The sequence below is a fragment of the Agrococcus sp. Marseille-P2731 genome (assembly GCF_900117395.1).
In the GTDB taxonomy this organism is placed as follows: Bacteria; Actinomycetota; Actinomycetes; order Actinomycetales; family Microbacteriaceae; genus Agrococcus.
On the sequence record NZ_FPEG01000003.1, the window covers coordinates 895183 to 951752 of the forward strand.

Consider the following 56570-nt stretch of genomic DNA (forward strand, 5'->3'; position numbering starts at 1 on the left):
CGGCGGCCGTGGCCGGATCGGCTACGAGGGAGAGGCGCACTTCCTCTCGGTGCGGTCGTTCCTCGCGCTCCAGCAGGGCCTCCCCGAGTGGCAGCTCGTCGACGCGCACGACCTCGTCAACTGGGTGCGCCTGATCAAGAGCCCCTACGAGCTCGACCTCATGCGCCGCGCGGGTCGAGTCGCCTCAGCCGCCATGCGGGCGGGCATCGACGCGGTCGCGGCCGGCGCCCGCCTCAACGACGTCGCCGCTGCAATCCAGTTCGCGCAGGCGACGGGCGTCGACGGCGCCGAGGGAGACTACCCCGCGATCGTGCCGATGCTGCCGACGGGCGAGTCTGCCGACACGCCCCACATGACCTTCAGCGCCCGCCGCCTCGATGCATCCGAGGCCGTCTCGATCGAGCTCGCGGGCGCGCACCGCCGCTACCACGCACCGCTCGCGCGCACGCTCGTGCTCGGCCGGCCGAGCGACCGCCTCGCGCACCTCGCAGAGATCACGGCCGAGGGCCTGCAGCTCGTCGTCGACGGGATGCGACCCGGTCGCACGATCGCCGAGGTGCACGGCATCTGGCAGCGGCACATCGCGAAGGAGGGCATCGAGAAGCCCTCGCGCCTGGGCTACTCGATCGGCATCGGCTACCCGCCCGACTGGGGCGAGCGCACGGTGTCGATCCGCGGCGACGAGCAGACGGTGATCGAGCCGGGCATGTGCCTGCACATCATCGCGGGCATGTGGATGTCGGGCTACGGCTGCGAGCTGAGCGAGTCGCTCGCGATCACCGGCGACGGCGTCGAGGTGCTCACCGATGCGCCGCGCGAGCTGATCGTGAGGCAGGGCACGTGACGGATGCCTCTGGTCGCGACGAGCGCGACCTCGAGCGCGCGCTCGCGCTCATCGAGGATGCGACGATCGTCGCCGATGCCTCATCGCTCATCCTCGCGGCGAGCGAGAACCCGGGCGGCACCGAGCTCGTGACCGTGCGCGTGCTCGAGTCGATCGCGTCGCGCCTCGGCGGCCGCACGCGTCGCACGCTCGTGGCGCCGGAGCGGCCCAACCTCTCCATCCGCTTCGGCCCCGATGCGAGCGCCGAGCACCCCGCCGTCCTGCTGCTGGGCCACAGCGACGTCGTGCCGGCAGGCGAGGGCTGGAGCGCCGACCCCTTCAACCCGCGCGTCGCCGACGGCTGGCTCACCGGCCGCGGCGCCGCGGACATGAAGGGCGGCATCGCCGCGGCGCTCCAGGCGATGGCGGCGGTGCACCGCGTGCGCCCAGAGCTGCCGCTCGAGCTGCTCGTGACGGTCGACGAGGAGGACCTCGCGACCGGCATCCAGGCGCACATCGCCGAGCCGCCCGGGCACTACCTGGCGTGCATCGTGGCCGAGCCGACCGACATGGCGGTCGTCGTGGCCTGCCGCGGGGCGGCCAACCTCGAGATCGAGGTGACGGGCCGCGCGGCCCACGCCGGCCGGCCCGAGGACGGCGCGAGCGCCATCACCGCCGCTGCCCGCATCGCCACCTGGATCGCTCGGGACCACGAGCGGATGCGCGCGGGCGCCGCCGGCCTGCTCGGCTCGGCCACCTGGAGCGTCGGTCGGATCGAGGGCGGGCACGGCACCTCGATCGTGCCCGACCGCTGCACGCTGCTCGTCGATCGTCGCCTGATGCCGGGCGAGACGGGCGCTGAGGCCCTCGCGCAGCTCGAGGCGGGCATCGCGGGAGCCTCCGCGGATGTCGGGTGCGAGGCCTCGGCGCGACTGCTCATGGAGATGCCCGGGTTCGAGACCGACTCCGCGCATCCGCTCGTCTCCAGCGCCGTCGAGGCGCTGCGCGCCGAGGGTGCCGAGGCGCCGGTCGAAGCGTGGACGGCCGCGTGCGAGGGCGGCTTCATCGCCCGCCACCACGCGTGCCCGACCATCATCCTGGGCCCGGGCGACATCACCGGCCAGGCCCACCAGCCCGACGAGCGGGTGCGCATCGCACACCTCGCCGTCGCCGCACGCGCGTACACTCGCATGCTTGTGCACCTGCACGACGCGCGCACCAGCAGCGCGCATCCCCTCCCCCACGACTGAGACCACGGACGCACGAGCACGACCCCCAAGGCACCACCAGAAGGGACACGGCATGACCGAGCAGACCGCAGCAGGAGGCGCCCCCGCGCACGAGCCTCCCCCCATCACGAGAGAGCTCGACCTCTCTCCCATCCAGCGCAAGACCGTCAAGAAGTCGGTCATGGGCGCCATGGCCGGCAACGCCATCGAGTGGTTCGACTACGGCATCTACGGCTACCTCGTCGTGCACCTGTCGAGCCAGATCTTCGGCGGCAGCGAGGATTCCACCCTCTGGGCGCTGTTCGGCTTCGCCGTCTCGTTCCTGATCCGCCCCATCGGCGGCGCCGTGCTCGGCCCGCTCGGCGACCGGATCGGCCGTCAGAAGGTGCTCGTCTTCACGATCATCATGATCTCGGTGGCGACCGCCTGCATCGGCATCCTGCCCACCTTCGAGCAGGTCGGCTGGCTCGCACCCCTCCTGCTCTTCTCGCTCCGCATCATCCAGGGCTTCTCGGCCGGCGGCGAGTACGCGGGCGCGGCCGTCTACATGGCAGAGCACGCACCGGACGACCGGCGCGGCTTCTGGGGCTCGTTCCTCGAGTTCGGCACGCTGCTGGGCTTCTCGATGGCCGCGATCCTCGTCACGGGCCTCGAGTTCATCGTCGGGCCCGAGGGCATGGAGGCCGGCTGGTGGCGCCTGCCGTTCCTGCTGACGCTGCCGCTCGGCCTCGTCGCGCTGCTCATGCGCGCGCGCCTGCACGACTCCGACACCTTCACCGAGGCGAAGCAGCAGGACACCCGCACGAGCGCGTGGCAGGTGCTGCGCGACCTGATCACGAAGCAGCCGAAGCAGCTGCTGAAGATCATGGGCATCACGGTGCTCATCAACACCGCCTTCTACCTCGTGCTCACCTACATGCCGACCTTCCTGACGACCTCGCTCGACATGGATGCGACGCAGTCCGGCCTGATGCTCGTGGGCGTGCAGCTCGTGATGATGGCGGTGATCGTGCCGCTCGGCGCGCTCACCGACCGGGTCGGCAGGCGGCCGGTGCTGCTCACCGCAGCCATCGGCTTCACGCTCTTCTCGATCCCCGCGGTCATGCTGCTCACCACCGGCGTCGTGCTGCTGCAGATCCTCGGCCTGTCGATCTTCGGCATCTTCCTCGTCATGCTGCTGTGCAACATCTCGGCGACGCTGCCTGCGCTCTTCCCGACGACGGTGCGCTACGCCGGCTTCGCGCTCGGCTACAACGTCGCGACCTCGCTGCTCGGCGGCCCGGCGGGCCTCATCAACGAGTGGCTGATCGGCGAGACCGGGTCGAACCTCGTGCCCGGCTTCTACATGACGATCGCCGGCATCATCGGGCTCATCGCCATCTGGACCTTCAACGAGACCGCCGGGCGCAGCCTGCGCGGCGACGTGGTGCCGGGCGACGACGACGTCGATCGCCTCGCCATCGGTCAGGACCTCATCGGCAAGGTGAACGACCCGAACCACGAGCTCGTCGACGGCCGCCTGCCGGCGACGGGCGACGGGCGCGGCCCAGCCTGACGCGCGCATGACGGATGCGGTCCCGCCGGCGTGCGGGGCCGCATCCGTCGTCTGGTGATGGGATTCACAGGAGAACGGGGTGTCTTCATGTACCCCATTCACGTAGCGTCGGGCTCATGCGAGCACTCACCTGGCAGTCCAAGCGCACCGTCACCGTCGAGGAGGTGGCGGACCCGCGCATCGAGCAGCCGACCGATGTCGTCATCAGGGTCACGTCGACGGCGATCTGCGGCTCCGACCTGCACCTCTACGAGCTCTTCGGCCCGTTCCTCGACAAGGGCGACGTGCTCGGCCACGAGACGATGGGCATCGTCGAGGAGGTCGGCTCGGGCGTCACGTCGCTGACGCCCGGCGACCGCGTCGTCATCCCCTTCGTGATCGCGTGCGGCCACTGCTTCATGTGCTCGCGCGGCCTCACCACGCAGTGCGAGACGACGCAGAACCGCGACGAGGGCACGGGCGCCGCGCTCTATGGCTACACCTCGCTCTACGGCTCGGTGCCGGGCGGGCAGGCCGAGCGCCTGCGCGTGCCCTTCGCTGACTTCAACGCCACCAAGGTCGGCCTCGAGCTGCCCGACGACCGCTACCTGTTCCTCAGCGACATCCTGCCGACGGCGTGGCAGGGCGTCGCGTACGCCGACGTCCCCGAGGGCGGCACGCTCGCCGTGCTGGGGCTCGGGCCGGTCGGCCAGTTCGCGGCCCGCATCGGCCGGCACCTCGGCCACCGCGTGATCGGCGTCGACCCGGTGCCGGAGCGGCGGGCCATGGCTGAGCGCCACGGCATCGAGACGCTCGACATGGCGGGCGCGACTGAGGCGCTGCAGGAGGCCACCGACGGGCGCGGGCCCGACTCGATCGTCGACGCGGTCGGCATGGAGGCACACGGCTCGCCCGGGGCCGCGACCGCCCAGGCTGTCGTCGGCATGCTGCCGGACGCGCTGTCGAAGCCGATGATGCAGCACGGTGGGCTCGACCGGCTCTCTGCGCTGATGACCGCGTTCGACGCGGTGCGCCGCGGCGGCACCGTCTCGCTCAGCGGCGTCTACGTCGGCACGGCCGACCCGATCCCGATGATGACGCTGTTCGACAAGCAGCTGACGATCCGGATGGGGCAGTGCAACGTGCAGGCGTGGCGCGACACCCTGATGCCCCTCGTCGAGGATCCCTCCGACCCGCTGGGCACGCAGGACCTCGTCACGCACCGCGTGCCGCTCGACCGCGCACCCGAGATGTACGAGACCTTCCAGAAGAAGGACGACGGCTGCATCAAGGTCGTGCTGGAGCCCTGAGGCTGCGGGCGCGCGCTCCTTGCCCGCTGGTCGCCCTTCGGCCAGCTCAGGAGCCGGAGCGCGCGCCGCAGGCGCACGCTCCGCAGGTCGAGGAGCGCGCGCCGCAGGCGCACGCTCTGCAGGTCGAGGAGCGCGCGCCGCAGGCGCACGCGTCACGAGACCCCGTCACCCCACCCGCAAAGGCCACGCCTGCCACCCGTTCGGCCGCTCGCGCAGCCGCTCCTGCGCCGCATGCAGCCGCTCGGCCCCCAGCTCCTCTGCGTCCGCAGTCCCGGATCGCGAGCCCGACGCGAACTCCACCCGGTGGTGCACGCCGCGCGGCGTCACCGTCTCCTTGAGCCAGCCGCGCGCGACAGCGAGCACGAGATCCTCGAGCTCGCCGACGAGTCGCTCGACGTCCTCGTCGCAGGCGTCGCAGCCGCACGCGGGGAAGGCATCGAACTGCAGCACACCCGCGTGCACCATCACGCCCGGGAAGCGGGTGAGCACGATCGAGATCGGTGCGGCGACCCTGTCGCGCGGCGTCAGGCGCACGGCACGCACCACGTCCTCGGGTGGGTATGGCAGCGCCGCCGCGATCGCGGGCCCCTGCTCGAGATCGACCTCATAGGTCGCGACCAGATGCTCGACTAGCGCCTCGGCGACCCGCTGTAGCGGCGCGAAGCGCTCGGGATGCGTGACGCCCGAGTACGACTTCTCGGGCGGCTGCCGCCAGCGCTCCCCGAAGGGGACGAACTCGCCATCGGCGTCGCGGACGGACGGGATGACGATCTCGGGACGCACATAGGCGGGCATGGCTGCAGTCTGCAACAGCCCCCGGGCAAGCGAAAGGCCCCGGGGTGGAGCCCGGGGCCAATCGTGCGCGAGGGGGGACTTGAACCCCCACGTCCTTGCGGACACTGGCACCTGAAGCCAGCGCGTCTGCCAATTCCGCCACTCGCGCGAAGCCCTACGTTCGCAGGGCAACTCACCGAGAATATCAGGTTCTGAGCCGCGGCAGGTACGCTAACGGCGGCTGAAGGGAGGTGACGACACTCATGGGATTCCTCGACTCGATCGAACGTGGACTGGAGAAGGCCGTCAACGGCGCCTTCGCGAAGACGTTCCGCTCCGGCGTGGAGCCGGTGGAGATCGCGAGCGCGCTCAAGCGCGAGCTCGACACCCAGGCCAGCGTCGTCTCCCGCGACCGCATCCTGGTGCCGAACCACCTCACCGTGCGCCTCGCCCCCACCGACTTCCAGAAGCTGCGCCGCCTCGGTGACACCCTGCTCGACGAGCTCACGGGCACGCTCCAGACGCACGCCCGGCAGTCCGGCTACTCGTTCGCCGGCCCGATCGACCTCGGACTGGAGCCCGACGAGGGCCTCTCCACCGGCATGCTCGACATCCGCTCCGACAGCGAGGCGGGCGAGGTGGTCTGGATGGCCGTGGTCGACATCAAGGGCAAGCGCCACCGGCTGCGCAAGGGCAGCACGGTCATCGGCCGCGGCTCCGACGCCGACATCACCGTCGACGACGCCGGCGCCTCCCGCAAGCACGCCGAGATCATCTGGGACGGCACGCGCGCCCAGGTGAGCGACCTCGGCTCCACCAACGGCACCACGCTCAACGGCAGGGCGCTCAAGAGCGCGCTCCTCGAGCCCGACTCGATCATCGACATCGGCGCCACGCGGATCGTCTACCGCCTGCTGGCGCAGTCGAAGGAGCAAGCGTGAGCGAGCTGACCCTCATCATCATCAGGATCGGCTTCCTCGCCGTCCTGTGGCTGTTCATCTTCATCGTCCTCTACTCGCTCCGCAGCGACCTTTTCGGCCCGCGCCTCACCCCGCTCCAGCGGGTGGCGGTGGAGAGCCAGCGCACGCGCGAGACCGCGTCGCCGTCGAGCGGGCCGTCGATCGGGTCAGCGGATGCGCCCACGACGGTGAACGCGCGGGCGACCTCGGGTGCGGGGCCGGGCACCGCATCCGCCGCCCCGAGCGCCGAGCGCGGGCAGGCCGGCCGCATCGTCATCACCTCCGGCCCTCGCGCAGGGCTCGAGCTCGAGCTGCCGGAGACCGGCCTCACGATCGGCCGCTCGTCGGGCAGCGGGCTGCAGATCAAGGACGACTACACCTCGACGAACCACGCGAAGATCGTCCGCTGGCGCGACCAGTGGGTCGTGCAGGACCTCGGCTCCACCAACGGGACCTTCGTGGAGGGCAAGCGGATCAGCGAGTCGACCACCGTGCGGGTCGGCAGCTCGGTGCGCATCGGCACGACGACCTTCGAGCTGAGGCGCTGAGCTTGAGCGCACCGCTCGCGGCAGCGATCAGCCACGTCGGCCGGATCCGCACCGAGAACCAGGATTCCGGCTACGCCGGCTCCCGGCTCTACTTCGTCGCGGACGGCATGGGCGGGCACGCGGGCGGCGACGTCGCGAGCGCCATCGTCACTCGGAAGGCGCGCGAGGCCGACCGCGAGTACGAGACCGCCGAGGAGGCGGCCCAGACGCTCGCGGCAGCGCTCCGCGACGGCAACGACGCGCTGCAGCAGGCCATGCTCGAGCACCCCGAGCTCTCCGGCATGGGCACGACGGGCTCCGGCATCATCCGCGTGGGCGACCGCGTCGGCATCGCGCACATCGGCGACAGCCGCATCTACCGATACCGGGTCGGGGCGCTCGAGCAGATCAGCACCGACCACACCTTCGTGCAGAAGCTCGTCGATGCCGGTCGCATCACCCGCGAGGAGGCCGAGCACCACCCGCGCCGCAACGTCGTCATGCGCGTGCTCGGCAACGTGGAGCAGCACCCCGAGATCGACACGGCCGTCGAGCAGGCCCTGCCAGGGGACCGCTGGCTCGTCTGCTCCGACGGCCTCTCGAGCTACGTCGACGAGGAGCGCATCCGCGCGATCCTCGCCCAGGGGCTCGACACCCCCTCCACCGTGCAGCGGCTCGTCAACGAGTCGCTCTCGCGCGGGGCGCCCGACAACGTGACGGTCGTGCTATGCGACATCGACGAGCGGCACTCGTCGTCGATCCCGCCGACGACGGTCGGCTCTGCCGCTGCGCCCATCAGCTACGAGGCCGTCGAGCCCGAGCGCACCTCCGTCAGCCTCGGCCAGCTGATCATGCACCCGCGGCAGTCGCGCATGCAGCCGGCCTTCGAGCACTTCGAGCCCGAGAGCGAGGAGTTCCTGCAGGAGCTGCTCGCCGAGCAGCGCCGCATGCGCCGCAACCGCCAGCTGATCTGGAGCTTCGGCGCCCTCGTCGCCGTGATCGGCGTTGTCGTGCTGTCGACGATCTTCTACAACTGGACCCAGGACCGCTACTTCGTGGGTGCGAACGAGGCCGGCAACGTGGCGATCTACCAAGGCATCCAGCAGCAGATCGGGCCGATCGTGCTCGCGACCGAGGTCGAGGAGACCGACATCGCGGTCGAAGACCTGTCGCCCTTCAACCAGCGGAACGTCCAGGAGACGCTCTCCGCGGCCTCGCTCGAGGCTGCGCGCGCCATCGTCGAGCGATTGGAGCCGGCACCGTGACCGACCGCACCGCTCCGACGAGCCTCAACAAGGTCAGCCTCCAGACCGGCAGCCTGCAGCTGCGCGACGTCACCGAGGCCATCAAGGTGCGCATCCGCAACCCTGCGAAGCTGCGCAACCTCGAGCTGTTCCTGCTGCTCATCGCGTGGGCGATCGGCGGCGCCGCGATGGTGCTGGTGCAGCTGGGCGCGCTGCAGCGCATCGACATCTTCCCGCTGCAGCTCGCCGCTGGGCTCGGCATCCTCACCTTCGCCATGCACATCGCGCTGCGCGTCGTGGCGCGCGAGGCCGACGCGATCATCCTGCCCGTGGCGACCGTGCTCAACGGCCTCGGCATCGCCATGATCTACCGCATCGACATCGGCGAGGGCCTGACGGGCTGGGATTCCGCCGCGATGCGGCAGATCGTCTGGACCGCGCTCGCGCTCGTCACCGCGATCGCCGCGATCGTGCTGATCCGAAACCACCGCGTGCTGGCGCGCTACCGCTACGTCGCGATGGCGGTCGCCCTCATCCTGCTGGTGCTGCCGCTCATCCCCGGCCTCGGCCGCACGATCAACGGCGCGACCGTCTGGATCAGCGTCGGCGGCTTCGCGTCGTTCCAGCCGGGAGAGCTCGCGAAGATCGCCCTGGCGATCTTCTTCGCCGGCTACCTGATGACCGCGCGCGACTCCCTCTCCGTGGTCGGCAGGCGCTTCTTGGGCATCCGCTTCCCGCGGCTGCGCGACCTGGGCCCGATCCTCCTCGTCTGGGGGATGTGCATGCTCGTGCTCGTCTTCCAGCGCGACCTCGGCACCGCGATGCTCTACTTCGGCCTGTTCCTCGTGATGATCTACGTCGCGACCGGGCGGCGCTCCTGGATGTTCATCGGCGTCGGCCTCGTCGCCGTCGGCGGTGTCGCCGCCTACTTCTCGCTCGGCTACGTGCAGCGGCGGATCCACGCCTGGGTGCACGCCTTCGACCCCGAGGTCTTCCTGGCCCCGGGCGGCTCGTACCAGATCGTGCAGGGCGTCTTCGGGATGGCGCACGGCGAGCTGCTCGGCACCGGCCTCGGGCTCGGGCGCCCCGGCCTGACCCCGTACGCCAACAGCGACTACATCATCCCGTCGCTCGGCGAGGAGCTCGGCCTGACCGGCATGTTCGCCATCCTGGGCCTCTACCTGGTCCTCGTCTCGCGCGGCCTGCGCATCGGCTTCCAGGGGCCGGACGACTTCACGAAGCTGCTGGGCGTGGGCCTGGCCTTCGTGATCGCGCTGCAGGTGTTCATCGTCGTCGGCGGCGTGACCCGCCTCATCCCCCTCACGGGGCTGACGACGCCGTTCCTGGCCGCCGGCGGCTCGTCGCTGCTGGCCAACTGGCTCATCGTCGCGCTGCTGCTGAGGCTGAGCGACTCGGTGCGCGGAAGGGGGATCGCATGAGCGACGCCTCGAACGACCAGAGCATGCGGCGCCCGATCCGGCACGTCAGCACGCTGCTGCTGGTGATGTTCGTCGGGCTCTTCGGCTCGTCGACCATGATCCAGGCGGTGCAGGCCGACTCGCTGCACGCCGACGATCGCAACACCCGCTCGCTCTACGACTCCTTCGCGGTCGAGCGCGGCTCGATCGTCGTCGACGGCGTGCAGGTCGCGCTCTCCGTGCCCTCCGACGACGAGTACGAGTGGCAGCGGCAGTACCCGATGGGTGAGCTCTACTCGCACATCACGGGCTACAACACCCTCGGGCAGGGCAACCGCGGCATCGAGGACGCGATGAACGACGAGCTGACGGGCACGGCCAACAGCCAGTTCCTCGACCAGATCGTCGCGACCATCACCGGTCAGGACGCCGCCGGCTCCTCGGTCGAGCTGACGATCGACCACGAGGCGCAGCAGGCGGCCGCGGATGCGCTGGGCGGCAGGAACGGCGCGGTCGTCGCGCTCGACCCCGAGTCCGGCGACGTGCTCGCGATGTACTCGAGCCCCACCTTCGACCCCAACGCCTTCGCCAGCCACAACACCGCGGCGGTGCAGCAGCTGCACGACCAGCTCGTGAACGACCCCGCGGACCCGCTGCAGAACCGAACGGTCGAGGGCGACCTCTACTTCCCCGGCTCGGTCTTCAAGGTCGTCGTGCTCGCCGCGGCGCTCGAGTCCGGCCGCTACACGCTCGACTCCGAATTCGAGAACCCCGAGACCCTCACGCTGACCGGCTCCACGCGCGAGATCCGCAACGCCTCGCGCTCGACGTGCGGGCCCGGCGAGACCGTGACGCTCGAGACCGCCTTCATCCTGTCCTGCAACATCCCCTTCGCGCAGCTCGGCGAGGAGCTCGGCGAGGATGCCATCGCGCGGCAGGCAGCGGCGCTCGGCTACGGCCAGGGCCTCGAGATCCCGGTGCCCGTCGCACCGAGCACCTACCCGACCGACCTCGAGCCGTCGCAGCTGCAGCTGACGTCCTTCGGCCAGTTCGAGGTGCGCGTGACGCCGCTGCAGATCGCGATGACGACCGCGGCGATCGCGAACGATGGCACGATGATGCGGCCGAACATGGTCGATCGCGTCCTCGCGCCGAACCTCGACGTGCTCGCAGAGCCCGAGGCCACCATCCTCGGCAACCCCGTCACGGCGGATGTCGCGGCGCAGATGCGTGCGACGATGGAGCTGGCCGTGCAGGAGGGCCTCGCGACGAACGCGCAGATCCAGGGCGCCACGGTCGGTGGCAAGACCGGCACGGCCGAGAACAACGTCGAGACCGACGCACCCTTCAACCTGTGGTTCACGGGGTACGGAGAACTGGACGACAGGAGCGTGGCGGTCGCCGTCGTGGTCGTGCCAGATGAGAACATCGTCGGTGACACTTCAAACGTGATCGCCGCGCCAATCGGGAGAGCAGTGATCGAGGCGGTGCTGAACTCATGAGACCATCCAGCGGACTCACCTTCGGTGGGCGATACCAGCTGACCAGTCGCATCGCGATCGGCGGCATGGGCGAGGTGTGGCAGGCGACCGATCAGGTCATCGGGCGCACCGTCGCACTGAAGATCCTCAAAGACGAGTACATGGGCGACCCCGGGTTCCTGGAGCGCTTCCGCGCCGAGGCCCGCCACGCCGCGCTCGTCAACCACGAGGGCATCGCCAACGTCTTCGACTACGGCGAGGAAGAGGGCAGCGCCTTCCTCGTGATGGAGCTCGTGCCGGGCGAACCGCTCAGCGCGATCCTCGACCGGGACCGCACGCTGTCGGCCGACAAGGTGCTCGACATCGTCGCGCAGACCTCTGCCGCGCTGCACGCCGCCCACCAGGCCGGGCTCGTGCACCGCGACATCAAGCCGGGCAACCTGCTGATCACGCCAGAGGGTCGCGTCAAGATCACCGACTTCGGCATCGCGCGCATCGCCGACCAGGTGCCGCTCACCGCAACCGGCCAGGTGATGGGCACGGTGCAGTACCTCTCGCCCGAGCAGGCCTCCGGCCAGCAGGCAGCGCCCTCGACCGACATCTACTCGCTGGGCATCGTCGCCTACGAGGCCCTGGCCGGCCGTCGGCCGTTCACGGGTGAGTCGCAGGTCGCCATCGCGATGGCGCACATCAACGACTCCCCGCCCGACCTGCCGGGCTCGGTGCCGGAGCCGGTGCGCAACCTGGTGCTGTCGTGCATCGCGAAGACCCCGGCAGATCGCCCGACCTCCGCGGCACACCTCTCGCGCGCGGCCACCATGCTGCGCCGCGGCGACATCGCCGGCGCCGCGGCGATCGTGCCGGGCATCGCCTCGACCGACTCGTTCGCGACCATCGACTCGCCCACGCAGGCGGCCACCCGCGTGATCACGACGCAGTCGACCCCCGTGACGGCAGCGCTCCCGGTGGCAGGCACGACGGCCACGCGGCAGGTCGCGGAGCGTCGACGCACGAACCCGTGGATCTGGCCCGTCGTGATCCTCGCCCTGCTGCTCGTCGCGGCGGGCGTGGCGATCGCGATGATGCTCATCAACGGGCAGCGCGACGAGCCGCAGCCGACCGAGTCGTCGCAGGTTCCGGAGGAGCCGGGCGAGGTCACCATCGACCTCGCCGACTTCGAGGGGCTGACCGAGACGGAGTTCCGCAACGCGATCGAGGCGCTCGACCTGGTCGCGAGCGTCACGACAGGCGACCCCGCCACGAGTCCCGAGGATGTCGCGCGCATCTATGCTGTCGACCCGACCGGGCCTGTGCCCGTCGGCTCCACGGTGACCGGCACCATCCATGCCCCCGTCGCAGCCCTCGACGACCCGACCACCCCGCCGCGGATGGCGGGCGACGAGGACCCGGAGGCGCTCAGCACCGGGACGCCGTACACGGTGGTCTGGGACGCGGCGACGTGCCCGGCGGACTACACGCTCGCCGGCTACGACGTGCTGATCGAGTGGGCGGCCGGCACGCCGGAGACCCTGCAGCAGACGGCCGCCGAGCTGCGCATCACGCAGATGCCGGCCGGCCCCAACGAGGTGTCCTACGCCTTCCGCTGCGACTCCGCCTCCGGCGAGACCCTGACGAGCGGCTTCTCGCCGTCGCTGACGATGGTGGCCACCGCGCCGGAGGAGACGCCCGAGCCGACGCCGGACCCCACGCCGGACCCGACCCCCGAGCCGACGGAGCCGATCGAGACGACGCCGGTGGAGGACCCCGAGGGCCCCTGATCGGTCGTTGACGTAGAATCGACCGACCCGGGCGATGCCTGGGCAGCAGGCCCGAGCCCCGCGCGGGCGCACGAGGAGAAGGAGCGGCGATGACCGACAGCATCATCGCGTCGCTGCGGACGCTCGGCGACCGGTACGAGATCGGCGACCTCATCGGTCAGGGTGGCATGGCCGAGGTGCACCTCGCGCGCGACACCCGGCTCGACCGGCAGGTCGCGGTCAAGCTGCTGAAGCCGGAGCTGTCGAAGGACCCCGAGTTCCGCACGCGGTTCCGCCAGGAGGCCCAGTCGGCGGCGCGCATGTCGCACCCGACGGTCGTGCGCGTCTTCGACGCGGGCGAGGAGCCGACCGTCGATGCCCACGGCGATCCGGCGGCCGTGCCGTACATCGTCATGGAGTACGTCGACGGGCGCATGGTGAAGGACATCATCGCCGAGGGGCCGCTGCCTGAGGCCGAGGCGGTGCGCATCACCAAGGGCATCCTCACGGCCCTCGAGTACTCCCACCGGGCTGGCATCGTGCACCGCGACATCAAGCCCGGCAACGTCATGGTCACCCCCGGCGGGCAGATCAAGGTGATGGACTTCGGGATCGCGCGCGCCGTCAGCGAGACGAGCGCCAACGTCGCCCAGACCGGCACGATCCTCGGCACCGCCGGCTACTTCTCCCCCGAGCAGGCCCGCGGCGAGTCCGTCGATGCTCGCACCGATCTCTACTCCACCGGCGTCATCCTCTTCGAGCTGCTGACGGGCCGGCCGCCCTTCTCGGCCGACACGGCTGTCGGCGTCGCCTACCAGCACGTGGCCGAGGAGCCGCCCACCACCTCCTCCATCACGCCCGGCATCACGCCGGAGATGGACTCGGTCGTGACGAAGGCGCTGCGGAAGCCGCGCGATGACCGATTCCAGTCGGCGACGGAGTTCAAGCAGTCGCTCGACGACGCGCTCGACGGCACCCTCGTGCCCTTCGAGGCCCCGCAGACCGCCGCGGTCGAGATCGGCGCCGCGACGACGATGTTCGCCGCTCTCACCGCCGACGACGCGATGCCTGAGCCCGCGCCGGTCGTCGACCGATCGCGCCGGCCGCACCTGGCCTGGCTCTGGGCCGCGGTCGCGCTGATCGCGGTGCTCGTCGTCGGCGCCGGCGTCTGGGCGTTCAGCCTCGGCCAGCTGCCGCTCGTCGGGCTCTCCGCGGCGGTGCCGGAGGTCGTCGGCCTCTCGGAGGACGAAGCGGTCGCCGAGGTCGAGGCGGCGCGACTCTCCGCCGAGGTGCGCCTCACGGTCGACGCGGCGCCGGCCGGCACGGTGCTGCGCTCCGAGCCCGCGGCAGGCGTCAACCTCGCCATCGACGCGCCCGTCACGCTCATCGTCTCGAACGGGCCCCCGCCCGAGCCGCTCATGAGCGTCGCGAACCTCACGGAGGCGCAGGCGCGGCAAGCGCTCGAGGCCGCCGGCTACACGGTGGGCGAGGTCACGCGAGCTGCGTCGCAGGATGTCGCGGCCGATCTCGTCGTCAGCACCGACCCGAGCGCCGGCACCTCGGTGTCGCAGGGTGCGGTGATCGACCTGGTCCTCTCGAACGGCCTCGTGACGGTCGGCGACGTGACCGGTCAGCCGATCGCCGCAGCGGCCGACGAGATGCAGGCGCTCGGCCTCACGGTCGAGCGTCGCTACACCGTGCGCTGCATGGGCGGCGACGTCGTCGAGCAGTCGCTCGCCCCCGGCGATCACCCGCAGGGCAGCACGATCACGCTGCTCTACTGCAACGGCCAGCCCGCGCCCGACCCGGTGGAGACACCGGAGCCGACCGAGTCCGATGAGGAGCCCGGGAACGGTGGAGGCGACGGCGGTGGCGAGGGTGAGGGCGGCGGCGAAGGCGGCGGCGAGGGCGACGAGGGCTGAGGCCCCGCGGCGGCCGCTCGGGTCGGACCGCGCAGATCGAAGCCCTCAGGCCACGTGGTCGGGCGGCGGTGCGAGCGTGACGAGCGGTGCCCGGCCGGCGGCGCGCTCCGCGGCTCCGGTGAGCCCGGCGGCCTCGAGCCAGTTGCCCAACATGCGGTACCCGCCCTCGGTCAGCACCGACTCCGGGTGGAACTGCACGCCCCACACCGGCGCCTGGCGGTGCTCGATGGCCATGATGACACCGGGGCCCTCCGCGCCTGCGCTCGCCGCGGCGCGCGCCGAGCCCGTGACCGCATCCGCGGCCGCAGTGCGCGCGGTGACGCGCAGCACCTCCGGCACGGTGCCCTCGACGATCGCGAGCGAGTGGTAGCGGGTCGCGATGAGCGGGCTCGGCAGCCCCTCGAAGACGGTCGTGCCGTCGTGCTCGACGTCGCTCGTCTTGCCGTGCATCAGCTCGGGAGCGTGCGTCACGACGCCCCCGAGCGCCTCGGCGATCGCCTGGTGGCCCAGGCAGACGCCGAGCAGCGGCGTGCGGGAGGCGATGGCCGCGTGCACCATCGGGATCGAGACGCCCGCATCGACCGGCGCGCCCGGCCCGGGTGACAGCAGCACCGCATCCCAGTCCGCGATCGACGCGGCCTCGACCTCGTCGTTGCGGCGCACCACCACCTCGGCACCCAGCTCCTCGAGGTAGCCGGCGAGGGTGTAGACGAACGAGTCGAAGTTGTCGACGACGAGGATGCGAGTCATGCGGCTTCCGTGCTGGGTGCGGGCGAGTGGGATGCGGGGGGCGCCGAGGCGGCTGCGTCGAGCACCGGGTCGGGTGTCGGGAAGTACTCCTGCATGACCCACGGGTAGACGTGGAAGATCATGAGGTAGGCGACGCCGGCGAGGAGCGCGAGCGTGAGGACGAGCTTGAGCGGCCAGGGACCGGGCAGGATGCGCCAGAGACCTGCGTACATCAGGCCCTCCCCAGCGTCTCGGCGAGCTCTGCCGGCATGCCGTCGTCGAGGCTCTGCCACCCGACGAAGGTCGCGTAGGCGATCAGACGCCCCTGGGCCGACCACTCGGGGTTGCAGGTGGTGAGCGTCAGGTAGCGGCCGTCGGCCGGGGTCTGGGGCTGCTGCGGCACCGGAGCCACGACGCCGACGCCGGAGGGAGCGACGTACTCGTGGTTGCGGAACTCGTAGACGTACCAGGCCTCGTTCGTCTTCACGTACACGCGGTCCCCGACGCGCATCTCGTCCAGGTGGGTGAACGGGCCTCCCTGGCCGTTGCGATGCCCGGCGACCGCGAAGTTCCCGAGCTCCCCCGGCATCGCCGAGTCGCTGTAGTGCGCGAGCCCCTGCTGCAGCGAGTCGAGCACCTGCCTGCTCGTGCCCTGGCCGACGGCGCGCTCGAACTCGCCGAGCCGCGGGATGTACATGACGGCGAAGGTCTCGGTGTCGCCCGGCACGGCCTCGGCGGGCGGCTCGTCGGTGCGCAGCTCGACGTCCGGCGCGGCGACGGTGCTGGGGCCGAGCTCTGCGGCGACCTCCTGCGCGGCCTGCTGCTGCTGGCCGCCGAGCACCGCATCCGCGAGCCAGATCTGCCAGCCGGCGTAGCCGAGCGCGAGCACCCCGAGCGTCAGGAGCAGCTCGCCCAGCACGCTCGCGAACGTGGCACGGCGCCGCGGGCGACGCCGGCGATCCCCCTGGTGCCTGGCCACGGGATCAATCCTAGGCCTCGGCTGCATTACCATGGGCTGCATGAGCCCCAGCGAGAAGTCTGTCGAGAAGGCGTCGGCTGCGAAGTCCAAGCAGAGCCGCGAGCGCAACCCTCACGACGAGCAGCGCAACCCCGCGTGGTTCAAGCCGGTGATGTTCGGCTTCATGGCGGTGGGCTTCCTCTGGGTGATCGTCTACTACATCTCGGGCACGACCCTGCCGGTGCCATCGCTCGGCGCCTGGAACATCGTCGTGGGCTTCGTCGTGATGTTCATCGGCTTCATCATGACCACTCGCTGGAAGTAGCGCGAACTACACCGATGTAGTTCTCCCCAGGTGTGGATAGATCTGTGGAGAACTCCGAAGGAGCCTGAGGAGGCCTCGGCCTCGGCCGCTGCCGTCTCGAAGCCCCTCAGAGGATGAGCGCGATCCGGATCGCGAACAGCGCCGCCAGCACGAGCGTGACGCCACCGATGACGAGCCAGGCCGCCTTCGTCGCCTGATCGCCGCGCATCCGCTTGTGCACCGCACCGATGCCGAAGCCGAGCGCCAAGCCGATCACGAGGCCGCCGACGTGCGCGGGCCACGAGATGCCGCCGAACATGAAGGTGATGACGAGGTTGATGCCGACCATCACCAGCAGCGCCGGCTGCACTCGCCCGATCATGCGCTGCATGCCGATCATCATGCCGAAGAGCGCGTAGATCGCGCCCGATGCGCCGACCACGGCCGACATCGGCGTCAGCCACGACACCGCGACCGCAGCGCCGGCGGCACTCACGACGTAGGCCGCGAGGAAGGGGAGCTTGCCGATGCGCTCCTCGATCGAGGGCCCGACCATGTAGAGCACGAGCATGTTGAACGCGAGGTGCAGCACGCTCGCATGCACGAGCGCGTAGGTCACGAAGCGCCAGGGCTCGGCCAACGAGTAGCCGAGGAAGTACAGCAGCGAGCCCGAGAGGTCGCCCGGGAGGATCTGCAGGGCACCGACGATCGCCGTCACCGCGATGATCGCGATCGTGACGGGCGCGGGCTGCGCGAGCCACTGGCGCATGCGCACGCCGACCGCCGTGCGCGGCCCGCCGTGCGCGACGCGCGTCTCGCGGTGGAGCGTGCGCTGCTCCTGCGCGAGCTCGCGCACGCACTCGGGGCAGCGCGAGCCGACGGGAGCCTGCTGCTGGCACTCGCCGCAGATCGTGCGGCCGCAGCGGGAGCACAGCACCCAGCTGACCCGATCAGGGTGCCGGTAGCACCGGTCAGCTGGGGCTGCTGCGCTCACGGGGGGTCAGGCCTGCTGGATGTCGACCGACTCGATCACGACATCCTCGAGGGGCTTGTCGCGGCCATCGGTCGGCACGGCCTGGATCGCGTCGACGACGCGCTGCGAGGCGTCGTCCTCGATGAGGCCGAAGATCGTGTGCTTGCCCTGCAGCCAGGGGGTGGCGACCGTGGTGATGAAGAACTGCGAGCCGTTGGTGCCGCGACCGGCGACCTTGCCGGCGTTCGCCATCGCGAGCACGTAGGGCGCGTTGAACGTGAGGTCGGGGTGGATCTCGTCGTCGAACTGGTAGCCGGGGCCGCCGACGCCCTGCCCGAGCGGGTCGCCGCCCTGGATCATGAAGTCGGGGATGATGCGGTGGAAGACGACGCCGTCGTAGAGGGGCGCGGTCGACGTCGCACCGGTCTGCGGGTGCGTCCACTCGCGCGCGCCGGTGGCGAGGTCGGTGAAGTTCTTGACGGTGATGGGGGCGTGGTCGCCGAGGAGGTTGACCTTGATCTCGCCGAGGTTGGTGCGGATCGTTGCGACAGCGGTGTGGTGAGCCATGGCTCGATCCTCCCATAGGAGGGTGCGGCAGAGGCCGCCGCGAGCACCAGGTTCGTGCACAGCGAAACCTGGCCTCCGGGCGCTCCGTCGCGGCACCCTGGGAGCGTGCCCGACCACTGGGTGCCGCATCCAGGAAAACCTGCGAGGATGACGCCCAGGCTTCGACCACGGAAGGACAGCCATGTCACTCGAACTCTCGCGCAAGCGCGCCAAGGAGATCAAGAAGCTCCGCAAGCAGGCCGACAAGCTCTGGGCCGAGCAGCGCGCGGTGAGCCACCACGCAGCTGAGATCGCTCGTCGCGCCAAGGACCAGGCTCGCGCCTACAGCAACGAGTCGCTCGTGCCCGCGGCCGAGCGCGCGGTGAACCGCAGCGTCGACGCGGGTCGCGACGGCCTCTCGAAGGCCACCCGCGGCTGGAACCGCAGCGTCGTCCCCGCGATCGCGACCGGTCTCGGCTCCTTCGCCGCCATGGCGCAGGTCGCCAAGGACGACCGAGTGAAGGGCGCCATCGAGAACGTCCGCAAGTACGCGACCGTGCCGGAGATCGCTCCCGCGCACTCGCACCGCTCCGGCCCCAATGCCATCCAGTGGGTGCTCATCGGCGTCGGCGCTGTCGCCGTGGTCGGCGCAGCCTACGCCGCGTGGCAGACGCTGCGCGCGGACGACGACCTCTGGATCCCGGACGCCGAGGACTCCTCGAGCGACGCATCCACGCGCTCCTCGAGCCAGCCCTCGGGCGGCCTGACCGACGGCCCGGAGGCCGGCGCACCGCAGGCCTGATCAGACGCACGACGAAGGGGCCCCGCCAGCTGGCGGGGCCCCTTCGTCGTGCGATCGGTGCCCCTCAGCCCTGGGTCAGACCGATGAGCACCAGCACCCCGCCGCCCACCAGCAGCCCCGCCGAGAGCAGGAACGAGCGCATCCGCCGCTCTGGCTCCCTGCCCTCACGGATGGTGCGGAAGATGTCGAAGCCGCTGACGACGCAGCAGGCGATCATGAGGCCGAAGCCGATGACGATGAGTGGATGCATGGTGGGGCTCTGTGGGTCGGTCGGGGCGGGCGGTCGGGCGGTCAGCGCAGCGGGCTGCCGGCGTCGTCGAGGTGGCGCAGCGCCCAGTCGACCGCGTGCACGTGGCGCAGCTGCGGGACGCGGTCGAGCGGATGCCAGGCGACGTCGTCGGTCGTGCCGTCGACCTCGATGGCGAGCTCGCCGCCGGTGATCTCGGCTCTGTAGAGTATGCGCAGGGCCTGCAGCGCATCGCCGCGCCTGGACTCCGGCAGCACTGCCGAGTCGACGCCGAGCAGGCCCGTGAGCCGCACGTCGTAGCCCGTCTCCTCGTTGACCTCGCGCACGGCCCCGTCGGCTGGGTGCTCGCCGGGCTCCACGCCGCCGCCGGGGAGCGTCCATCCGCTCATCCCGTTCTCGTTCCAGTGCGGCAGGAGGATCTCGCGGTCGGCGCCCTCGCCCCTCGTGATGAGGGCGTAGGCGGCCACTCGCATGCGCATCCGCCCATCCTAGGGTGCGGACGGGGGCGCCGAGCGGGGTTCAGCGGATGCGGCCGCGAGAGCGCACGCGGCTCTCCATGGTGTCGCGCAGCGGCGCCCCGAGGAACAGGCCGAGCGACGAGCCGGCGGCGAGCGCGATGCCGATCGAGCCGGCGACGATGAGCGTCGCGACACCGAGCACGAGGCTCTCGGCGCTGCCATCCGACTCGACGAGCTCGAGCAGACCGCGGAAGACGGCCGAGCCCGGCACCATCGGCACGATCGCCGCGGTGGTGACCGCGATCGACGGCACGTGCAGTCGGTGCGCGATCAGGATGCCGATGAAGCTCGCGATGAGCGCGCCGATGCCGCTCGCGACCGCGACCTCGAGGCCCCCCGTCGCGGACACCGAGTAGCCGGCCCACGCGATGCAGCCGAGCAGCGCGCTCACCACGATGGTGCGCAGCCCGGCGCCGTTCCAGATCGCCACGGTGATCGCGATGACGATCACCCCGGCGAACTGCAGCGGCAGCGGCCCGAGCGCCGTCGCCTCGCTCGAGACGACGAAGCCCATGCCGAGCGAGCGAGCCACCCAGAGCCCACCGACGATGCCGATGACGACGCCGAGCGTCAGGAGCGCGAGGTCCAGGATCCGGCCGCCTGCCGTCAGGGCGAACCCGTCGATGGCATCCTGCGCCGCGCCCACGACCGACATGCCGGCGAGCATCAGGACGATGCCGGCAGCGACGATGATCGACGGCCGCGCATCCTCGAGCAGCGGCACGCCCAGCTGCGCGAGCCAGTTCGTGATCGCCGCGATCGTCGTGACGACGAAGGCGCCGACGATCTGCGAGAAGAAGAACGGCATGCGGATGCGCGACATCAGTCGCTGCGCCATGGCGGCGCAGCAGGCGGCCACGAACGCGACCGCGGCGATCACCGGTGAGGCGCCGAACAGCAGCGCGACGCCCACGGTGAGGAGGCCCTGCGCGAGCACGATGAACGCCGCGCGGTACATGAAGGGCAGGCGCCGGATCGCGTGGAACCGCGAGCGCGCCTGCTCGAGCTCGAGGCCGCCCTCGATCTCTGCCACGAGCGCCTGCAGCTTCTGCAGCTTCGAGTGGTCGGGCACCGGCGCGCGCACGACGCGCAGCAGCGTGATCGGCAGGTCGGTGTCGTGGCGGTGGTACGAGACGGTGATCGAGTTGTAGGTCACGTCGACGTGCACGGGCTGGATGCCGAGAGCGGCCGAGACGCGGATCGTCGCGAGCGCGACGTCGTTGGCGGACGCGCCGACCGCGGTGAGCGCCTCGGCGATGCGCATCGCGAGGTCGATGACCTTCCGCGCGTAGACCTCGTCGATCGTGAGGATCGCCTCGGTCATGGGTCGTGCGGTCGCGTCCGTGCGGATCGCGCCCACGATCCGCCGCCGCCAGTCTCGCCGCCTGTCCATCGCATCCATCCTCGCATCTCGGCGCGACCGCCTCGCCGGTCGCCGACGCGTCCTGAGCAGAGGACGCGCGTTGCCCAGCAGCCGATCCGTCCTCTGCTCGGCACGCATCCCCGATCCGTCCTCTGCTGGAGAAGGTAGGCGGATGGGAGGGCGCGGGCGATCGCGGGCGCGACGAGAGAAGCCCGGCCAGTGGCCGGGCTTCTGATGTGGAGCCTGGGAGAATCGAACTCCCGACATCCTGCTTGCAAAGCAGGCGCTCTACCAACTGAGCTAAGGCCCCGTGGCATCTGCATGCCGTGGGATCGTGCTTGGTGGGGCTACATGGACTCGAACCATGGACCTCTTCGTTATCAGCGAAGCGCTCTAACCGCCTGAGCTATAGCCCCAAGCACAAGCATCGACTCTACCATGTCTGGGCGGCGTCCCGGAACACCGCCAGCGCGACCTACTGGTTGGCGAAGCCGACCTGCAGGCCGCCGGTGACGCGCACCGAGAGGTTGTAGAGCACGGCGATGACCGCGCCCATCACCGTGATGACCACGAAGTTCAGCACTGCGACGAGCAGCGTGAACATCATCACCTGCGGCAGCGACAGCATCGAGGTGATGGCGAAGTCGGGGTTGGCGAGGATGTCGCGCAGCACCTCGTCGACCTTGTCGAACAGGCCGACGACCTGCAGCAGCGTCCACATCACGAACACGACCACCAGCTGCACGACGCCCAGCACGAGGCCGAGGATCGCCGCGACCTTCATCGCCGACCAGAAGTCGATGTGCACGAGCCGCAGGCGCACCTGCTTGTTCGATCCGCTGCGACGAGGCGCCTTGCTCTGCAGCTTCTCGGCAATGCTCATTCGTCGTTCTCCTCGGTGGTGGGCTCGCCCGCGTCTGCATCCGCAGCTGCGTCATCCGTGCCGTCAACGATAGCGGCATCGTCTTCCGGGTCGGTGGTGGCGGATGCATCGGCGCCAGCGGGCGCATCGGCGGCGGCGGCGGTCTCGGCGGCGGCCTCGACGACCTCCTCCTCGACGTTGCGCGCGATCTGGATCACGAGGTCCTTCTCGCTGCGCTCGGCGAACTGCACGCCCATGGTGGTGCGGCCGGTCGCGCGCACCTCGTCGACGTGCGAGCGGATGACCTTGCCGGAGGTGCGGATGAGCAGCAGCTCGTCGCCGTCGTGGACGATCGTCGCACCCACGAGCGCACCGCGGTCGTGCCCGCCGGAGGAGAACGTCAGCACGCCCTGGGTGCCGCGGCCCTTCGTGGGGTAGTCGGCCACGGCGGTCTTCTTGCCGAAGCCCTGCTCGGTGACGACGAATACGTAGCCCTCGTCGCCGATGACCATGGCGGCGAGCGCCTCGTCGTCGTCGCGGAGGCGGATGCCCCGCACTCCCCCGGTGTTGCGACCCATGGGGCGCAGCGCCGCATCCGTCGCCTCGAACCGAGCCGCCCGACCCTGCTTCGAGATCACCAGGATCTCGTCGTCGGAGTTCGCGAGCATGGCCGAGATGAGGCGGTCGTCATCGGCGAGGTTGATCGCGATGATGCCGCCCGAGCGGTTCGTGTCGTAGAGCTCGAGGCGGGTCTTCTTGACCTGGCCCTCGCGGGTCGCGAGCACGAGGTAGTCGGCCTGGTCGTAGGAGCGCAGCGTGAGCACGGTCTGCACCTGCTCGTCGGGCTGGAAGGCCAGCAGGTTCGCGACGTGCTGCCCCTTGGCGTCGCGCCCGGCCTCGACGATCTCGTACGCCTTCATCCGGTAGACGCGGCCGAGGTTCGTGAAGAACAGCATCCAGTCGTGCGTCGAGTTGACGCTGAAGTGGTCGACCACGTCGTCGCTGCGCAGCTGCGCGCCGCGCACGCCCTTGCCGCCGCGGTGCTGCGCGCGGTACTGATCGATGCGCGTGCGCTTGATGTAGCCGCCGGTGGTGAGGCTGACGACGACCTGCTCCTCGGGGATCAGGTCCTCCATGGAGACGTCGCCCCCGTAGCCGTACATGATCTCGGTGCGTCGGTCGTCGCCGAACTTCGCGACGATCTCGCCGAGCTCGTCGACGATGATCGTGCGCTGGCGCTCGGGGCTCGCGATGATGTCCTGGTAGTCGGCGATCTTCAGCTCGAGCTCGGTCGCCTCGTCCTGGATTTTCTGGCGCTCGAGGGCGGCCAGGCGGCGCAGCTGCAGCTCGAGGATCGCCTCGGCCTGCCCCTTGTCGATCTCCAGCAGCTCCATCAGGCCGGTGCGCGCGGCGTCCGTCGTCTGCGAGCGGCGGATGAGCGCGATCACCTCGTCGAGCGCGTCGAGCGCCTTGAGGTAGGCGGTCAGGATGTGCATCCGCTCCTGCGCCTTGGCGAGGCGGTACTGCGTGCGACGGACGATGACCTCGACCTGGTGGTCGGCCCAGTGCGTGATGAAGCCGTCGATCGGCAGCGTGCGCGGCACGCCGTCGACGATCGCGAGCATGTTCGCGCCGAAGTTCTCCTGCAGCTGCGTGTGCTTGTAGAGGTTGTTGAGCACGACCTTCGCCACCGCGTCGCGCTTGAGCGTGATGACGAGGCGCTGGCCGGTGCGGCCGGAGGTCTGATCCTCGATGTCGGCGATGCCCGAGAGCTTGCCGTCCTTCACGAGGTCGGCGATCTTGCGCGCGAGGTTGTCGGGGTTCACCTGGTAGGGCAGCTCGGTGATGACGAGCGCCGTGCGGTTGTTGACCTCCTCGACGCTCACGACCGCCCGCATCGTGATCGAGCCGCGGCCTGTGCGGTAGGCCTCCTGGATGCCCTTGGTGCCGAGGATCTGAGCGCCCGTGGGGAAGTCCGGCCCCTTGATGCGCTCGATGAGGGCGTCCTGCAGCTCCTCGCGCGTGGCATCCGGGTGCTCGAGGTGCCAGATGGCGCCGGCGGCCACCTCGCGCAGGTTGTGGGGCGGGATGTTCGTGGCCATTCCGACGGCGATGCCGACGGAGCCGTTGACGAGCAGGTTCGGGAAGCGCGCCGGGAGCACCGAGGGCTCCTGCGTGCGGCCGTCGTAGTTGTCCTGGAAGTCGACGGTGTCCTCGTCGATGTCGCGCACCATCTCCATGGCGAGCGGCGACATCTTCGTCTCGGTGTACCGCGGGGCAGCTGCCTCGTCGTCACCGGCGGAGCCGAAGTTGCCCTGGCCGAGCGCGAGCGGGTATCGCAGGCTCCACGGCTGCACGAGGCGCACGAGCGCGTCGTAGATCGCCGTGTCGCCGTGCGGGTGGAACTGTCCCATCACGTCGCCGACCACGCGCGAGCACTTGGAGAACGCCTTGTCGGGGCGGTAGCCGCCGTCGTACATGGCGTAGATCACGCGGCGGTGCACCGGCTTCATGCCGTCGCGCACCTCTGGCAGCGCGCGGCCCACGATCACGCTCATCGCGTAGTCGAGGTAGGAGCGCTGCATCTCGAGCTGCAGGTCGACCTGCTCGATCGCGCCGTGGTTCGGGGCGTCGCGGTCGAAGGGCACGGCCGCGGGAGTCGTCTCGTCAGTCATCGGTCTCTCTCAGCCTCAGATGTCCAGGAAGCGGACGTCGCGGGCGTTCTTCTGGATGAACGTGCGGCGGGCGTCGACATCCTCACCCATGAGGGTGGTGAAGATCGTGTCGGCGACGGCTGCGTCATCGAGGGTCACCTGCTTGAGCGTGCGGGTCTCGGGATCCATCGTGGTCTCCCAGAGCTCGGAGTAGTTCATCTCTCCCAGACCCTTGTAGCGCTGCACGCCGTTGTCCTTGGGGATGCGCTTGCCGGCTGCCTGCCCGGCCGAGAGCATCGCGTCGCGCTCCCGGTCGCTGTAGGCGTACTCGTGGTCGGCGTTCGTCCACTTGAGCTTGAACAGCGGCGGCGCGGCCAGGTAGACGTAGCCGAGGTCGATGAGCGGCCGCATGTAGCGGAACAGCAGCGTCAGCAGCAGCGTCGTGATGTGCTGGCCATCGACGTCGGCATCGGCCATGAGCACGATCTTGTGGTACCTCGTCTTCTCGGGGTCGAACTCCTCCCCGAGGCCGGCACCGAAGGCCGTGATCATCGACTGGATCTCAGCGTTGCCGAGCGCGCGGTCGAGGCGCGCCTTCTCGACGTTCAGCACCTTGCCGCGCAGCGGCAGGATCGCCTGCGTGTAGGGGTTGCGGCCCTGCACTGCGGAGCCGCCGGCCGAGTTGCCCTCGACCAGGAAGATCTCGGAGATCGCCGGGTCCTTCGACTGGCAGTCCTTGAGCTTGCCGGGCATGCCGCCCGACTCCAGCAGGCCCTTGCGGCGGGTCTGCTCGCGCGCCTTGCGGGCCGCGATGCGCGCGGTCGCGGCCTGGATGGCCTTGCGCACGATGTCCTTGGCCATCGCCGGGTTCGACTCGAACCAGTGGCCGAGCTCCTCGCCCGTCACCTTCTGCACGAAGGACTTCGCCTCGGTGTTGCCGAGCTTCGTCTTCGTCTGGCCCTCGAACTGCGGCTCGCCGAGCTTCACCGACACGATCGCGGTCAGGCCCTCGCGCACGTCGTCGCCCGAGAGGTTCTCGTCCTTCTCCTTGAGCAGGTTCGTCGTGCGCGCGTAGCGGTTGACGAGCGTCGTCAGCGCAGCGCGGAAGCCCTCCTCGTGCGTGCCGCCCTCGTGCGTGTTGATCGTGTTCGCGTAGGTGTAGACCGCCTCCTGGTAGGAGCCCGTCCACTGCATGGCGATCTCGACCGAGATGCGGCGCTCAGTGTCCTCCGACTCGAAGTCGATGATCTCCGGGTGCACCGGCTCCGCCTTCTTCGACTCGTTGAGGTAGGCCACGTAGTCCTTGAGGCCGTTCTCGTAGAGGAAGGCGTCGGAGCGCTGCTGCGCCTCGGAGGTGTCGTCGCCGTCGGGCTCGAGCAGCGCCTCTGGGCGAAGATCCTCGATCGCGATGCGCAGCCCCTTGTTGAGGAACGCCATCTGCTGGAAGCGCTTCGCGAGCGTCTCGTAGTCGAACTCGACGGTCTCGAAGATGTCGGTGCTCGGCCAGAACGTCAGGGTCGTGCCGGTGTGGTCGGTCGCCTCGCCGGTCTGCAGCGCGCCCTCGGGGTCGCCGACCGCGAACGACTGGCGGTGCACGTGGCCCTCGCGGTGGATCTCGACCTCGAGCCGCGACGAGAGCGCGTTCACGACGGACGAGCCGACGCCGTGCAGGCCGCCCGAGACCGCGTAGCCGCCGCCACCGAACTTGCCGCCGGCGTGCAGCACGGTGAGCACGACCTCGACGGTCGACTTCGAGGGGTCGGAGGAGTGCGGGGCGACGGGGATGCCGCGGCCGTTGTCGGTCACCCGCACGCCGCCGTCGGCGAGGATCGTGACCTCGATGTTGTCGCAGTGGCCCGCGAGCGCCTCGTCGACGGCGTTGTCGACGATCTCGTAGACCAGGTGGTGCAGACCGCGCGGGCCGGTCGAGCCGATGTACATGCCGGGGCGCTTGCGCACCGCCTCGAGGCCCTCGAGGATCTGGATCTGATCGGCGCCGTAGTCGCCCTGCTGGGGCTGCGGAGCAGGCTTGGCCTTGGGCTTCTCGGTGGGCTCGGGTGCCGGCTGTCCGGGCTGTGCGTCGTGCTCGTTCACCATGGTTCTTCGCATCCGCCTTCCGCGCTCTCCACCTGGGAGGGCGCAACCCTCCGATTCTACCCCGCCAACCGCGAAAAGACGGCTTCGCACGCGCCTCAGAGCGCCGATCGGGCACTCCGAGAGCACGAAACCCTGGCACAGCCCCGTTCTGAGGCGCAGGATGCCTCCACAGGCCTGCGTGGGCAGGTTCAGGATGGGTGACGATCCCCCGTCCAGAACGGGGGTCGCGCGGAGGCCGTCCCGGAGCGACGACCGATGGGCCGTGCGCGGGTGGCTCCGCTATGCCTGCGGCGAGCGCCGGATGGGGGCGACCACCCGGATCACCGCGGAGTCGTCGAGGGCTCCGAGCCCCTGCGCCTCACCGAGGAGGAAGAGCTGCTCGGCAGCGGCCGCCACCGGCACCGCGAGGTGCTGCGCGCGGGCAGCTGCGCCCACGATGCCGAGGTCCTTCACGAAGATGTCGAGCCGGCTGAGCACCTCTGCACCGCCCTCGTCATAGGCCTGCAGTGCCCGCGGCCCGCGGTTGGCGAGCATGAAGGAGCCGGCGGCGCCGGCCGAGAGCGCCTCGAGGGTGCGCTCGCGATCCAGGCCCAGCGCATCCGCGAGCGCGAGCGCCTCTGCGGCGGCGGCGATGTGCACGCCGCAGAGCAGCTGGTTGACCGTCTTGAGCGCCTGCCCGTCGCCGGGCTTGTCCCCCACCACGGTCAGCGTCGAGGCGAGCTGCTCGAGCACCGGCTGCGCCACCGCCAGCGCTGCAGGTGCTGCGCCGACGACGATCAGCAGGTCACCCTGGCCCGCGCGCACGGGTCCGCCCGAGAGCGGTGCGTCCACGAGGCTCGCGCCCGACTCGGCCAGGCGCTCGGCCAGCTCGGCGATGCCGTCGGTGCCCACCGTGCTCGTCAGGATCACGACCGCGCCCTCGTCGAGGTGCTCGGCGAGCCCCGCCTCGCCGAACAGCAGCTCGCGCAGCTGCTCGCCCGTCCGCACCGCGACGATCACGGCCTGGGCGCCGGAGACCGCCTCGACGGCGGAGGCGGCCGGTGCGACCCCGTGCTGGTCCGCGAGAGCGAGGCGCTGGTCGGCGATGTCGAAGCCGCGCACCTCGAAGCGCTCCGCGAGGCGTGCTGCCATGGGGAGTCCCATGGCGCCGAGTCCGATGACGGCGACGGTGCTGGTCATGTGGTTCCTGCTTCCTCGGTGCGAGTGGATGTCGTGGTGGCGGTCAGTCGGCGAGCGTGCGCACGACGAGCGAGAGCGAGTGCTCGGTGCCGACGTTCCCGGCGAAGACGACGTAGGGGATGCCGACGGCCGGGCCGACCTGCGGCTGCCAGAGCGAGACGATGCCCGGCAGCATCGGGCCGACGACCTGCGCGCGGCGGATCTGCAGCGCCTCGCTCGCGACATCGCTGGACGTGATCCCTCCCTTGGCGATGACGAAGCGCGGCGGCGCGAGCTCGAGCACGCGCGCGACCAGCTCGACGAGGCCGGCGGAGACGCGGCGCGCGATGTCGAGGCTCGCATCGCCGTCGGCCCCGGTGACGAGCTCGCGGCTCGTGTGGACGATCACCGTGCCGTGCTCGATCGCGCGGGCCACCGCATCCGCCTGCTGTGCCAGGTGCTGCTCGCGGCGCTCGTCGATGAGGGATCGCACGTCGAGCTCGACGGTGGCCGTGTCGGGGCGGTCGGCCTGGAGCGCCGCGAGCTGCGCGGTCGTGAGCGGCACGTGGCTGCCGACGACGACGAGCCCGCCGCGATCGTTGGCGAACTCGATGCGATCGGCGGTCACCGGCTCGGCGATCGGCTGGCCGATGTGCGCGCGCAGGTACGGCGGGCCGATGCGCAGCAGTGACGTGACACCCTCGCGATCGAGCTCGTGGAGCGCGAGCGCGACCTGGCGCATGTCATGCTCGTCGACCGCGTCGACCACGACGACCGCTCCGGGAGCGAGCTCGCGGAGGAAGCCCGTGACCGCCGCGGTGCCGGCGCGGATGATGTCGATCGTGAGCGCTGCCACGTCGTCGCGGCGCACGCGGCCATGCGTCTTCTCCTCGACCCAGTCGCGCAGGTCGGAGGCGCGGTAGCCGAAGGTCGCGTCGGCGGCGAAGGGCGTCTGGCCCACGGGCGTCGCCTCGTCGTCGACCACCCAGTAGTGCACGGCGTCGACGGTGATGCGGCCGGAGTCCGGGAACGCGGGGATGAGCATGGTGAGGTGGGGAGCAGCACCGCCATGCTGGGCGACGGCCTCGGCGAGCACGTCGGTCTCGAGCGGGAAGTGCCCGCGCAGGGTCGAGTCGCTGCGGCTGACGAACGAGACGCGCTTGCCGGCGCGGTGTGCGGCCTCGAGCGCCACGGCGACGACCTCGCGGTTGCGGGCCTCGGCGCCCGACTCCGAGAGCGAGCGGGTGTTGGTCAGGACGTAGACGGCAGCCGCGTCCTGCCCGAGGGCCCAGTCGAGGTCGGCGGCGTCCCACCTGGTGAGCACCGGGAGCCCCGCGACCGACTGCGTGCCGGTCGGGTCGTCGTCGAGGACGATCAGCACCAGGTCGGCGGCGCGAGCCGCGGCGACGTCGGCGGCGTCGATCTGCAGGGGCGCGGGCAGCGGGGCGAGCAGGTCGTCGAGGTGCAAGAGAACTCCTGTGTTCTGGTCAGATATCAGATATCTTCACTGCGTCGGCGGGCGATGTCAACCCTCGATCCGGCGCTCACGCCGATCGCAGCGATCCGGCGCTCAGCCGAAGACGAGCCCGACCAGATCCTCATGCGTCTGCTGCATGTGACGCGCCATCGCGTCGCGAGCCTCCGTCGCCCCGCCTGCGCGGATCGCCTCCAGGACCGTGCGGTGCTCGGCGATGGCGTGCTCGCGGATCGCGTGCACCGCGCTCGTCTCCCCGCGCGTCTCCTCGAGCATCGCGGTGAGCGGGCGGATGGCTGCGACGAGGATCCGGTTCTCCGCTGCGCGGATGATGGCGTCGTGGAAGTCGAGGTCGGCGGCGACGAAGCCGTCGACATCGCCCGCCTCGTGGTGCTCGGACATGCGCACGAGCGCATCCTCGAGCACTGCCAGGTCCTCATCCGTCCTGCGCCCGGCCGCGAGCCTCGCGGCCCCGGTCTCGATCATCATGCGCACCTCGAGCAGCTCGAGCGAGGACTGCTTGCGCTGCCCGGCGCTGCGCGCGTGCCGCACCACGGCATCCATGCCCGTCCACTCCGCGACCGGAGCGATGCGGTGCCTGCTGCCGGGCACCTGCACGATCACGCCCTGCGCCTGCAGCAGTCGCACCGCCTCGCGCATCGTCAGTCGCGAGACGCCGAACTCCACGGCGAGCTGACCCTCGGGGGGCAGCTGCTCACCGGCGGTGAGCGCTCCGTCGATGATCGCGTCGAGCAGCTGGTCGACGGCGTCGTGCGTGCGTGATGGGCGCGGCATCGGTCCTCCTCAGACGGGTGTCAGACAGCGTAGCCGCCCATGCCGCCCTAGCCCCACGTATCCCGCGGCCCGCGCCCCGGCACCGATCGGCGGCCGCGGTTGAAGCTCGGCAGGTCGGGCCCGATGAAGCGCACCTGCGTCAGACCGCAGTCGGGGAACCGGGCGAGGATCCGCGTGGTGGTCTCCGCCCGCAGGATGCGCATCTGCTGGGTCCAGGCCGTGGAGGCGCAGCGCACGGTCAGCACGCCCTCCTCGAAGGAGACCGGCTCGGTGCGACCGGCGTTCTCCTCCCCGACGAGCTCCGGCCAGTGGACCATCACGTCGGCGCGCGCGAGCGTCGTCGTCCACCCTCGGTCGTCGGCGAAGCCGGCGAGCACATCGCCGAGCCCCTTCGGGTCGCGTCCCTTCCCGAACGGCACGGAGGCATCCGGATCCCTGCGCGAGCGCCGGCGGCCATCGCGCGTGACCATCGCCGGGTCGCCCATCTTCGCCTTGAGGCGGAGCCAGACGCGCTCCGGCTCCGTGGGCGCGAGCTCACGCATCGACGACCACCGCGCCGGCATCGATGCGGATGCGGTGGTCGCGAAGCGCCTGCGGCACGTCGTCCTCGACGGCGGCGGTGATGAGCACCTGCTCGAAGCCGCTCGCCGCCTCGGCCAGGCGCTGGCGCCGACCGGCGTCGAGCTCGGCGAACACGTCGTCGAGGATCATCACGGGGTCGCCGCCGGACCCGTCGCGCAGCAGCTCTGCGGAGGCGAGGCGCAGCGCGAGCGCGAAGGACCACGACTCGCCGTGGCTCGCGTAGTGGCGCGCGAGCAGGTCGTTGAGCTGCAGCTCGAGGTCGTCGCGGTGCGGGCCGACGAGGCTGACCCCGCGGTCGAGCTCGTCGCGACGGCGCTCTGCCAGCAGCGCACGGAACGCATCAGCGGAGTCGGGCACGTTCGTGATCAGCGCGATGCGGGCGTCGTGCTCGTCACCGGCGACGAGCCGATATGCCGCCGCGACGTGCGGCGAGAGCTCGTCGACCAGGGTACGTCTCGTGCGCATGACCTCGAGGCCGAGGTCGACGAGCCGGCCGTCCCAGACCTCGAGCGTGGTCATGTCATCCGGTCGCAGCCGCGCGGCGCGAGCGCTCTTGAGCAGCGAGTTGCGCTGCTTCAGCACGCGGTCGAGATCGCTGTGGACGCTGGTGAGCCGTGGTGCGCGCATCACGGCGAGCTCGTCGAGGAAGCGGCGGCGGCCACCGGGATCGGCGCGCACCAGCTGCAGGTCCTCGGGGCTGAAGAGCACCGCCTGCAGGTAGCGCGGCAGGTCGCGGATGCGCACGTTCTGCCCGTTGGCCTGCGCGCGGTTCGCGCCGCGCACGTTCAGCTCGACGTCGAGCTGGAACGCCCGCTCGTCGTTCGTGACGGTGCAGCGCACGATCGCCTGCTGCTCCCCCGCCCTGATGAGCGCGACATCCGTCGGCACGCGGTGGCTCGAGCCCGTCGCGATCCAGACGAGCGACTCGACCATGTTGGTCTTGCCCTGCCCGTTGCGACCGACCAGGAGGTTCGCACCGGGCGCGAACTCGACATCCGCCACCTCATAGTTGCGGAAGTCGGTCAGGGCGAGCCGACTGACGCGCACTCAGACCTTCTTGATCGCGTGTCCGCCGAACTGGTTGCGGAGCGCGGCGACCGCCTTCATCGCGGGGCTGTCATCCTGCCGCGACTCGAAGCGGGCGAAGAGCGACGCCGAGATGGCCGGCATCGGCACCGCGTTCGCGATCGCCTCCTCCACCGTCCAGCGGCCCTCTCCGGAGTCGTCGACGTAGCCCTCGATCTCCGAGAGGTCGTCGTCCTCGTCGAGCGCGCGCACCATCAGGTCGAGGAGCCAGGAGCGCACGACCGTGCCGCGCTGCCAGGCCTTGAACGAGCCGGCGACGTCGTGCACGAGCTCCTTGCGCTCGAGCAGCTCGAAGCCCTCGGCATAGGCCTGCATCAGGCCGTACTCGATCCCGTTGTGCACCATCTTCACGTAGTGCCCGGCGCCGGTCGGGCCCGCGTGCACGAAGCCCTCCTCGCGCGGACCCTCGGGCCGCAGCGCGTCGAACACGGGCATGAGCTCCTCGACGTCGGCGCGCTCGCCACCGACCATCAGTCCGTAGCCGTTCTCGAGGCCCCAGACCCCACCGGAGACGCCGACATCCACGAAGCGCACGCCACGCTCCGCGAGCTGCGCGGCGTGACGCTCGTCCTCCGTGAAGCGCGAGTTGCCGCCGTCGATCACCAGGTCGCCCTCCGACAGCTTCGCGCCCAGCTCGGTGACAACGGCATCCGTGATAGCGCCAGCAGGCACCATCGCCCAGACGACGCGCGGCGCCGGCAGTGCCGCGATGAGGTCATCGATGCTCGCAGCATCGCTGATCTCGGGGTTCGTGTCGTAGCCGGTGACCTCGATGCCCGCCTGCTCGAGGCGGGTGCGCATGTTGCCGCCCATCTTGCCGAGGCCGATCAGTCCGATGTGCGTCGTCATGGAGCTCCCTCGTCGCGATCTGCGCGGATCAGCGCAGCAGCAGGTTCGGCTGCAGCAGGTACTTGAAGTCGGTGGCCTCTGCGTCGTCGCGCGAGGTCTGGCCGCGGATCAGCATGGGCCCGGGCTTGTTCGTGTTCTCGGAGTGCGTGAACGAGACGCGCACGAACTCGGAGTGCGTCGCCTGGATGCCGTCGATGAGCAGCTGCGGCTTGATCGAGAGCACGATGTCGTCGCCCTCGAGCACCGCATCGATGATCTCGGAGGCCTGCGCCTGCTCGGAGCCGATGGCCTCGAGCTGCACCTGGCCCTCGCTGAAGGTGTACCGGATGGCGGCCTCGGCGTCGAGCACGAGCTGCACGCGACGGGTCGCGTCGACGAGCTCTGAGGTGCTCACGACGGCGTGGTGGTCGATCGCCTCGGGGAACAGCCGACGGACGGGCGGGTAGTTGCCCTTGATGAGGAGGCTCGTGACGGTGCGATCGGTCGTCGAGAAGGCGATCTGCTGGCGCTCGCCGGGCTCGCTCATGGTGATCTGGATGCGGTCGGCACCGCCGAAGGTGCGGCCCACCTCGGTGAGGGTGCGGGCGGGCACGAGCGAGGTCAGGGCCTCCGTCGCGTCGCCGGCATCCCACTGGATGCTGCGCACCGAGACGCGGTAGCGGTCGGTGGCGATGAGCGTGAGCGTGGTGTCGGAGGCCTCGAGCTGCACACCCGTGATGACGGGGGTGACGTCCTCGCGCGATGCCGAGATCGCGACCTGGCCGATCGCCTCGGCGAAGGCCTTGCCCTCGACGACGCCGGTGCGGCCCTCGACGGTCGGGACCGTGGGGTACTCCTCGAGCGGCATCTTGGCGAGCGAGAAGTTGGCGTTGCCGCAGCGGATCGAGACCTTCGTGCCGTCATCCTCGACGCGCACCTCGCGCTGGGGCAGCTTCGCCGCGATGTCGCTCATCATCTTGCCGGAGACCAGCACGACGCCCTCGGACTCGACATCGGCCTGCACCGAGGTGCGCGCCGACGACTCGAAGTCGAAGGACGAGAAGACGACTCCCTCGGGCGTCGCCTCGATGCGCACGCCGCTGAGGATCGGCATCGTCGGCCGCTGCGGGAGGAGCTTCACGGCGAACGACACGGCATCGCTGAAGACATCGCGGTTGATGACGAACTTCACGGGTCTCCCTCGTTCACTGAGCAGATGCTTCGGCGCTGAAGGCGTCGCAAGGCAGTGCCGCACCGCAGAGCGTTGGCGGCGGTGTCGATTGTGGCACAGCCTCGCGTCCTGCGACCCGTGGCCTCCTCGACCGCCGACCGTCATGGTTGGCAGCTCGCCGAATCCTCTTCTCACTCACACTGTCATTCATAACCCCTGTGGAACTTGTGGAACCGCGGGCTCCTCGCGGCTCGTGGCATGGGAACTACAAGCGTGGAAGTTGTAGAGCGCCTGTTGACGCGCATCCACACCTCGGTGGAGGGCGACGGATGTGTCATTCGACCGCGCTCACAGCCCGAGCCACGTTGTGCACAGGCAGCGCTGCTTCTCCACAGGTCGAACCACATGAAGTGCACGTTGAGGGTTTGGGTGCGCTCCCCGGTCGCTGGGGAAGGCGCGCGAGCCGTCGGTCGAGGAGCGCGCGCCGAAGGCGCACGCGTCTCGAGACCAAGGGGAGGGCGTCGCGGCGAAAGCCCGACAGGGCCTTCGCCCTAAGCTCCAGCGCGCTGCCTGATCCGCGCCGTGAGCTCCGTCACCTGCGTGTAGACCGAGCGCCGCTCCTGCATGAGCTTCTCGATCTTCTTGTTCGCGTACATCACGGTGGTGTGGTCGCGGTTGCCGAACAGCTGGCCGATCTTCGGCAGCGACATGCTCGTCATCTCGCGGCACAGGTACATGGCGATCTGGCGAGCGAGCGCGATCGTCTGCGACCGCGATGAGCCGTGCAGGTCGTCGACCGTCAGCTTGAAGTAGGCAGCGGTGTGGCTGATGATGTCGCTCGGCGACACGGGTGCCTCCTCGTCGAACGAGAAGAGGTCCTTCAGCACCGTCTGCGCGAGCTCCATCGTGACCGGCAGCCGGTTGAGGCTCGCGAACGCGGTGACGCGGATGAGCGTGCCCTCGAGCTCGCGGATGTTCGACTGCACCTTGTCGGCGATGATCGAGAGCACCTCCGGGGGGATCTGGATGCGCTCGGCCTCCGCCTTCTTGCGCAGGATCGCGATGCGCGTCTCGACATCCGGCACCGTCACATCTGTGATGAGACCCCACTCGAAGCGGCTCACCATGCGCTCCTCGAAGCCCTGCAGGTGCTTGGGCGCGACATCCGAGGTGATCACGACCTGCTTGTTGTGATCGTGCAGTGTGTTGAAGGTGTGGAAGAACGCCTCCTGCGTGGACTCCTTGCCGCGCAGGAACTGGATGTCGTCGATCAGCAGCACGTCGACCTCGCGGTACCGCTGCTGGAACGACTGGTTCAGGTTGTTCGCGATGGCGTTGATGAAGTCGTTCGTGAACTCTTCGCTCGAGACGTAGCGCACCCGGATCCCCGGGTACATCCCCTCGGCGTAGTGACCGATCGCGTGCAGGAGGTGCGTCTTGCCGAGGCCCGAGTCGCCATAGATGAACAGCGGGTTGTAGGCCTTGGCCGGCGTCTCGGCGACCGCCAGAGCGGCAGCGTGTGCGAAGCGGTTCGAGCCGCCGATGACGAAGTTGTCGAAGGTGTACTTCGGGTTGAGCCGCGAGTCGACACGCCGCTGGTTCTTCTCGCCCGGCTCGCGCTCGTAGCTCGTGACGGGTGCGACGACGGGGTCCGAGGCGGGGTCGTCGATGAGGTCCGGCAGCGGCTCCTCGCGCTCGAGCTGCGGGTTCACGACGATCTTGAACTGCGAGATCTCCACAGCGTTCTCCACAAGGGCTTCCGTGACCGGGAGCCGGAGGCGCTGCTCGAGCATGTCGCGCGTCAGGTCGTTCGGGACGTCGAGGTAGAGCACCGATCCCATGACGCCCTGCGGCTCGACGAGGTCGAGGAATCCGCGCAACGACGGGGGAATCCGGTTGTCGACCTCGAGGGTCGCCAGGACGGAGGACCAGAGGTGTCCGGTGCTGTCGTCCGGGGCCATCGGATGCGGTTCCTCTCCGAGAACAGTCGTGTGACGGGTGCTATCCACACCATTATCCACAGGATGTGTGGATGAGAGGTCCGCTCGCACCGACGCTCGAATGGCACCTTGCGTGACGCGGATCAGTCGAGTCTGCACGCATAGACCATCCCGTGCAAGTCTCGCTGGCACCCGAGCGGCGTGGCGCGGATCAGACCTCCGCTCCGTTGACCGGGGCTCGTGCTTCGCGTATGCTCGTCAGGTTGCCGCGCCCGCAGTGCGGCGCATCGTCGAGCCCGTCGGCTCGCCACCATGACTTGCGGCGCGAACTGCGCCGGACCACGGGAGAACACCATGAGCAAGCGCACGTTCCAGCCGAACAACCGCCGCCGCGCCAAGAAGCACGGCTTCCGCCTCCGCATGCGCACGCGCGCCGGCCGCGGCATCCTGGCGGCACGCCGTCGCAAGGGCCGCACCGAGCTCTCGGCGTAAGACCGAGCGAGGTGCTCGCGAAGGCGAACCGGATCGTGCGCGGCGATGACTTCCGTCGCATCGTGCGCACCGGTCGCCGCGCGGGCTGCGAGCTCGCGGTGGTGCACCGCGCGAAACCCGAAGCGGCAGTCGCCCGCTTCGGGTTCATCGTGTCCAAGAAGGTCGGCAACGCCGTGATCCGCAACCGAGTGAAGCGACGCCTGAGCGAGGTCGTGCGCGCCGAGCTCGGCGACATCGAGACGGCCGACATCGTCATCCGGGCCCTTCCTGCGGCAGCCATAGCCGACCTGGCTACACTGAGGGCCGGCATCGCGCCGCTGCTGGTGCGCCGGTGAGGAGCCTCATGCTCCTGCCGCGCAACGTCTGCGTCGCGATCCTCGTCGCCTACAGGGCAGTGATCTCACCGCTCTACGGCGACGTGTGCCGCTACTACCCCAGCTGCTCGCGATACGCCATGCAGGCGATCCAGCAGCACGGGGTGGTGCGCGGCATCTGGTTCGGCGCCAGGCGCCTGCTCCGCTGCCACCCGTGGGCGGCAGGCGGGGTCGACGACATCCCAGAGCCGCGAGAGCGGTTCGCAACGACTCGGGCGGGATTCGTGCTCGCCCACAAGGAGCAGTGACAGCTTGGACATCTTCGCCCTGCTGATGTGGCCCATCAAGTGGGTCATCGAGGCGATCCTGGTCGGATTCCACTGGGTGGTCACCAGCCTCGGCGGTGACCCCGGCTCCGGCCTCACCTGGGTGCTCTCGATCGTGGGCCTCGTGCTCGTGATCCGCAGCGCGATGATCCCGCTGACCGTGCGCCAGATCGTCTCCTCGCGCAAGTCGCTCGAGATCCAGCCCGAGATCCAGCGCATCCAGAAGAAGTACAAGGGCAAGAAGGATCAGTTCTCCCGCGAGGCGATGCAGCGCGAGACCATGGAGGCCTACAAGAAGGCGGGCACCAACCCCTTCGCCTCGTGCCTCCCGCTGCTCGTGCAGATGCCGATCTTCCTCGGCCTGGTGCAGGTCCTGACCGATGCCAACGCTGTGAAGCCCGGCGTGGGCCTGCTGACGATCGATCTCGCACGGCTGTTCAGCGAGTCCACGCTGTTCGGCATCGTCCCGCTGCACATGACGATGCAGGCGGGCTTCGCCACCGGCAGCATCCCCGTGATCATCACGGCGATCCTGCTGACGCTCATCATGTGCGCGACGCAGTTCTACACGCAGCTGCAGATCATGACGAAGAACCAGACGCCGGCGATGAAGGAGTCGCCGATGTACAAGCAGCAGCGCATCCTGCTGTACATCATCCCGGTGTTCCTGCTCGTGTCCGCGTGGCTCTTCCCGCTCGGCACGATGTTCTACTGGCTCGTCTCCAACATCTACACGCTGGTGCAGCAGCTCATCATCATCAACAAGCTGCCGACGCCCGGCTCCGAGGCCGCGCTCGCGCGCGAGGCGCGGTTGGCTCGCAAGCGGCAGCGCATGGGCCTCCCGGCCGTCGACGAGGCGAAGCCCGGCGAGACGCAGGCAGAGATCGACATCCGCACCCAGCGGCAGCAGCCGCGCGGCAAGCGGCCGAAGTCGCAGCGAGAGGGCTGAGCATGACGGAGCAGGACACGTCCGTGCGGGACGAGCACGCCGAGGTCGACGAGGGCGAGATCGCCGCCGACTACATCGAGGGCCTGCTCGACATCGCCGACTTCGACGGTGACATCGAGATCGACCAGTCGGATGCGCGCACCACGATCGTCGTCGGCGAGGCCGGCGACGACCTCGGCGGGCTCTCGAAGCCCGAGGTGGTCTCGGCGCTGCAGGAGCTGACGCGACTGGTGGTGCAGCAGCAGACCGGTGAGTTCTCTCGCCTGGTGCTCGACGTGGCCGGTTCGCGCGACGCCAGGGCCGAGGAGCTGCAGGCGATGGTCGACGAAGCGGCGACCGCGCTGGAGGACGGGGCGGAGCGTATCGCGCTCGAGCCCATGTCTTCCTACGAGCGGAAGCTGGTCCACGACCTCATCCGCGATCGCGGACTGTCGAGCGAGTCCGAGGGTGAGGCGGCCGACCGCCACATCGTCGTGCTCCCTGCCTGAATCCTGTCACCACGGTGTCGCACGACGAGCGCCCCGACCGGCAGATGCCGCGTGCCGCCGCTGATGCGGATCGAGATGGTGTTGCTGTGCCGACAGCTGCAGCACCCACTCCCCCGCCGACTGCACCCTTGCTCGAGGAGGAGCCCGCTGCAGCGGTCGCGCTGTTCGGGGACCGGATCGCGCTGGCACGCTCGTACACCGCGTCGCTCGCGGAGCACGGCGAGACGCTCGGCCTGATCGGACCGCGCGAGCTGCCACAGCTCTGGAGTCGACACATCCTCAACTCTGCGCTCGTCGCACCGCTGCTGCACGGGCGTGTGGGCGATGTCGGGTCGGGTGCCGGCTTGCCTGGCCTGGTGCTGGCGATCGCTCGGCCAGACGTCGAGCTGACGCTGATCGAGCCGATGGAGCGTCGCACCGATTGGCTGCAGAGCGAGGTCGACCGGATGGGTCTGACCAATGTCACCGTCTTGCGAGCTCGGGCCGAGGAGCTGCACGGATCGGGGCTGCTGAAGCCCCTGGACCAGATCACTGCGCGAGCGGTGTCCGCTCTTCGCACCTTGATCCCCCTCACCGCTCCCCTGGTCCGCAGTGGCGGGCAGCTGGTGCTGCTCAAGGGCGGTCGTGCCGAGGAAGAGATCGCCGCTGCGCAGAAGGTGATCCGCAAGCATCGGTTGCATGACGTGGAGGTCCTGGACCTCGGTGCTGGGCACGGCCTCGACACGACGCGCGTGGTGCGGGCGGTCGTCGACCCCTGAGCGTCGGCTCTCCCCGTAGGAGTGCTGCGGGCAGCCGGTGCACTTCGGTGGGCGTCAGGACGATGCCGGCTCGCGGACTCCGGGCGTTTCACGTGAAACACGCGTGTCGGAGCCCGTCGCGGTGAGCGGATGGTGCCGCGGCTCTCGCCGCACGGTGCACGTGCGCGGTGCCAGCGGCGCCCGCGCTCCGACGCTGGATTCTCACTGCGAGCGGGTTGCTTTGCGGGTGCGGCGCGCCTCGGGTGCCCTAATGGGGGTTTCGCTGAGAGCCGAGCGGCGTCACCTGCGAGTATGACAGCACCGCTGTTCGCGAGATCGGCGGAGTCAGGCAGAGATGCTGCCCACGCGATGATTGTGCGTAGGCGTGGCTCGACCGGCGTTTCACGTGAAACGGAGGCTGAATCTCACGTGCTGGTTCATCCAGACGACGGCATGGTCGGCCCGGCCGGTCGTGCACCTCTCGGCGAGGACACGCGCGGCGAGTCGTCATTCCGTCGGTGCGCGCCCAGCGCCGCGTGTTTCACGTGAAACACCGGCTTCGGTAACGCGCGGAGCACCGGTGGCGGCGGGTGGTCCTGGGGTGGCTCAGCGTCAGGAGATGCGCTCGATCCGTGCCGAGGCTCGTAGATACTCGATCTGCCGCGGTGTTTCACGTGAAACGCCTGCGAGACGCAGGAGGACGGAACGATGCAGCCCGAGCTGCGCGCGCGAGCGCACGCTGCTGGGGGCGCGCGTGGCTGAGGCGACGGCACTGTTTCACGTGAAACACCGGTCGTCGAGGCTGGCGAGGGCGCCGATGCCATCGCGCATTCCGAGGGGGCCGTAGTAGCGCGGCAGCATAATGGGGCGCATCAGGGCAAGGTCAGAAGGAGCGCGCTGATCGCGCTGCACTCCGCATGCACCTCGGAGCTGAGGCTGCAGTGCGGAGGTGCGGCAGGCGCGGCCGTTTGCGACGAGCGCTCGACTCATGTGAGAACGATCCGGCGCGGGCCGTGGGCCCCGCTACCGCTGAGCGAGCCCGATGAGGGCGCTGCGCGTTCGAGTGAACCTCGAGATCGAGCAGTGTTGCTGGCGTACTGGGCCGGTGCGGGTCCTCCACGCCACGTGGTCGTTCGTAACAGCGGTCGGGGGCCGCCTGTGGAGAACTGTGGACAACTGCGTCGCGCACGGCACGTGCGTAGGCGATGGCAGCGCTCGGGCTAGGTGCAACTTCCGCGGAAACTCGCGGAAGTTGGCGTGTACCCCATAAGGCTCACCTCCGCGTTGAGGTCCAGTGGAGTTGTCCACAGGCGAGGTCTGCCGTGTGGACAAGTCACGCGCCACCCGACGGGCGTGGCCGTGGCCCTGCGTGAGTGGCTGCGGACTTTGCGAATCGGCGCGCGCGGTCCAGACTGGATACCGCATCCCACTCGGCTCGTCGCGCTCGGCGCGATGTTCCACGTGAAACATCATTCAGGAAGGCACGCGTGACCACGGGAAAGTTCGATACGACTCCGATCGCCCGGGAGCTCGCCGCCATGGCGCGCCGCCGGCAGGCGCTCTCGGCGCAGCAGCTGCCACTGCCCTCACGGACGCGCATCTTCACCGTGGTGAACCAGAAGGGCGGCGTCGGCAAGACCACGACCGCCGTCAACCTCGCTGCTGCCCTCGCGCAGGGCGGTGCGCGCGTGCTCGTGCTCGATCTGGATCCCCAGGGCAACGCATCCACCGCGCTCGGCATCGATCACCACGCCGACGTCATGAGCACGTACGACGTGCTCATCGACGGCGAGTCACTCACCGATGCGATCGCCATCAGCCCGCAGAGCAAGCAGCTGCAGGTCGTGCCGTCGACCATCCACCTCGCTGGTGCCGATCTTGAGCTCGCAGGCATGGAGCGACGCGAGCACAGGTTGCGAGAGGCGCTGGACGCGCACCTCTCGACGACGGGGGAGCCCCCCCACTACGTGTTCATCGACTGTCCGCCATCCTTGGGGCTGCTGACGATCAACGCGTTCACCGCCGCGACCGAGGTCCTGATCCCGATCCAGTGCGAGTACTACGCGCTCGAGGGCGTCACGCAGCTGCTCGACACCATCGGTCGGATCCAAGCGCACCTGAACCCCAAGCTCGACGTGAGCACCGTGCTCCTCACGATGTTCGACGGCCGCACGCTGCTGTCACGGCAGGTCGTCGACGAGGTGCGGGCGCACTTCCCCGAGCAGACCCTCGAAGCGGTCATCCCCCGCTCGGTGCGCGTCTCGGAAGCCCCGGGCTACGGCCAGACGGTGATCGCCTACGACCCCAACTCACCCGGAGCGCTCTCGTATCGCGAGGCTGCCACGGAGATCGCACGCAGAGGAACCGCATGAGCAAGAAGGCAGGGCTCGGGCGCGGCATCGGCGCGCTCATCCCCACTGGTCCGTCGGTCATCGAGGGCGCACCCGACACGTCCCCGGATCCAGCCTCGGAGCGCACGACCTCTGACGGCTCGCGGACGCCGCCCAGCGACACCGCCCCGGCACGCCGCCGTCGGCCATCCAAGGCGGGATCTCGACCCGTCGACGTGTTCTTCTCAGGCGAGGAAGAGGATCAGCCGCTGCTGGAGGTGCCGGGTGCGACGCTCATCGCGGTCGCCCCCACGGCCATCCGCCCGAACGCCAGCCAGCCGCGCACGGTGTTCGACGAGGACGATCTCAGTGAGCTCGAGCACTCGATCCGCGAGTTCGGTGTGCTGCAGCCCATCGTGGTGCGGCCCGCGGCCCTCGGCGAGGATGGCACGCAGTACGAGCTCATCATGGGGGAGCGGCGCTGGCGAGCGAGCCAGCGCGCCGGTCTCGAGACGATCCCGGCGATCGTCAGGGACACCGCCGATGACGCCATGCTGCGCGATGCACTCCTCGAGAACCTCCACCGCGCGCAGCTCAACCCGCTCGAAGAGGCATCGGCGTACCAGCAGCTGATGGAGGACTTCGCGATCACGCAGGAGGAGCTGTCACGGCGCATCGGGCGCAGTCGTCCGCAGATCTCCAACACCATCCGGCTCCTGAAGCTCCCGGAGGGCATCCAGACGCGCGTCGCCTCAGGGGTGCTCTCGGCTGGCCATGCGCGCGCGATCCTGTCGCTCTCCACGGTGGAGGCTCAGGAGCAGCTCGCCGCGAAGATCGTCAATGAGGATCTCTCAGTTCGGGCTGCGGAGGCCGCCGCAGGGCTCGTGCAGACGCGCAGCCCGCGCAAGGCGCCGACGAAGGGCGCGCTCCAGCACGGGCTGGACGAGATCGCAGTGCGCCTCGAGGACCGCCTCGACACGCGCGTCAAGGTGACGCTCGGCCGCTCGAAGGGCCAGCTGACGATCGACTTCGCGACCGTCGCCGACCTGAACCGCATCCTGGCGCAGCTGGGGGAGCAGGGATTCGGATCCGAGGAGCCGGCCGCCGAGTGAGCGACGGAGCGCGCCGCCGCACGATGCGGCTGCCGCACGAGTGAGGGCCCCCGGAACGCATCCCGGGGGCCCTCACGCATGCGTGCGCGCTCAGAGGAACTTCGCGAGCTCCTGCTCGATCGCGGGCTTCGGGCGCGCGCCGATCAGCTCGTGCACGACCTCGCCGCCCTGGAAGACCTTCATCGCCGGGATCGACGTGATGTTGTAGCGCATGGCCAGGTCGGGCTCCTGGTCGACGTTCACCTTGACGACGTCGAGCTTCTCGGTCTCGTCGTTGATCTGCTCGAGGATCGGGCTGACCGCGCGGCACGGGCCGCACCAGGCAGCCCAGAAGTCCACGACGACGGGCTTCTCAGACTTCAGCACGTCCTGCTCGAACGATGCGGTGGTGACTTCCTTCACAGTGCTGCCTCCGTAGGTGCGGTTGCGAGAGCCGGCACGGCGTGCGCGGCCAGGTAGTGCTGGGCGTCGAGCGCCGCCACGGTGCCGGAGCCCGCTGCGGTGATCGCCTGCCGGTAGGTGGGGTCGATGACGTCGCCCGCGGCGAAGACACCGGCGACCGAGGTGCGTGACGTGCGGCCGTCGACCGCGATCGTGCCCTCGGTGGTGAGGTCGAGCTTGCCGTGCACCAGGTGGGTGCGCGGGTCGGAGCCGATCGCCACGAAGACGCCGTCGATCGGCATCTCCCAGGTCTGGCCCGACGTGGTGTCGCGCAGCGTGACCGCGGAGACCTGCTGCGTGCCGTTGACGTCGGTGCCGGTGATCTGCTCGACCACCGCGCCCGTCAGGAACTCGATCTTCTCGTCGGCGCGCGCGCGGTCGAGCATGACCTCGCTGGCGCGGAAGCGGTCGGAGCGGTGCACGATCGTCACCTTGTCGGCGAACTTCGTCAGGAACGTCGCCTCCTCCATCGCGGAGTCGCCGCCACCGACGACGATGAGCTGCTTCTGCTTGAAGAAGAAGCCGTCGCAGGTCGCGCACCACGAGACGCCGTGGCCCGACAGGGGCTCCTCGCCGGCGACGCCGAGCTTGCGGTAGGCAGAGCCGGTCGCGAAGATCAGCGTGCGCGTCTCGAGCACCTCGTCGCCCACGTGCACCCGCTTGACCTCGCCGTCGAGCTCGAGCTCGGTCGCATCCTGCATGCGCACGTCGGCACCGAACCGCTCGGCCTGCTGCTGCATCGCGAACATGAGGTCGGGGCCCTGCACGCCGTCGGGGAAGCCCGGGAAGTTCTCGACCTCGGTCGTGGTCATGAGGTCGCCGCCCATCTCGACGCTCGAGGCGAGCACGATCGGCTGCAGATTGGCGCGCGCTGCGTAGATCGCTGCCGTGTAGCCGGCCGGCCCGGAACCGATGATGATGACGTCGTGCACGAGACCTCCTGGGTCATGGCGGGTTGCTCCCGAGACAACCGATTCTAGGTCGTCGGCATTCCCCGGAGCTCGGTCAGCAGGTCGCCCGTCGCGGCGTCCACGACGATCAGCCCGTCGGCGGGCCACTCCGGCGTGCGGCGCACGACCGGCTGCACGACGCGGTCGCGGATGCGTCGATCCCACGAGTCGACGAGGCGCGCGGTGTCGGCGTCCACGATGAGCACCGCCGGGTGCGCGTGCGCGAGCGAAGAGGAGGCATCCGACGACCACCAGCCCTCGACCGCGAGCGGCCGAGACGGTGCGGCGAGCTCGCGCTGCTGCTCGCGCTCGCGCGTGAGGCTGCCGGCGACGATCGCGCCGACGCCGGCGAGCGCGCCGACGAGCAGCGGTGCCGCGATGCGGATGAGCGGACTCGCCATGCACGCCTCCTGACGTCCCTGCGTGGTCGTGAGAGGCATCCGCCCCCGACCGATCGCCATGCTAGAGGGCGAGCGTGTGCACCGCCTCTGCGTCGGCGGAGCACCACCCGTTCAGGCCGGGTCGGTCCCGGTGGGCGGGAGGCCGCCGCCACGGCCGCCGCGGAGCTTGCCGACCACGATGGCGACGGTGGCGCGGAAGTCCGGGTTGCGCGTCAGGTAGAGCAGGCCGAAGTAGATCACGGCGATGACGACGCCTGCCGTGAGCGAAGTGGTGATCGCCCCGGCGAAGTTCAGCGTGCCGAAACCACCGGGCCGATAGCCACCCATCGCCCACACGGTCGCGGCGCCTGCAGCAGCCGCAGGCAGGGCGAAGGCGAGGTACTGCAGGTGGCGCAGCGCGATGAGCTTGAAGCCGAAGGGGCCGATCTTCCGGCGCACGAGGATGAGCCAGATGGAGCAGGAGATCAGGTTGGCGCCCGAGACCGCGAGCGCGGTGCCGACGATGATCCACTCGCCGGGCAGGGTCGAGGCCGCCCACAGGAGGGCGAAGGTGACGAACATGCCGAAGCAGGCGTAGAAGAAGGGGGTGCGCGTATCGCCGAGCGCGAAGAAGACGCGCTGGATGACGTACTCGGCGCTGAACGCCACGAGGCAGATCAGGAAGGCCCAGATGACCTGCGCCATCGCGAGCATCAGCTCGAACTCGGGGTCGAGCAGGCGGGCGAAGGGCACCGCGATGACGGCCACCGCGAAGGCCGAGATCGTGGTGAGCATGCCGACACCGCGGAGCGCCGAGGAGAGGTCGGTGCGGATGCCCGCCATGTTCGACTCGCTCGCGTGATGGGACATGCGGGTGAAGTAGGCGATCGCGATCGACACGGCGATGATCGAGTGGGGGAGCGAGAACACGAACCAGGAGTTCTGCATCGTGGCGATGTTCGCCACCTCACCCATCGAGGCGACGCGCGACTGCACGACGCCCTTGATCTGGCCGATGATGACGATGCCGAAGAGCCACAGCGCTGCCTTGCCGGTGGCGCGCAGGCCCACGCCGCGCCAGCCGAAGTCGAGCCGGAAGCGCATGCCCGTCTTGCGGAAGAAGAGCACCAGCACGAGCGCCTGCACCGCGACGCCGGCGGTGGTGACGATGCCGAGGATGGCGATGCGGTCGGCATCCCAGACCTGGACGGCGCGGTTCACCCGCTCGCCGCCGAACAGCAGGATGAAGGCGCCCAGGCCCGCGATCGAGACGACGTTGTTGACGACCGGCGCCCACGTGTAGGGGCCGAACTGGCCGCGCGCGTTGTAGATCTCGCCGAGCAGCGTGTAGATCGCGTAGAACAGGATCTGCGGCATGCACCAGTAGGCGAGCGCGGTGGCGAGCGCCATCTGCTCGTTCGTGAAGCCGAGCCCGCCATCGCCCGCACTGACCGCGTAGAGCTGCACGAGCCAGGGGGCGGCGACCGTCGCGATGGCCGCGAGCAGCAGGAACACCGTGCCGCCGAGCGTCAGGATCTTCGAGACGTACGACTCGCCACCATCGGCAGCCTTCGACGCCCTGACGATCTGTGGCACGAGCACAGCGCTCATGACGCCGCCGGCGACGAGCGCATAGACGTTGTTGGGCAGCTGGTTGGCGAGGCCGAAGGTCTCAGCGGCAGCCGAGCCCGACTGGCCGATCGCGGCCGCGAGCACGACCATCTTCACGAAGCCGAGCACGCGCGACACCATCGTGCCCGACGCGATGATCGCGCTCGCCCTGCCAGCGTTCACGCGGTCTCCTCCTGGGTCGTGCCGGGGGTGCTGCCGCTCTGGTCTCGGCTCGCGAGGTCGATGTCGCCGCGAGTCTCGCCGCGGCGGCGCTTCTGGATCGAGCGCAGGATGCCGAACCCGAGCAGCAGCACGATCGCCGCGCCGAGCGCCCAGGCGACCGCGACCTCGATCGTGGGCTGCGCAGAGACGCTCATGCGCTCGGTCTGCCCGAGCGGCACGCCGTCGGGGGTGTAGAGCTGGGTCAGGACGAACAGGCCGCCGGTGCCGACGACGTCGATCGGCACCTGCACGCGCTGCTGGCTGCTCGGGGCGATCGTCACCTCGACGCGCGGCTGGTCGACGCTCACGAGCGCGTTCGTCGGGCGGAGCGTCAGCACGACGTTCGCCGGCACGTCGAGCGTGTTCGTGATCGTGACGGGCAGGCCGACGCTCTCGCCGACCGCGCGGATCGGGCTGCCGGGCACGATCTGCACGGCGTTGCGCACCTCGTTCAGCGTGCCGGCGAGGCTCGCGATCGCTGTGCGGTCGGCGTCGGTCACGGGGGTGCCGGCATCGGGGAGGGCGACGAGCAGCGCGAGGCGCAGCTCGGCCAGCAGCGTGCTGGGCTCGTCGACGATCGAGGCGATGCTCGCGACCGCCGCCTCCTCCTCGAGCGCCTCGGAGACGAGCGCCGCGCCGTCGCCGAGCGCCGGCTCGTCGACCGGCGCGAGCGCGGCCTCGCGCGCGGGCCCTTCGAGCGCTGCATCGAGGTCGGTGGTCTCGACGAACTGCGCCCCCGCGAGATCGTCGAGCAGGGCGGATGCGTCGCCGCGCGTCACCGGCGGCAGCACGGCCGCGAGGATGCGCGGATCGCTCGGCCGCTCGCGCGTGACGGTGGCCAGCAGTGCGAGGACCTGCGCGCGCACGGCGGACGCCTCGAGCGGATCGGTGGAGGCGGACTCGACGACCAGCTGCTGCAGCTGCGCGTCGGCGGCGAGCAGGCGGACCCCGTCGATCTCGACGCCGGCGCTGGGCGTCGCGCCGCCGAGCTCCTCGTCGAGCATCCCGGTGGAGAGCACGAGCGTGCCGGCCTCGGTGAGCGAGGCGAGCTCCGCCTGCTGCACGCTCGTGCTCGTGGCGTCGATCACGGGCTCGCGGCTGCCGGTGGAGCCGAACGACGCAGGCAGCGGGCGACGGCCGTCTGCGCGCGGGATGCCGAGGGGCTCGAGCGGGTAGGTGTCGGCGCGCAGCTGCGCGAGCGGGTCGGCGTTGCCGTAGAGCAGCGGATAGGTCTCGCGGGTGTCTGCGCGCTCGAGCCACTCGACCGCGGCCTCCGGCGCATCCGCCCCCAGCGCCTCGACGCTGGTGCCGAACGCCGGATCGATGCCGATCGTCGCGCCCGCGTCGAGCGCCGCGTCGAGCGCGCCGTAGGCGCCGCCGCCGAAGTCGGTCTCCGCCTCGAGCGCTGCTGCGTCGAGCAGGCCGGTGGCGTCGACGCCCGAGTCGATCGGGGCGGCGAGCGCGAGGGTCGTCGGCTGTGCCTCGCCAGGGACGTCGCGCACCACGACGCTGTTCGCGCCACCGTAGGTCTCGGTCGCCGCGGCGATGCCGTAGGCGCCCCACGCGCGACCATCGAGCCCCAGCTGCTCAGCGCTGATCGTTGTGCGCATGGCGTGGTCGTCGTCGGCGCCGAGCGCCGGCACGTTGACCGTCGCGACGACCGAGCTGGCCAGGAACCCCTCGCCGGCGAACCAGCGGCTCAGGCTGTAGCGGGTGCTGATCGGCGCGGAGGTCAGCAGCACGTCGACGGTCGAGGCGGCGGTGGGCTCCTGGCCCGCGTTGTCGAACTCCAGCTCGACCACGAGGCCCTCGCCGTCGCCCACGAGCGGGTCGACGGGGGCGATGCGCACGGTGGGCACCTGCTGCGCCGTCTCGTCCGGCACGCCCGTCGCCGAGGCCGCTGCGGGGGCCAGCAGGGGTGCGGCGAGCGCCGCGGTCGCGAGCAGGGCGACGGCGCACGAGGTCGCGCGCCGGCGCGCGAGGCGACCTCCCGACAGCATGGTGGCAAGTGTAGGCCGCTCGCCTACGACCGCTGCCCGCCGCCCGACCTGCCAGAATGATGCGTCGTGACCGACATGGCTGAGGCGACCGCGCGACTGCACGCGCTCGTCGCGACCGCGCCCACGACGCAGCTCGCGGCTGCGTTCACCGCTGCCGGGCACGAGCTCTCGCTCGTCGGCGGTCCCGTGCGCGACGCCTTCCTCGACCGGCCCGTCACCGACCTCGACTTCGCCTCGAGCGCGAGCCCCGACGAGATCCTGCGGATAGTCGCGCCGCTCGCCGACGCCACCTGGGATGTCGGGCGCGAGTTCGGCACGATCGCCGCGCGCATCGGCGACGACACGATCGAGATCACCACCTACCGGGCCGACACCTACGACGGCGTCTCCCGCAAGCCATCCGTCGCCTTCGGCGACTCGCTCGAGGGCGACCTGGTGCGGCGCGACTTCACCGTCAACGCCATGGCGCTGCGGGTGACGCCGCTGCGCGGCGATCAGGCGGCGGATGCGTCGCCGCAGCTCGTCGACGTCGGCGGCGGCCTCGAGCACCTGCTGGCGGGCATCCTCGACACCCCGCAGGCAGCGGAGCAGTCGTTCGACGACGACCCGCTGCGCATGATGCGCGCCGCGCGGTTCGCGGCCCAGCTCGGCTTCGACGTCGCGCCTCGCGTCGTGACCGCCATGACCGAGCTGGCCGACCGCATCCGCGACATCTCTGCCGAGCGCGTGCGGGACGAGCTGAGCAAGCTGCTGCTGACGGGCGACCCGGTGCCGGGGATCCGCCTGCTGACCGACACCGGCATCCTCGACCGCGTGCTGCCGGAGGTGCCGGCCCTGCGCCTGGAGGCCGACGAGCACGCGCACCACAAGGACGTCTACGAGCACTCGCTCACCGTGCTGCAGCAGGGGATCGAGCTCGAGGCCCTTCGCCACCCGGGCGCCGCCCCTGATCTCGTGTCGCGGCTCGCGGGGCTCCTGCACGACATCGGCAAGCCCGCCACGCGCCGCATCGAGGGGCGAACGGTCACGTTCCACCAGCACGACCTCGTCGGGGCGCGGATGGCGAAGAAGCGGCTCAAGGAGCTGCGCTTCGACAACGACACCATCAAGGCGGTCGCGCGGCTGATCGAGCTGCACCTGCGGTTCTACGGCTACGGCGAGCAGGCGTGGACCGACTCCGCCGTGCGGCGCTACGTGCGCGACGCCGGGCCGGTGCTCGAGCGCCTCCACGTCCTCACCCGCTCCGACGTCACCACGCGCAACCGCCGGAAGGCCGAGCGGCTCGAGTTCGCCTACGACGACCTCGAGCAGCGCATCGCCGAGCTGCGAGAGCAGGAGGAGATGGAGGCGGTGCGCCCCGACCTCGACGGCGAGCAGATCATGGCGATCCTGGGGCTGCGACCGGGACGCGAGGTGGGAGAGGCCTACCGGATGCTGCTCGAGCAGCGCCTCGAGCACGGTCCGCTCGGCGCCGAGCGCGCGGAGGCCGTGCTGCGCGAGTGGTGGGCAGCCCGCCCGGCCTGATCGCGGCGTGCAGCGGTCGGCTGCGCCCTAGCGCGGGGTGACCGCCTGCGGTAGGCTTCACAGGTTGCGCTCTGCGCTGCTCGTCTTCGAGCGGCCGCCGCGCACCATGCATACCCTCCTGCTGCAGACCGTCTGCAGCCGTTCTAGTCCGAAGGAGGTGGGTGAAGCATGCAGGAATACGAACTGATGGTGATTCTCGACCCGGAGGTTGACGAGCGCACTGTCGCTCCGTCGCTCGACAAGTTCCTCAACGTCGTCCGCAACGACGGCGGCACGATCGACAAGGTCGACATCTGGGGCCGTCGTCGCCTGGCCTATGAGATCGACAAGAAGTTCGAAGGCATCTACGCCGTCGTCAACTTCTCGGCCGAGCCCGCGACCACGACCGAGCTGGACCGTCAGCTGGGCCTGTCCGAGGCCGTGATGCGCACGAAGGTGCTCCGCGCCGAGGTCGCCGTCTCGCAGACGAGCCTCTCGCGTCGTCAGGCAGAGGCGAAGGCCACGAAGGCAGCTGAGGCTCCCGCCGCTGCCGCCGCTCCGGCCACGACCGACGCGAAGCCGTCCGACGCGAAGCCGTCGGACGCACCGACGCCCGCAGAGGCAGAGGCGAAGTAGCAATGGCTGGCGAGACGACCATCACGGTGGTCGGCAACCTGACTGCCGACCCGGAGCTGCGCTACACGCAGAACGGCCTCGCCGTCGCGAACTTCACGATCGCGTCGACCCCCCGCACGTTCGACCGACAGGCCAACGAGTGGAAGGACGGCGAAGCGCTGTTCCTCCGCGCGTCGGTGTGGCGCGAGTTCGCCGAGCACGTCTCGCAGAGCCTGCAGAAGGGCAGCCGCATCATCGCGCAGGGCCGCCTCAAGCAGCGCTCGTTCGAGACGCAGCAGGGCGAGAAGCGCACGGTCATCGAGCTCGAGGTCGATGAGATCGGCCCCTCGCTCCGCTACGCGACCGCGCAGGTCACCCGCACCACGGGTGGCGGCGCAGGGCGCAGCTCGGGCGGCAACCAGGGCGGCGGCGGCTTCGGCCAGCCGCAGCAGGTCGCCGACGAGCCGTGGGGTCAGCCGCAGTCGCAGGCCGGTGGCCAGCAGGCCAGTGGCCAGCAGGGCGGCGACGTCTGGGGTGCCCCCGGCACCTCGTACAACGACGAGACGCCCTTCTAAGCCTCTCGCACTCACCATTCTCCCGGGACGGCAGTCCCGAGCATGAAAGAAGGACACATGGCTGGCAAGCCGCAGAACCGCAAGCCGCGGGGCCCGAAGGGCGGCAAGAACGTCGCCCCGGCGAAGGCGATCAAGGTCGGCGTCATCGACTGGAAGGACGTCGCGACGCTCAAGAAGTTCATCTCGGAGCGCGGCAAGATCCGTGCCCGTCGCATCACCGGCGTGTCGGTGCAGGAGCAGCGCCTGATCGCGAAGGCGATCAAGAACGCGCGAGAGATGGCGCTCCTGCCCTACTCGGGCGCCGGACGCTGAGGGGGCTGAACGATGGCAAAGCTCATTCTCACGAACGAGGTCTCCGGCCTCGGCTCCGCTGGTGACGTGATCGAGGTCAAGAACGGCTTCGCTCGCAACTACCTCGTGCCCCAGGGCCTGGCTGTCGCGTGGACGCGCGGCGGCGAGAAGCAGGTCGAGTCGATCAAGGCAGGCCGCGTCGCACGCGAGCACGCCACGATCGAGGAGGCGCAGGACCTGCGCGCCCGCCTCGAGGCGAACCCCGTCACGCTGTCGGCCAAGGCCGGCGCTGAGGGCCGCCTCTTCGGCTCGATCCAGACGAAGGACATCGCTGACGCCGTCGAGGCAGCCGGTCACGGCTCGATCGACAAGCGCGTCATCGAGATCGCGACGCCGATCCGCTCGGTCGGCGACTACCAGGCGACCGCTCGCCTGCGCGACGAGATCGTCGCGACGATCACCCTCAAGGTGGTCGCCGCGAAGTAGTCGCGACACTGCACGAAGGCCCGCATCCCACCCGGATGCGGGCCTTCGTCATGTGCGCGGCGGGGGTCGGATGTGTGTCAAATCGCAGTGGGGGACAGGAACCTTCAACGTGCACTTCAGGGATGCTTCTCCCCACCGGGTGTGGAAACGAAAATGCCCGGTCAGAGCCGCTTTCGGGGGGAATCCTCATCCGCATTCCACAGATCTGTGCACAGGCGTGCGGAGTGTCGAGGCGGCGATGCGGCGGCGTTGTCCCCAGGTCTCCACAGATCTCTCCACAGGGCGATTCGACGCCGGGTCTCGCGGCTTCTAGCCTGTGCGAGGCTCCCTCATCTCGTGTGGGTGGAGTGCGGCATCGTCGAGTCGGAGGGGGCACCGTGACGAATCTGGCTGAGATCGGCATCGACGAGAGCCGCTACAGCGAGCGCACGCCGCCGTTCGACATGCTCGCGGAGCAGTCGGCGATCGGCGGCATGCTGCTGTCGAAGGACGCGGTGGCCGACTGCCTCGAGACGGTGCGCGGCGTCGACTTCTACCAGCCGAAGCACGAGATCGTCTACGAGGCGATCCTCTCGCTCTACTCGCGCGGCGAGCCGACCGACGTCATCACGGTCTCCGACGAGCTCACGAAGACGGCGATGCTCTCCCGCGCTGGCGGCGTGGAGTACCTGCACTCGCTGACCTCGATGGTGCCGACGGCGGCGAACGCCGGCTTCTACGCAGAGATCGTCGCCGAGAAGGCGGTGCTGCGCCGCCTCGTGGAGGCCGGCACCCGCATCGTGCAGATGGGCTACGCCTCCGAGGGCGAGGTCACCGACCTCGTGAACAACGCGCAGGCAGAGATCTACGCCGTCATGGGCGACGACCAGTCCGAGGACTACGTGCCCCTCAGCATCGCCGTCGAGATGGCGATCGAGGAGATCGAGGCCGCGAAGGGCCTCGACGGAGTCATGACGGGCGTGCCCACGGGCTTCCGCGAGCTCGACGAGCTGACCAACGGCCTGCACCCCGGGCAGCTCGTGGTCATCGCCGCTCGCCCCGGCCTCGGCAAGTCGACGCTCGCCATGGACCTCGTGCGCTCGGCGTCGATCAAGCACGACATGCCCTCCGCGTTCTTCTCGCTCGAGATGGGGCGCACCGAGATCGCGATGAAGCTGCTCTCGGCCGAGTCGAACATCCTGCTGCAGAAGCTGCGCAAGGGCTCGATCGAGGGTCGCGACTGGACGACGCTCGCGCAGGTGCGGGGCCGCATCAACGACGCGCCGCTCTACATCGACGACAGCCCCAACCTCACGCTGGTCGAGATTCGCGCCAAGTGCCGCCGGCTCAAGCAGCAGGCAGGCCTGAAGATGGTCGTGGTCGACTACCTCCAGCTCATGACGAGCGGCAAGAAGGTCGAGTCGCGCCAGCAGGAGGTCTCGGAGTTCTCACGATCGCTCAAGCTGCTCGCGAAGGAGCTGCAGGTGCCCGTCATCGCGCTCTCGCAGCTCAACCGTGGCCCTGAGCAGCGCGGCGACAAGAAGCCGGCGATCAGCGACCTGCGCGAGTCGGGCTCGATCGAGCAGGATGCCGACATCGTGATGCTGCTGCATCGCGAGGACGCCTACGACCGCGACATCCGGCCGGGCGAGGCAGACATCATCGTCGCGAAGCATCGCGGTGGCCCCACGAAGACCATCCCGGTCGCGTTCCACGGCCACCTGGCGCGCTTCGCCGACATCGCTCCGGGCATGGGCCCGAGCGACGGCGGCGGCATGTCGGCCATGCCACCGGGCGGCACGCCCTTCGGCGGCTCCCCCTATGGTGCACCGCAGGAGCCGCCGCCCGTCGAGGGCTGACGCTCCAACCCCCGGCCGCAGCGCGAAGCGGGGCCCCGGCATCGTGCCGGGGCCCCGCTCCGCTGTGCTGCTGCGCTTCGATCAGCCCTGCTGGCCGATGGCGAAGTCGACGCGCCCGTCGGGCTGCGCGGATGCGTCGAGGATCTTGTCGTCGAGGGTCTCGGCGGCCTGCGGGTCGAGGAAGACCTTCGCCCCGGCGGACTCGACCACCTGGTCCTCGGCCTCCGGCTGGTTCGCGACGGCGACGTTAAGACCCGCGCCCTCGAGGTCCTGCGAGATGCGGATGCCGCCGGTCTGCGGCGCCTGCGCACCGTCGACGATGCCGGTGATGACGGTCTGGGCGTTCTCGGTCAGGGTGAGCATGGCGCTCCTTCCGTTGGCGAGCAGGCCACGATGCCGGTCCCGCGCCGACGATGCAAGCCGATCAGGGGGCTCGGGCGTGTCGCCGGGTGCGCACCGCGCGGCGCCTCGAGCGAGTTCGCCTGACAGACTGGCTGGCATGCCCACTGATCTCGAGGCGCGCGTCGCCGTCTACATCGACTTCGACAACATCCTCATCTCCCGCTACGACCAGCTGCACGGTCGGGGCGCCTTCCACGCCGACAAGGTGCGCACGCTGCACGCCGACGGCGGCCGCGAGTCGAAGGCTCGCACCCGCTTCCAGCAGGCCACGGTCGACCTCGGCGCGATCATCGACTACGCCTCGAGCTTCGGCTCGATCGTGCTGAGTCGCGCCTACGCCGACTGGTCCGTGCCGGCGCACGCCGCCTACCGCGACCAGCTGCTCGCGCGCGCGGTCGACCTCGTGCAGATGTTCCCGACGACGCGCGCGCTGAAGAACGGCGCCGACATCCGCCTCGCGGTGGACGTGGTCGAGGACCTGTTCCGCCTCGACGCGATCACGCACGTCGTGATCGTCGCGGGCGACAGCGACTACATCGCCCTCGCGCAGCGCGCGAAGCGGCTCGGCAGCTATGTCGTCGGCATCGGCGTCGCCGGCAGCACCTCGAAGTCGCTCGCGGCCGCGTGCGATGAGTTCGCCGACTACGACGCGCTGCCGGGCATCGACCCCGTGCAGCTCGACGAGCTCGAGCCCGAGCCCGAGGCGGCGGCAGCCGCTGCGCCTGCGGCGTCGAAGCGCCGCTCGAAGCGCGGCACCAAGTCGGAGGCGAGCGCCGAGGCCGCGGCGGCGGAGGACGAGCAGGCAGCGGATGTCGCGGCCGAGCCCGCCTCGGAGCAGGTCGCCGAGCCCGAGCCCGCCCGGCCGCCAGCCCGACGCAGCCGCCGTGCGACGAGCGCTTCGGTCGCGGCCGAGCAGGATGAGGTGGCGATGACGCCCGACCAGCGCGGCGATGCCGCGACGGGCCTCCTCGAGCGCGCCATGCGCATCCTGCACCAGAAGACCGACGACGAGTGGCTGCACGCCAACGTCGTGAAGGAGCAGATGAAGCGCATGGACCCGGTGTTCAACGAGAAGTCGCTCGGCCACAAGTCCTTCTCCGACTTCGTGACCGCGCGCGGCGACCTCGTCGACATGCGCGAGGAGGGGCAGGCGCGCCTGCTGCACCTCAAGGACGCCTAGCCCGACAGCAGCGAGGCTCCCCGTCGATCGACGGGGAGCCTCACTGCTGTCGTGGGGGTGGTTCAGCCGTTCGAGCCTGCCGAGCCGGCGGATGCGGCGGAGACCGGCGATGCAGGCGTCTGGACCGAGGCGGGTGACGGAGCCGATGCCGGTGACGGAGCGCTGGCGGGGCTGGACGCGGATGCCTGCTGCTGCGCCTGCACCTGCTGCGCCTGCGCCTGCGGCGCCGGCGCCGGTGCCGCGGCTGCCGAGAGCGCCGAGGCGGGCGAGCTCGCCACCGGCGAGGTGGCCGACTGCGTCGCGGACGGCGCCGAAGCGACGGGAGCCGATGCGGCAGAGACGACGGATGCGTGGGCACCGCTCGTCGTGATCTCGACCGCACCGCGGGTGGTGATGTCGCCGGTGATCGCTGCGCCCTGCACGACCGCGCCGTCGGCGCCGCGCAGCTCGACCGCGCTCGCGACGGTCGCGGCGCTCGCGGCGATGGCGCCGAGGCCGAGGGCGGAGATGGTGCTGATGGCGATCCACTTGGTCTGCATGGTGAGGCTCCCGATCCTGGTGCGTGCTGTTCGTGTGCGTCGTTCGCGTTGCCATCACTCTCTCGAGCAGCGGTGAGGCGCAGAGGAGGGCTGGGTGAGAGGCCTCTCATGGAGCGTGTCGGCGGTACGCGGCACACTGGACCCATGCCGGAGCTGCCGGAGGTCGAAGCGCTGGCGACCGATCTGCGCGCACGCCTGGTCGGCCGCACGATGCGCCGCGTCGACGTGCCGTCGATCTCCGCGCTCAAGACCTTCGACCCATCCGTGGACGCACTGCGCGGCACGACGGTCACCGCAGCGGGCCGGCGAGGCAAGCACCTCGTGCTGACCGTCGACAGCGGGCTGCACCTGGTGATCCACCTCGCCCACTCGGGATGGGTCAGGTGGCGCGAGGCGTCGCCGCGCCCGACGGCCGGTCGAGGCCGCGGGCCCCTGGCAGCGCGCGTCGTGCTGGAGGCGCCAGCCGGCGACGGCGAGCGCGGCGACGGCGAGCGCGGGGGCGACGAGCTGGGCGGCGACGGCTTCGACCTGACCGAGCAGGCGACGCAGAAGCGGCTCGCGCTGCACGTCGTGCGCCACCCCGAGCAGGTGATGTCGATCGCGACGCTCGGGCCCGAGCCGCTCGATGCAGCCTTCACCGAGGAGCGGTTCGCCGCGATCCTCGCCCACGCCGGCAGGGCGCAGATCAAGGGGGTGCTGCGCGATCAGCAGCGCATCGCCGGCA

At 70.2% G+C, this 56570-nt stretch carries 54 protein-coding genes, 3 tRNA genes and 2 pseudogenes (2 of these 59 only partly in view); 29 read left to right on the forward strand and 30 right to left on the reverse strand.

Features of this window, described 5'->3' with window-relative positions:
• The 4 genes from BQ6202_RS12430 to BQ6202_RS12445 form a co-directional block, all read left to right on the forward strand.
• Positions 1 to 844, forward strand: the 3' portion of a protein-coding gene (locus BQ6202_RS12430; protein WP_072314716.1) for a M24 family metallopeptidase. It extends 335 nt beyond the left edge of the window; the window shows 844 of its 1179 coding nt (coding positions 336-1179); the start codon falls outside the window, past its left edge; it ends in the stop codon at positions 842 to 844.
• A complete protein-coding gene (locus tag BQ6202_RS12435; protein ID WP_072314717.1) occupies positions 841 to 2073 on the forward strand; it encodes a M20 family metallopeptidase in 1233 nt (410 codons plus the stop codon). Before BQ6202_RS12430 ends, BQ6202_RS12435 begins: the two co-directional genes overlap by 4 nt.
• Before the next feature lie 52 nt (positions 2074 to 2125).
• A complete protein-coding gene (locus tag BQ6202_RS12440) occupies positions 2126 to 3607 on the forward strand; it encodes an MFS transporter (RefSeq protein ID WP_072314718.1) in 1482 nt (493 codons plus the stop codon).
• Positions 3608 to 3723: 116 nt separating this feature from the next.
• Entirely contained in the window at positions 3724 to 4896 is a 1173-nt protein-coding gene (locus BQ6202_RS12445) for a zinc-dependent alcohol dehydrogenase (protein WP_072314719.1), read from the forward strand.
• Positions 4897 to 5061: 165 nt separating this feature from the next.
• Here BQ6202_RS12445 and BQ6202_RS12450 read toward each other — a convergent pair whose 3' ends face one another.
• Together BQ6202_RS12450 and BQ6202_RS12455 are read right to left on the reverse strand one after the other, a co-directional pair.
• Complete coding sequence (locus BQ6202_RS12450) at positions 5062 to 5691, reverse strand: DUF6226 family protein (protein WP_072314720.1); 630 nt, start codon at positions 5689 to 5691, stop codon at positions 5062 to 5064.
• A 64-nt stretch (positions 5692 to 5755) separates the two neighbouring features.
• Positions 5756 to 5839: transfer RNA gene (locus tag BQ6202_RS12455), tRNA-Leu, on the reverse strand.
• A 94-nt stretch (positions 5840 to 5933) separates the two neighbouring features.
• Here BQ6202_RS12455 and BQ6202_RS12460 point away from each other — a divergent pair.
• The 7 genes from BQ6202_RS12460 (at position 5934) to pknB (ending at position 14978) form a co-directional block, all read left to right on the forward strand.
• Positions 5934 to 6611, forward strand: a complete 678-nt coding sequence (locus BQ6202_RS12460; protein ID WP_072314721.1) for an FhaA domain-containing protein — start codon at positions 5934 to 5936, stop codon at positions 6609 to 6611.
• Positions 6608 to 7177: an FHA domain-containing protein FhaB/FipA gene (locus tag BQ6202_RS12465; protein ID WP_072314722.1), complete on the forward strand. Its 570-nt coding sequence runs from the start codon at positions 6608 to 6610 to the stop codon at positions 7175 to 7177. Before BQ6202_RS12460 ends, BQ6202_RS12465 begins: the two co-directional genes overlap by 4 nt.
• Positions 7178 to 7179: 2 nt before the next feature.
• The gene (locus BQ6202_RS12470; protein ID WP_072314723.1) at positions 7180 to 8421 is read left to right on the forward strand and encodes a PP2C family protein-serine/threonine phosphatase; all 1242 of its coding nucleotides are present in this window, start codon (positions 7180 to 7182) and stop codon (positions 8419 to 8421) included.
• A gap of 53 nt (positions 8422 to 8474) precedes the next feature.
• Entirely contained in the window at positions 8475 to 9839 is a 1365-nt protein-coding gene (locus tag BQ6202_RS12475; RefSeq protein ID WP_072315175.1) for an FtsW/RodA/SpoVE family cell cycle protein, read from the forward strand.
• Entirely contained in the window at positions 9836 to 11320 is a 1485-nt protein-coding gene (locus BQ6202_RS12480; RefSeq protein WP_234946211.1) for a peptidoglycan D,D-transpeptidase FtsI family protein, read from the forward strand. Before BQ6202_RS12475 ends, BQ6202_RS12480 begins: the two co-directional genes overlap by 4 nt.
• A complete protein-coding gene (locus BQ6202_RS12485; protein WP_072314724.1) occupies positions 11317 to 13077 on the forward strand; it encodes a protein kinase domain-containing protein in 1761 nt (586 codons plus the stop codon). Before BQ6202_RS12480 ends, BQ6202_RS12485 begins: the two co-directional genes overlap by 4 nt.
• 89 nt (positions 13078 to 13166) lie before the next feature.
• The gene (pknB, locus tag BQ6202_RS12490; protein ID WP_143143727.1) at positions 13167 to 14978 is read left to right on the forward strand and encodes a Stk1 family PASTA domain-containing Ser/Thr kinase; all 1812 of its coding nucleotides are present in this window, start codon (positions 13167 to 13169) and stop codon (positions 14976 to 14978) included.
• A gap of 45 nt (positions 14979 to 15023) precedes the next feature.
• Here pknB and BQ6202_RS12495 read toward each other — a convergent pair whose 3' ends face one another.
• Genes BQ6202_RS12495 through BQ6202_RS12505 form a run of 3 tightly spaced genes read right to left on the reverse strand, consistent with a single transcriptional unit; the run spans position 15024 to position 16686 of the window.
• Entirely contained in the window at positions 15024 to 15728 is a 705-nt protein-coding gene (locus BQ6202_RS12495; protein WP_072314725.1) for an anthranilate synthase component II, read from the reverse strand.
• Positions 15725 to 15940: a hypothetical protein gene (locus tag BQ6202_RS12500; RefSeq protein ID WP_072314726.1), complete on the reverse strand. Its 216-nt coding sequence runs from the start codon at positions 15938 to 15940 to the stop codon at positions 15725 to 15727. Before BQ6202_RS12500 ends, BQ6202_RS12495 begins: the two co-directional genes overlap by 4 nt.
• The gene (locus BQ6202_RS12505) at positions 15940 to 16686 is read right to left on the reverse strand and encodes a class E sortase (RefSeq protein ID WP_159433646.1); all 747 of its coding nucleotides are present in this window, start codon (positions 16684 to 16686) and stop codon (positions 15940 to 15942) included. The genes BQ6202_RS12500 and BQ6202_RS12505 overlap by 1 nt, the downstream gene beginning before the upstream one ends.
• Before the next feature lie 40 nt (positions 16687 to 16726).
• On the opposite strand from BQ6202_RS12505, the gene BQ6202_RS12510 reads away from it, so the two are divergent.
• Positions 16727 to 16990, forward strand: a complete 264-nt coding sequence (locus tag BQ6202_RS12510; RefSeq protein WP_072314728.1) for a cell division protein CrgA — start codon at positions 16727 to 16729, stop codon at positions 16988 to 16990.
• 106 nt (positions 16991 to 17096) lie between these two features.
• On the opposite strand, the gene BQ6202_RS12515 is transcribed toward BQ6202_RS12510, so the two are convergent.
• Together BQ6202_RS12515 and BQ6202_RS12520 are read right to left on the reverse strand one after the other, a co-directional pair.
• Positions 17097 to 17906: a rhomboid family intramembrane serine protease gene (locus BQ6202_RS12515; protein WP_083587271.1), complete on the reverse strand. Its 810-nt coding sequence runs from the start codon at positions 17904 to 17906 to the stop codon at positions 17097 to 17099.
• Positions 17907 to 17969: 63 nt separating this feature from the next.
• On the reverse strand, positions 17970 to 18509 hold the full coding sequence (locus BQ6202_RS12520; protein WP_072314730.1) for a peptidylprolyl isomerase: 540 nt from the start codon (positions 18507 to 18509) through the stop codon (positions 17970 to 17972).
• Between the two features lie 181 nt (positions 18510 to 18690).
• Between BQ6202_RS12520 and BQ6202_RS12525 the strand changes: the two genes are divergently transcribed.
• Entirely contained in the window at positions 18691 to 19290 is a 600-nt protein-coding gene (locus BQ6202_RS12525) for a hypothetical protein (RefSeq protein WP_072314731.1), read from the forward strand.
• A 64-nt stretch (positions 19291 to 19354) separates the two neighbouring features.
• Here BQ6202_RS12525 and BQ6202_RS12530 read toward each other — a convergent pair whose 3' ends face one another.
• From BQ6202_RS12530 to dnaA, 16 genes are all read right to left on the reverse strand, one after another.
• The gene (locus BQ6202_RS12530; protein ID WP_072314732.1) at positions 19355 to 19540 is read right to left on the reverse strand and encodes a hypothetical protein; all 186 of its coding nucleotides are present in this window, start codon (positions 19538 to 19540) and stop codon (positions 19355 to 19357) included.
• Between the two features lie 41 nt (positions 19541 to 19581).
• Positions 19582 to 20016, reverse strand: a complete 435-nt coding sequence (locus BQ6202_RS12535; RefSeq protein ID WP_072314733.1) for an NUDIX hydrolase — start codon at positions 20014 to 20016, stop codon at positions 19582 to 19584.
• A gap of 40 nt (positions 20017 to 20056) precedes the next feature.
• Complete coding sequence (locus BQ6202_RS12540; RefSeq protein WP_072314734.1) at positions 20057 to 21448, reverse strand: threonine/serine exporter family protein; 1392 nt, start codon at positions 21446 to 21448, stop codon at positions 20057 to 20059.
• A 207-nt stretch (positions 21449 to 21655) separates the two neighbouring features.
• Positions 21656 to 21728, reverse strand: a tRNA-Ala gene (locus tag BQ6202_RS12545).
• 29 nt (positions 21729 to 21757) lie between these two features.
• Positions 21758 to 21834 (reverse strand) — tRNA-Ile (locus BQ6202_RS12550).
• A 59-nt stretch (positions 21835 to 21893) separates the two neighbouring features.
• A complete protein-coding gene (locus BQ6202_RS12555; protein WP_072314735.1) occupies positions 21894 to 22301 on the reverse strand; it encodes a DUF3566 domain-containing protein in 408 nt (135 codons plus the stop codon).
• Positions 22298 to 24955: a DNA gyrase subunit A gene (gene gyrA, locus BQ6202_RS12560; protein WP_083587272.1), complete on the reverse strand. Its 2658-nt coding sequence runs from the start codon at positions 24953 to 24955 to the stop codon at positions 22298 to 22300. The genes BQ6202_RS12555 and gyrA overlap by 4 nt, the downstream gene beginning before the upstream one ends.
• A gap of 15 nt (positions 24956 to 24970) precedes the next feature.
• Positions 24971 to 27031, reverse strand: a complete 2061-nt coding sequence (gyrB, locus tag BQ6202_RS12565; protein WP_072314736.1) for a DNA topoisomerase (ATP-hydrolyzing) subunit B — start codon at positions 27029 to 27031, stop codon at positions 24971 to 24973.
• A 279-nt stretch (positions 27032 to 27310) separates the two neighbouring features.
• A complete protein-coding gene (locus tag BQ6202_RS12570; protein ID WP_072314737.1) occupies positions 27311 to 28210 on the reverse strand; it encodes an NAD(P)-dependent oxidoreductase in 900 nt (299 codons plus the stop codon).
• Between the two features lie 43 nt (positions 28211 to 28253).
• A complete protein-coding gene (locus BQ6202_RS12575; protein WP_072314738.1) occupies positions 28254 to 29657 on the reverse strand; it encodes a four-carbon acid sugar kinase family protein in 1404 nt (467 codons plus the stop codon).
• A gap of 102 nt (positions 29658 to 29759) precedes the next feature.
• The gene (locus BQ6202_RS12580) at positions 29760 to 30458 is read right to left on the reverse strand and encodes a FadR/GntR family transcriptional regulator (protein ID WP_072314739.1); all 699 of its coding nucleotides are present in this window, start codon (positions 30456 to 30458) and stop codon (positions 29760 to 29762) included.
• Between the two features lie 47 nt (positions 30459 to 30505).
• The gene (locus BQ6202_RS12585; RefSeq protein WP_159433647.1) at positions 30506 to 31000 is read right to left on the reverse strand and encodes a DciA family protein; all 495 of its coding nucleotides are present in this window, start codon (positions 30998 to 31000) and stop codon (positions 30506 to 30508) included.
• Positions 30993 to 32087, reverse strand: coding sequence for a DNA replication/repair protein RecF (gene recF / locus BQ6202_RS12590; RefSeq protein WP_072314741.1), 1095 nt, complete (start codon positions 32085 to 32087; stop codon positions 30993 to 30995). The genes BQ6202_RS12585 and recF overlap by 8 nt, the downstream gene beginning before the upstream one ends.
• On the reverse strand, positions 32088 to 32975 hold the full coding sequence (gnd, locus tag BQ6202_RS12595) for a phosphogluconate dehydrogenase (NAD(+)-dependent, decarboxylating) (protein WP_072314742.1): 888 nt from the start codon (positions 32973 to 32975) through the stop codon (positions 32088 to 32090).
• A 28-nt stretch (positions 32976 to 33003) separates the two neighbouring features.
• Complete coding sequence (gene dnaN, locus BQ6202_RS12600; protein WP_072314743.1) at positions 33004 to 34146, reverse strand: DNA polymerase III subunit beta; 1143 nt, start codon at positions 34144 to 34146, stop codon at positions 33004 to 33006.
• A 530-nt stretch (positions 34147 to 34676) separates the two neighbouring features.
• Positions 34677 to 36086 carry a chromosomal replication initiator protein DnaA gene (gene dnaA / locus BQ6202_RS12605; RefSeq protein WP_072314744.1) on the reverse strand — a complete coding sequence of 470 codons (1410 nt, stop codon included), beginning with the start codon at positions 36084 to 36086 and terminating at the stop codon, positions 34677 to 34679.
• 333 nt (positions 36087 to 36419) lie between these two features.
• Here dnaA and rpmH point away from each other — a divergent pair, with 333 nt between their 5' ends.
• From rpmH to BQ6202_RS12645, 8 genes are all read left to right on the forward strand, one after another.
• A complete protein-coding gene (gene rpmH / locus BQ6202_RS12610; RefSeq protein WP_072314745.1) occupies positions 36420 to 36557 on the forward strand; it encodes a 50S ribosomal protein L34 in 138 nt (45 codons plus the stop codon).
• Positions 36558 to 36568: 11 nt separating this feature from the next.
• Positions 36569 to 36892, forward strand: a complete 324-nt coding sequence (gene rnpA / locus BQ6202_RS12615; RefSeq protein ID WP_072314746.1) for a ribonuclease P protein component — start codon at positions 36569 to 36571, stop codon at positions 36890 to 36892.
• A gap of 8 nt (positions 36893 to 36900) precedes the next feature.
• Positions 36901 to 37179: a membrane protein insertion efficiency factor YidD gene (yidD, locus tag BQ6202_RS12620; protein WP_072314747.1), complete on the forward strand. Its 279-nt coding sequence runs from the start codon at positions 36901 to 36903 to the stop codon at positions 37177 to 37179.
• Between the two features lie 4 nt (positions 37180 to 37183).
• Positions 37184 to 38146, forward strand: coding sequence for a membrane protein insertase YidC (gene yidC / locus BQ6202_RS12625; RefSeq protein ID WP_072314748.1), 963 nt, complete (start codon positions 37184 to 37186; stop codon positions 38144 to 38146).
• Positions 38147 to 38148: 2 nt separating this feature from the next.
• Complete coding sequence (locus BQ6202_RS12630; RefSeq protein ID WP_072314749.1) at positions 38149 to 38634, forward strand: Jag family protein; 486 nt, start codon at positions 38149 to 38151, stop codon at positions 38632 to 38634.
• Between the two features lie 128 nt (positions 38635 to 38762).
• A complete protein-coding gene (gene rsmG / locus BQ6202_RS12635) occupies positions 38763 to 39392 on the forward strand; it encodes a 16S rRNA (guanine(527)-N(7))-methyltransferase RsmG (RefSeq protein WP_072314750.1) in 630 nt (209 codons plus the stop codon).
• Between the two features lie 1517 nt (positions 39393 to 40909).
• Positions 40910 to 41743, forward strand: coding sequence for a ParA family protein (locus BQ6202_RS12640; protein WP_083587273.1), 834 nt, complete (start codon positions 40910 to 40912; stop codon positions 41741 to 41743).
• Positions 41740 to 42813, forward strand: coding sequence for a ParB/RepB/Spo0J family partition protein (locus BQ6202_RS12645; RefSeq protein ID WP_072314752.1), 1074 nt, complete (start codon positions 41740 to 41742; stop codon positions 42811 to 42813). Before BQ6202_RS12640 ends, BQ6202_RS12645 begins: the two co-directional genes overlap by 4 nt.
• A gap of 90 nt (positions 42814 to 42903) precedes the next feature.
• On the opposite strand, the gene trxA is transcribed toward BQ6202_RS12645, so the two are convergent.
• The 5 genes from trxA to BQ6202_RS12670 all read right to left on the reverse strand — a co-directional run bounded on the left by trxA (position 42904) and on the right by BQ6202_RS12670 (position 48417).
• Positions 42904 to 43215, reverse strand: coding sequence for a thioredoxin (gene trxA, locus BQ6202_RS12650; RefSeq protein WP_072314753.1), 312 nt, complete (start codon positions 43213 to 43215; stop codon positions 42904 to 42906).
• Complete coding sequence (gene trxB / locus BQ6202_RS12655; protein ID WP_072314754.1) at positions 43212 to 44186, reverse strand: thioredoxin-disulfide reductase; 975 nt, start codon at positions 44184 to 44186, stop codon at positions 43212 to 43214. The genes trxA and trxB overlap by 4 nt, the downstream gene beginning before the upstream one ends.
• A 44-nt stretch (positions 44187 to 44230) precedes the next feature.
• Complete coding sequence (locus tag BQ6202_RS12660; protein WP_072314755.1) at positions 44231 to 44605, reverse strand: hypothetical protein; 375 nt, start codon at positions 44603 to 44605, stop codon at positions 44231 to 44233.
• A gap of 111 nt (positions 44606 to 44716) precedes the next feature.
• Positions 44717 to 46378, reverse strand: a complete 1662-nt coding sequence (murJ, locus tag BQ6202_RS12665; protein WP_083587274.1) for a murein biosynthesis integral membrane protein MurJ — start codon at positions 46376 to 46378, stop codon at positions 44717 to 44719.
• Positions 46375 to 48417 carry a DUF6049 family protein gene (locus BQ6202_RS12670; RefSeq protein WP_072314756.1) on the reverse strand — a complete coding sequence of 681 codons (2043 nt, stop codon included), beginning with the start codon at positions 48415 to 48417 and terminating at the stop codon, positions 46375 to 46377. The genes murJ and BQ6202_RS12670 overlap by 4 nt, the downstream gene beginning before the upstream one ends.
• A 75-nt stretch (positions 48418 to 48492) precedes the next feature.
• Between BQ6202_RS12670 and BQ6202_RS12675 the strand changes: the two genes are divergently transcribed.
• The 6 genes and pseudogenes from BQ6202_RS12675 to dnaB form a co-directional block, all read left to right on the forward strand.
• Positions 48493 to 49941: a CCA tRNA nucleotidyltransferase gene (locus tag BQ6202_RS12675; protein ID WP_072315178.1), complete on the forward strand. Its 1449-nt coding sequence runs from the start codon at positions 48493 to 48495 to the stop codon at positions 49939 to 49941.
• 168 nt (positions 49942 to 50109) lie between these two features.
• Positions 50110 to 50398: pseudogene (rpsF, locus tag BQ6202_RS12680) on the forward strand (30S ribosomal protein S6); the annotation flags it as partial.
• A 160-nt stretch (positions 50399 to 50558) separates the two neighbouring features.
• Positions 50559 to 51110: a single-stranded DNA-binding protein gene (locus BQ6202_RS12685; RefSeq protein WP_072314758.1), complete on the forward strand. Its 552-nt coding sequence runs from the start codon at positions 50559 to 50561 to the stop codon at positions 51108 to 51110.
• 57 nt (positions 51111 to 51167) lie between these two features.
• Positions 51168 to 51422, forward strand: coding sequence for a 30S ribosomal protein S18 (rpsR, locus tag BQ6202_RS12690; RefSeq protein WP_072314759.1), 255 nt, complete (start codon positions 51168 to 51170; stop codon positions 51420 to 51422).
• A 12-nt stretch (positions 51423 to 51434) separates the two neighbouring features.
• Positions 51435 to 51887: a 50S ribosomal protein L9 gene (gene rplI / locus BQ6202_RS12695; protein WP_072314760.1), complete on the forward strand. Its 453-nt coding sequence runs from the start codon at positions 51435 to 51437 to the stop codon at positions 51885 to 51887.
• A 443-nt stretch (positions 51888 to 52330) separates the two neighbouring features.
• Positions 52331 to 53617: pseudogene (gene dnaB, locus BQ6202_RS12700) on the forward strand (replicative DNA helicase); the annotation flags it as partial.
• A gap of 189 nt (positions 53618 to 53806) precedes the next feature.
• Here dnaB and BQ6202_RS12705 read toward each other — a convergent pair.
• Positions 53807 to 54088, reverse strand: coding sequence for a Fe-S cluster assembly protein HesB (locus BQ6202_RS12705; protein ID WP_072314761.1), 282 nt, complete (start codon positions 54086 to 54088; stop codon positions 53807 to 53809).
• A 136-nt stretch (positions 54089 to 54224) separates the two neighbouring features.
• On the opposite strand from BQ6202_RS12705, the gene BQ6202_RS12710 reads away from it, so the two are divergent.
• Positions 54225 to 55307, forward strand: a complete 1083-nt coding sequence (locus BQ6202_RS12710; protein WP_072314762.1) for an NYN domain-containing protein — start codon at positions 54225 to 54227, stop codon at positions 55305 to 55307.
• Positions 55308 to 55369: 62 nt separating this feature from the next.
• On the opposite strand, the gene BQ6202_RS14925 is transcribed toward BQ6202_RS12710, so the two are convergent.
• Positions 55370 to 55846, reverse strand: coding sequence for a hypothetical protein (locus tag BQ6202_RS14925; RefSeq protein WP_072314763.1), 477 nt, complete (start codon positions 55844 to 55846; stop codon positions 55370 to 55372).
• A 144-nt stretch (positions 55847 to 55990) separates the two neighbouring features.
• Here BQ6202_RS14925 and BQ6202_RS12720 point away from each other — a divergent pair, with 144 nt between their 5' ends.
• Positions 55991 to 56570, forward strand: partial view of an Fpg/Nei family DNA glycosylase gene (locus BQ6202_RS12720; RefSeq protein WP_072314764.1) — the 5' portion only. It continues 344 nt past the right edge of the window; the window shows 580 of its 924 coding nt (coding positions 1-580); the start codon lies at positions 55991 to 55993; its stop codon lies off the right edge, out of view.

Coding starts and splice junctions, on each gene's coding strand:
- BQ6202_RS12710 (WP_072314762.1), top strand. CDS start 54,225: ATGCCCACTGATCTCGAGGCGCGCGTCGCCGTCTACATCGACTTCGAC.
- BQ6202_RS12670 (WP_072314756.1), bottom strand. CDS start 48,417: ATGCTGTCGGGAGGTCGCCTCGCGCGCCGGCGCGCGACCTCGTGCGCC.
- BQ6202_RS12445 (WP_072314719.1), top strand. CDS start 3,724: ATGCGAGCACTCACCTGGCAGTCCAAGCGCACCGTCACCGTCGAGGAG.
- BQ6202_RS12630 (WP_072314749.1), top strand. CDS start 38,149: ATGACGGAGCAGGACACGTCCGTGCGGGACGAGCACGCCGAGGTCGAC.
- rpsR (WP_072314759.1), top strand. CDS start 51,168: ATGGCTGGCAAGCCGCAGAACCGCAAGCCGCGGGGCCCGAAGGGCGGC.
- BQ6202_RS12640 (WP_083587273.1), top strand. CDS start 40,910: ATGGCGCGCCGCCGGCAGGCGCTCTCGGCGCAGCAGCTGCCACTGCCC.
- rpmH (WP_072314745.1), top strand. CDS start 36,420: ATGAGCAAGCGCACGTTCCAGCCGAACAACCGCCGCCGCGCCAAGAAG.
- gyrB (WP_072314736.1), bottom strand. CDS start 27,031: ATGGTGAACGAGCACGACGCACAGCCCGGACAGCCGGCACCCGAGCCC.
- BQ6202_RS12495 (WP_072314725.1), bottom strand. CDS start 15,728: ATGACTCGCATCCTCGTCGTCGACAACTTCGACTCGTTCGTCTACACC.
- BQ6202_RS12460 (WP_072314721.1), top strand. CDS start 5,934: ATGGGATTCCTCGACTCGATCGAACGTGGACTGGAGAAGGCCGTCAAC.
- BQ6202_RS12540 (WP_072314734.1), bottom strand. CDS start 21,448: ATGGACAGGCGGCGAGACTGGCGGCGGCGGATCGTGGGCGCGATCCGC.
- dnaA (WP_072314744.1), bottom strand. CDS start 36,086: ATGGCCCCGGACGACAGCACCGGACACCTCTGGTCCTCCGTCCTGGCG.
- BQ6202_RS12660 (WP_072314755.1), bottom strand. CDS start 44,605: ATGGCGAGTCCGCTCATCCGCATCGCGGCACCGCTGCTCGTCGGCGCG.
- BQ6202_RS12535 (WP_072314733.1), bottom strand. CDS start 20,016: ATGCGCATGCGAGTGGCCGCCTACGCCCTCATCACGAGGGGCGAGGGC.
- BQ6202_RS14925 (WP_072314763.1), bottom strand. CDS start 55,846: ATGCAGACCAAGTGGATCGCCATCAGCACCATCTCCGCCCTCGGCCTC.
- pknB (WP_143143727.1), top strand. CDS start 13,167: ATGACCGACAGCATCATCGCGTCGCTGCGGACGCTCGGCGACCGGTAC.
- BQ6202_RS12525 (WP_072314731.1), top strand. CDS start 18,691: ATGTCACTCGAACTCTCGCGCAAGCGCGCCAAGGAGATCAAGAAGCTC.
- BQ6202_RS12530 (WP_072314732.1), bottom strand. CDS start 19,540: ATGCATCCACTCATCGTCATCGGCTTCGGCCTCATGATCGCCTGCTGC.
- BQ6202_RS12480 (WP_234946211.1), top strand. CDS start 9,836: ATGAGCGACGCCTCGAACGACCAGAGCATGCGGCGCCCGATCCGGCAC.
- BQ6202_RS12510 (WP_072314728.1), top strand. CDS start 16,727: ATGAGCCCCAGCGAGAAGTCTGTCGAGAAGGCGTCGGCTGCGAAGTCC.
- BQ6202_RS12570 (WP_072314737.1), bottom strand. CDS start 28,210: ATGACCAGCACCGTCGCCGTCATCGGACTCGGCGCCATGGGACTCCCC.
- BQ6202_RS12580 (WP_072314739.1), bottom strand. CDS start 30,458: ATGCCGCGCCCATCACGCACGCACGACGCCGTCGACCAGCTGCTCGAC.
- gnd (WP_072314742.1), bottom strand. CDS start 32,975: ATGACGACGCACATCGGACTGATCGGCCTCGGCAAGATGGGCGGCAAC.
- BQ6202_RS12440 (WP_072314718.1), top strand. CDS start 2,126: ATGACCGAGCAGACCGCAGCAGGAGGCGCCCCCGCGCACGAGCCTCCC.
- BQ6202_RS12485 (WP_072314724.1), top strand. CDS start 11,317: ATGAGACCATCCAGCGGACTCACCTTCGGTGGGCGATACCAGCTGACC.
- BQ6202_RS12500 (WP_072314726.1), bottom strand. CDS start 15,940: ATGTACGCAGGTCTCTGGCGCATCCTGCCCGGTCCCTGGCCGCTCAAG.
- BQ6202_RS12585 (WP_159433647.1), bottom strand. CDS start 31,000: ATGCGTGAGCTCGCGCCCACGGAGCCGGAGCGCGTCTGGCTCCGCCTC.
- BQ6202_RS12645 (WP_072314752.1), top strand. CDS start 41,740: ATGAGCAAGAAGGCAGGGCTCGGGCGCGGCATCGGCGCGCTCATCCCC.
- BQ6202_RS12675 (WP_072315178.1), top strand. CDS start 48,493: ATGGCTGAGGCGACCGCGCGACTGCACGCGCTCGTCGCGACCGCGCCC.
- BQ6202_RS12520 (WP_072314730.1), bottom strand. CDS start 18,509: ATGGCTCACCACACCGCTGTCGCAACGATCCGCACCAACCTCGGCGAG.
- BQ6202_RS12685 (WP_072314758.1), top strand. CDS start 50,559: ATGGCTGGCGAGACGACCATCACGGTGGTCGGCAACCTGACTGCCGAC.
- BQ6202_RS12705 (WP_072314761.1), bottom strand. CDS start 54,088: ATGCTCACCCTGACCGAGAACGCCCAGACCGTCATCACCGGCATCGTC.
- BQ6202_RS12450 (WP_072314720.1), bottom strand. CDS start 5,691: ATGCCCGCCTATGTGCGTCCCGAGATCGTCATCCCGTCCGTCCGCGAC.
- yidD (WP_072314747.1), top strand. CDS start 36,901: ATGCTCCTGCCGCGCAACGTCTGCGTCGCGATCCTCGTCGCCTACAGG.
- BQ6202_RS12555 (WP_072314735.1), bottom strand. CDS start 22,301: ATGAGCATTGCCGAGAAGCTGCAGAGCAAGGCGCCTCGTCGCAGCGGA.
- rplI (WP_072314760.1), top strand. CDS start 51,435: ATGGCAAAGCTCATTCTCACGAACGAGGTCTCCGGCCTCGGCTCCGCT.
- gyrA (WP_083587272.1), bottom strand. CDS start 24,955: ATGACTGACGAGACGACTCCCGCGGCCGTGCCCTTCGACCGCGACGCC.